Origin of the sequence: Cohnella xylanilytica (assembly GCF_014212175.1) — a bacterium.
Classification (GTDB): Bacteria; Bacillota; Bacilli; order Paenibacillales; family Paenibacillaceae; genus Cohnella; species Cohnella xylanilytica.
Genome location: NZ_JACJVR010000015.1, coordinates 1 through 57671, shown reverse-complemented (window position 1 = coordinate 57671; position 57671 = coordinate 1). Strand labels below are relative to the sequence as shown.

Here is a 57671-nt window from a genome sequence, read left to right as displayed (position 1 = left end):
CCACGTTGCATTAGCAAATGAAGTTCATCGACTTTACGAATTGGGTTGTACGGTTGTTCTGACTAACTCGAATCATCCATTAGTTTACGAGTTATACCGTGATTACAAAATTGAAGTTCACAAGACGAAGCGTTATATCAATTCGGATGCAAGTAAACGTGACGGACAAGACGTATTGGTAGTGGCACAACCACGTAGAAGGAGTTTCAAGGTTGTAAAACCGGAAATTCCAAATACGCAGTTAGACCGATTCCCCGGCACAAGATATATGGGCAGTAAGAACAATTTACTTGATAGTATTTGGGATATTGCTTCTCAGTTCCGATTCGATTCGGTGTTGGACGCATTTAGTGGTAGTGGCGTAGTAAGCTACATGTTTAAGACGAAAGGTAAAACCGTTTATTCGAATGACTTTATGACGTTTTCTGCTAACGTAACAAAAGCGATAGTTGAAAACAATTCCGTTACCCTAGACGAAAAAGACGTCAATTTCTTGCTAAAAGAAGGCGACGGTAATGGATTTGTTTATGAAACATTCAAGGGTCTTTATTTTTCTGACGAAGAAAACATTTTCATAGACGATTTGAGAGCACGAATTGAAAAGTTGCAAGACCCTTATAAAAGAGCGTTGGCAATCGCGGCTTTAACTCGTGCTTGCTTGAAACGAAGACCTAGGGGGATTTTTACTTACGTCGGGTATCGATATGATGATGGACGTAAGGATTTACAAAAAAGTTTGAAAGAACATTTCCTTGAATCCGTTGAAGCGTACAATAATGCAGTATTTGATAACGGCAAACAAAACATATCCACTAATAGGGATACTATGGAACTTAGACGACACGCTGATTTAGTTTATATCGACCCACCGTATTACAGCCCGTTGAGTGATAACGAGTACACGAGACGCTATCATTTTGTTGAAGGGCTATCGAAACGGTGGGAAGGTTTGGAAATCCAACAGGATACAAAAACCAAAAAATTCAAGAAGTATCCTACGCCTTTTGGAACAAAGGTCGGTGCTTACGATGCATTTGACAAGTTATTTGCTAAACACAAGGATAGCATCATAATGGTTTCCTATTCTTCAAATGCGTTCCCTTCAATGGAAGAAATGATTGAACTTCTTTGTAAATATAAAGATAAAGTTGAAGTCAACCAGATTGACCATAGATATTCGTTTGGAAATCAAGGTCATAAAGTTGACGACAACAACAATGAAGTACAAGAGTACATTTTTGTCGGATACTAAACAATTGTCGAGGTGTGCCGTATGAGTTCTCCGTGGCATTTTGGTAATACAACTGTAAGAAATCCTTTACGAATACGTGAAGGTTTGATTGTACTTAAGAATACGTTAAACGGTAATATCATCGGTAAATCGCAAGAGCGTTTATTTGCTGATGAACTTGATAGAGCAGGCGTTATTGAAATTGCAAACAAGCAGAGAGATTACAGCGATATGGGACGTAAATGGCGTTCCTGCTTATCTCAACTTGGATTTATCACGCATAAATTCAAAAGAGATTTAAGACCGGACGAAAAAGACCCTGCAATTTTAGAAGTTGTGGCTGAAAATCCAGAGTACGGGTTGACTGGTCGCGCTTATGAGATTACGCCAAGTGGTCAAAGAATGATAAACGCCGAAACAGTTCAGGAACAACAAGAATGTATGCTAAGAGCATTACTTGCATATGAGATTCCTTCTGTGATTGAACCGACTAACGGCGAAGAAAGTTTTAACCCATTTATTTTTATCTTACAAGTGCTTCAAAGGTTGGGTTCACTTGAAAACTCGGAAGGCTTAAGCAAAGTTGAAATGGGGATAGTGCAAATTTATCGAGACCACAAGTCTGTTGATGAAGTTGTTGAAAAAATCCTTGAATTTAGAGCCGAAAGAAATGCGGTCACAGGTAGAGTTGCAAAACGTAGAGTGGATAACGCCTTGTTAGAACGTATTGCCGCTAGTGTTGGTTTACAAAGGGATTCGCTAAAGGATTACGCTGACGTGAATTTCAGATACCCACGATTAACGGGACTTGTCTCATTAAAGGGAAAACGGCTTATTCTTAGTGATAAAAAGTTACCAATAATCAACGCAATCATTTCAGTTGACCGTCGGATTATCGGTAAAGAAAACGGCAAAGAATATCTAACTCGTCTTTGGAACGGTTCTCAACTTCCAACTGATAATGAAATTACGGCTAGAGAAGAAATCGTTAGATTCCGTCAACTTCTCATTGACTCCGGTATGGATGAAGCATTAGTACCGACTATACCAGAGACGCAAGAAGTTGCTGATTTGAATCAAGTACGACTTAGACTTGAGGTATTATACCAACAAGTCCTAGAAAAGAATTATGCGTCCCAACAAGATGAAGAGGAACAAGTAAAGGAAATTATTGCTTATCTCAAAAAGATTGATAAGCAACCGATTGATGAAGAAACGTATGATATTGATATTGAAGACGAACCTGCATACTTGGAATGGGCGGTATGGAGAGCGTTTCTAGCTATTAATCAACTTGTAAACAAACCGCATGAAGCAAGGAGATTTAAGGTTGACCAAGACTTTTTCCCGTTAGGTTGTGCCCCCGGTGGCGGTCCCGATTTGATATTCGAATTTGAGGACTATGTTCTGGTAGTGGAGGTAACTCTAACAACTTCATCACGCCAAGAAGCCGCAGAAGGCGAACCAGTCCGTAGGCACGTTGCAAAAGAAAAAGCAAAGGTCGCCGCGGCAAGTGGAAAACCTGTTTACGGATTGTTCTTAGCACGTTCCATTGATAATAATACAGCAGAAACATTCCGTGTTGGCGTTTGGTACACAGGAGACGAACCAGATTTCATTAACATTGTACCGATTACACTAAAGCAATTCATTTTAATGATGGAAAAATATGTTACGAACCGCTATGACAATAAAGAGTTCAGAAGGGTACTGGACACATGTTTAATTCCTAGAAATGCACATGCTCCTGCTTGGAAGAGAGAAATTCAAAAAGTAGTTGATGGTTTCTTGGGGTAGGTTGAAGGCAAATACCTATGATTGAGGTAACTTAATTCAGTAAAACTGACAGAATGGCAAAGAATAAACATAGAGCCACCCAAACATGGGCGGCTCTTTTAATTGCTCTAAGGGGCTTTAAGGGCTTCTAATTAGACCTACCGGGTGTCGAATGAATCGGTTTTTGTTAGTGCGGCAGAGTTTACCCTCGACTGCTACGCACAAAATTTTTCTGAAATGGTGTTTGACGCACATTATTCCTTCTTGAGTCCCCTTAAAATGAAAAAGCTGTATTATACAATAGAAAAAACGTATTGTAAATATCCAGAATTTGTCATTTTCCTAAGTGTGTGATACTGTATTTGATGAATAGAAAAACTTGACTCAGGGGTGATTATGTTGAATCTATTAATCATTATTATTTCAATCGCAGTAGCAATACTTTGTACAATAACAACGATAATCAATTTCAAAACACTCAAACTACTTAAAAAAGAAAGGGAAAAAGGTAGTCATGAGTAATTTACAACCTAGGTTATTTCGTAAAAGAACAGAAAAGTATTGGCATGATTATAGACGCTACCAAACCTTTAACAACGAAGAAGAACTTAACCAAACTATCTCCAAGATTTATGAAATTTATGAACTTACCTCGTCAATGGAATCTGTTCTCAATACTCTGCAACTTAATTCGCGTACCTATTTTGGTGTTTGTTGGCTCAAGGTAGCTGAGATAGCTGAGCAAAGCAATGTATCGAAAAGAACCGTTCAACGTGTCCTTAAAGAGTTCAATGACGAGGGCTTGATTACTGTACATAGTCAAATAGACATAAAGCGAGGTGGAAAGTCCGCTAACGTCTACGTCATTAACTGCATGACTGACAGTACATATTAGGGCAGAAAAATAGAGGGGCGTATCGCCCCTCTTTACTATTTCCGCCAATACACCTCAACTATTAGTCTTTCCTGACCAACAGTGAGCAACACTCCACATGCACCGTATGCGGGAACATATCCACCGGCTGGGCCTCGATCGTGCGGTAGCCGCCGTCCTCCAGGACGCGAAGGTCGCGGGCCAGCGTGGACGGGTTGCACGAGACGTAGACGATGCGCTGCGGGCGAAGCTGCAGCATCGTGTCGAGCAGGCGCGGGTCGCAGCCCTTGCGGGGAGGGTCGACGACGATGACGTCGGGCGACACCCCGGCTGCCTGCCACCGCGGCAGGATGTCTTCGGCGGCGCCGACGGCGAATTCGGCGTTGGCGATGCCGTTCAGCGCGGCGTTGCGGCGAGCGTCCTCGATCGCTTCGGGGACGATCTCGACGCCATAGACGCGGCGCGCGTGCTTGGCGAGGAACAAGGTGATCGTTCCGATGCCGCAATAGGCGTCGACCACCGTCTCCTCGCCGGTGAGGGCGGCGTATTCCACCGCGGCGCGGTACAAGCGCTCGGTCTGCGTCGGGTTCACCTGGAAGAAGGAGCGCGCGGAGATCGCGAAGCGGATGCCCCCGATGTCGTCGTAGATGACGTCGTTGCCCCACAAGACGCGGGTCTCGTCGCCGAACACGACGGGCGTGCGCGCCGTGTTCACGTTCTGACAGACGCTGGCGACGCCGGGCACGCGCTCGCGGATGAGTGCCACGAGCTCGTCCTCGTGCGGCAGGTCGCGGCCGTTCGTCACGAGCACGACCATCCGCTCGCCGGTCGCGGCCGCATGGCGCACGACGACATGGCGCAGCAGCCCGCGGCCGGTCTCGCGGTCGTACGAGCTGTAGCCGAGAGACCGGGCGGTTTCCTTGACGGCGCGAACGGTCTCTTCGTTCGGCTCCTGCTGGATGAGGCAGGCGTCCATGTCGACGATGTCGTGGCTGCCCTGCTCGAAGAAGCCGCCGATGAGCAGGCCGCCCGCTATGCTGGAGCCGATCGGAACCTGGGCCTTGTTGCGGTAGCGCCAAGGCTCCTCCATGCCGATAACGGGATGGACGACGATGGGGGCTCGTTCGGACGCGGCGGCGGTGGCATCCCCACCAACGGCAGCCGATCCGTCTGCCGCCGAAGCCGAAGCTTCGAACGGAGCGACCGGCAGCTTGCCGATGCGCGCGAGGCTGTCGGCGACGTGCTGGCGCTTCCAGCGAAGCTGGGCGGCATAGTCCCAATGCTGGAGCTGGCAGCCGCCGCAGCTGTCATAGATCGGGCAAGGCGCGGCCCGCCGGTCTTCGCTGGCGGAGAGCAGCTCGGTCATCCGCGCGCGGCCGAACGACTTGCCGATGCTCGCGACTTCGGCGCGCACCCGGTCGCCGGGCAAGGCGCCGCGCACGAACAGGGTGTAGCCCTCGACGCGGCCCACCCCTTCGCCTTCATGCGTCAAGCCGACGATGCTAAGCTCGACCGACTGCCCCGCCTCGACCGGAACGCCGGTTATCCGCCCGCTTTTCTCCGATCCCCGCGACGAGTCGCGGGACGAGCCGATACCGCCGCCGCCCGGCCGACGCCCCTCTCTCCGATCCGAAGAACCCGACGCTCCCCGACCCTGCTTGGATGAACCTCTCTGTTGACGTGCCACTGCGCCTAACCCTCTTTCCGTTCTCGCCTTTTCGCATACCGATCCTGCCTTCGACACACGCTCGCGCATGTCCAACCAATGCCCGCAAATCGTACTCCCGCCGTCCACCCGCTACCAGCCCTTATGGAACTGGCGGCCGCTGTTCGGCCCGAGAAGCCTCATTCGGAATTCTAACGGAACGGGAAGACGTTACGGGTCTCCAATCCGAACCTAATCGCCCTACCGCCGCCCAATAAGAGCGCTCCGTTCCGTTAAAATCCGAAAAACCGTATCCCTGCTGCAATAAGGTCCGCGAGTTCCGTTAGCGGCCGCTCCGAAGTCGGCGGAGGGATGGGGAAGTGGCGGCAGGGAGATCGGGAAGGGATTGCGGAGCGAAACACTATCAAGCAAGGGAGGGCAGCGCCCTCCCTCTTCATCGCTACTATGTAGATCCCCTTCCGACATCCCGGGGCCGTCGCTCTGTCGATTCCGTTCGCGAACCCGCAATCCCTCGCTCATCCGCATTCAGGCCCGCCAAGAAGCAAGTTGCTGCTACTTAAGGATACGAACCATTCCTGTTCTCATCCGCCATCCCGCGCTCCCCCGCATCCGAGCTGACCAAGCCGACCGAGCGGCCGAGCCGACGCCCGCTACCGGTGATACGAAGAATTCCCGTCCTCGTCCACCATCACGCGCAGATGCGCGGGCAGCACCGAGAACGTGCGCGGCAGCGTGCCGCCGTATTCGCCGTCGAGGTTGAGCTGAACGCGGTCGTCCGTCTCCACGACGATCCGGCTCGTCTGGAAGTGGATCATGTGCGGGTCGTTCAGATGCTCCCCGCGCACGGCCATCGACGCGATGCGGATCATCTCCGCGAGGTTGCACTTCTTCATCGCCAGCACGTCGAACAAGCCGTCGTCCGGCATCGCCTGCGGGGCCAGCTTCTCGAAGCCGGCGATCGAAGGACTGTTCGCGATGAGGAACAGCATGAACTCCCCTTCGATGTCCTCGTGCCCTTCGGCGGAGATGCGCAGGTTCGTCGGACGGAAATGCGTGATTTTCTCGAACCCCTTCACGTAATAAGCGAGCTGCCCGATCATCGTCTTCAGGCGGCTCGGCACCTCGTACGACAGGTCGGTCAGGAAGCCGCCGCCCGCGATATTGATGAAGTAGCTGTCGTCCGCGATGCCGATGTCGACCGGGCGGGAATGCCGCTTCACGATCAGGTCGACCGCGCTCTGCCACCGCTTCGGAATGCCGAGCGCCCGGGCGAAGTCGTTCGACGTCCCCATCGGCAGCACGCCCAGCGCCGGCCGGATCGCGTGTCCGCTCATGCCGTTGACGACCTCGTTCAAGGTGCCGTCCCCGCCCGCCGCGATAATAAGATCGTATCCCCGCTCCACCGCTTCGGAGGCGGCCGAGATGGCGTCCCCCTTGGCCTCGGTCGCGTGGCACGACGTCTCGATTCCGCCCTGCTCCAACCGCTGCAGAATATAGGGAAGACGCCGCCTCATCTCCTCCCTTCCGGAAGTCGGATTGTAGATTAACCGCGCTCTGATTTTCTCCAACTTGCTCCCCCTCTTTGGCTCTAGACCGACAACGATTCCAACCACTCCGACGCCTGGCGCCGGATCCACTCCTCCACCTTCGGATGCGGGATGAGAGACCCCTCCGCGTACCGGCAGCCCGTGCCCTCGAGCCGCTTCGGAATGACCGACGACGTGAAGTACCCTTCACTGACGAAAACCGGAACCGCCACGATCGCCGTCCCCCGCGGATGGCTCCCGCGAAGCTCCCGGACCCGCTCCGCGACCTCTTCCGGGCGCAGCAGGGCGACCGCGGCGCCAGCGTATCCGCCGACCCTCTTCATCCGCGCGGCCAAGCCTTCCAGCCCCCGCTTCCACTCCTCGCGGAACCACGGCTCCTCGCTGCCGTGTCCGATCAGCAGCAGGCACTCCTTCGACGGCTCCGAGGAGACTGAAGACTCCTTCAGCTTGTCGAGCAGCACCTCGGCGATCTCCGGATCGTCCGCGATCGGCTTCCCGTACGTCAGCCGCGCGTTCACCCGGCACCGCTCCAGGTCGGTCGGACGGCGCGGCTCCTCGTAGGCGCCGAGCGACCAGCCGATCTCGTCGACGTGCGTGCTGCCGGCCGAGACGAACAGCGGAATCGCGAGAAGGTCGGTGACGCCTTGCGCCTCCAGCCTCTCGATTCCGTCCTGAATGAGTCTTCCTTCCACCAGCTCCAGATAGGAGCATTCGACGGGGACGCCGCCGCCCAGCTTCGCGCGCACGCCCTCCACCGTCTCTTCGACCCGATCGACCCATCCGCGCTCTTGGGATCCGTGGCTAATGACCAGAACTCCGGGCTTCACGCCTGATCCCTCCATCTAGTCGTACGACCGATCTCATTAATACCCTACTCATTCATGCTATCGAAACGTCAACCCAATGTCAACGAACCCCAGTCCGCCCGATGACCGCGCCCGCCGCGGGATCGGGCGACAGGCGGACGGCAGCGGGGAAGGGGGGCTGGAAGGCCGACGGTTAGCAGCGCTCATAGCCAAAACATTCTTGTCGGAAGGACGTCTTGCGCTATAATCGAGATAGCCGGACTGATTCGGTCATACGGAGTCCGCATCTGCCTTGCTTCGGGAGGCCGGAAGATGAACGTCGTTCTGTGGATTCTCGGTTCGCTCGCCGCAGTCGCAGTTCTATTTGTAGCGGCGGCGGGAACTTACGCGGTGCTGAAGGAAAGGGGCGGCGAACTCGACACCAGGCGGGACGGGCACGGCAACGTGATCCTGCTCGATACGCCCCGTATGCGTGTCGGTGCCGCCTCCGCGTACGACCAGACGATCGAGATGGAGAAGCGGGGACACGTGAACTCCGACGGCATGAGCTGGAACGACCGCTGGTTGGGGACGATCCGCTCGATCCGGAGAAATACCGAGAACCCGGAGTGGTACGTCCAATATATCATCGAGCAGCGGCGCAAGGCGGGGCTTCCCGAGCTCGAAGGGGTCGACGAAGCATGGCCGTGAGAGCTTGTCTATAGAAGGGCATCCATATTTCTTCTTCGTACATAGCGAAAAGACCGCCAAGCTCCCTTGACGGTCTTCCGCAATCGATGGTCCATCCTCTGAACATCTAACCTTTGTCTACCCTGTTAAGCCTCTATCTACCTTCCGCCAAGCCTTGAACGATCAAGCTCCTCTTACTTCTTGCTGGCGAGGAACGCGTCGAGCTGCTTCTGCTTCTCGGCCAGAACCTTGTCGAGGCCGTTCTTCTTCTCTTTGTCGTACCATTCTTGCGCCTTCGCCGGGTCGATGGAGCCCGTCTCCAGAGCGGCGGCGTATTGCTTGCCGACGTTGATCAGGATGGCGGCTTGCGACTTCACCGGCTCGACGTCGAACGTGAAGCCGAGGGCCGGCGACTTGTGAGCGCCTTCGTTGAAGATCTTGAATTGGTCCCACTTGTCCGGAGCTTCCGTCTCGAACGTGTAGTTCAGGAATTGGTTGCCCAGCTCCCAAGCGACGCCCGGGTTGTAGTCGGCCGAGTTCGGGCCCGGCTTGATGACGTTATCGGACACCTTCACGTAGTGCTTGCCTTCGATACCGAAGTTGATCAGGTTGTTCAGGTACTTGTCGGAGTGCAGCAGGTTGATGAACATCATCGCGCGGGCCGGATCCTTAGACGTGGAGGAGATGCCCAGCATGGAGCCTGCCGTCTCGCCCGTCGATACCGTGCGCGGCCCGAGGTTGATCTGGCCGATCTTGCCCGGCAGAGCGACGGCGTTCGCGAACTCGGCGTCCTTGCCCGGCTTCATGGACGACGTGATCATGAACACGTTGCCCTTCTTCATCGCGTCTTGCGTGCCGAGAGTCGTCGTAGCGGCGTCCTTGTTAATCAGACCTTCTTCGAAGAACTTGCGGGTCAGCTTCAATTGATCCATGTAAGCCGGATCCTCGAAGCGGCTGATGACCTTCGAGTCTTCGCCGTCTTTGCGCACGAGACCGTCGATCGTCGTGTCGCCCAGGTAGTCGTGCTGGATCATGTAGTGCGTGTTGAACGTCTCGCCGTCCTTCAGGAACAGCGGGATGATGGCGCTGCCCTTCTTCTCCTTGACCGTCTTGAGGATCGGCTCGAGGTCGGCGACCGTCTTCACGTTCTTCAGCTGCTCGGTCAGGCCGAGCTCTTCGGCGATGTCGGTGCGGTACAGCACGCCGCCTTGAGCGGCCAATTCCTTGTTCGTCGGCACGCCGTAGTTGAAGCCGTTGATCTTCGCGCCTTCGAGGAACGCCGGGTCGAGCGTCTTGATAATGTCTTGGCCGTATTGCTCAAGCAGGTTGCCGGCCGGGCCCTTCGGATCGTTCAGGGCGAGGAAGCCGCCCTTGGCGACGTTGTTCGCGTGGCCGTTCCATTGGGCCGTGAACACGACGTCCATCGGCGAGCGTCCGGCGATGAGCAGCGGCATCTTGTCGTTGTATTGGCCCCAGTCCAGCGTGGACAGCTTGACCGTGGCGTTGATCTTCGGCTTGAGATATTCGTTGATGGCGGCTTCGACCGCCGGGAAGTCCTTCTGGGCCGGACCTTCCCACAGAACCTTGATCTCGTACGGCTCCAGCTTCGAGACGTCGACGCCTGAGGATTCGGAAGGCGAAGCCGACGGCGAGGCCGAAGGGGATGCCGAGTCGGTGGCCGACGGAGACGCCGACGGCGAGGCCGACGGGGAACCCGACGGCGAAGAGGAGGAGCCTTCGTTGCCGTTATTGCCGCCGCACGCCGCGAGGACGAGCGACATCATCAGGACGACGGCCATAAGCAGGGTCGTGCTTTTGAAGCGCTTGCTCTTACTGAGCATAGTGTGTTGCCTCCCTTTTATAGATGAATGCTTATATGCTCAACCGGCCGGTAACCGGAAGAAGCCGACAGCCGCGGGTACCCGCTTGCGCCTTGGAACGGAACGGTCGCCCTTGAATTACCCTTTGACCGCGCCGACCGTCAAGCCTTGGATGAAGTAACGCTGGAAGAACGGATAAGCGAACACGATCGGGCCGATCCCGACGACGGCCATCGCCATCCGAACCGTCTCGCTCGGAAGCTGGAAGTTCGGGTTCTGCGCCAGAATCGCCGCATACGCGGTAGAGTTCGAGCTGAGGAACTGCAAGTCCTGCAACGCCTTGTACATCCGGTACTGAATGTTGATGTGGATGTTGTCGTTGATGAACAGCATGCTGAGCCACCAGTCGTTCCAATAGTTCAGCGTGCACAGCAGCCCGACGCTGGCGAGCACCGGCAGCGACAGAGGCAGGACGATCTGGGCGAAGATGCGCCATTCGCCGGCTCCGTCGATCTTGGCCGATTCGATCAGTTCGGTCGGTATCGAGTTCGAGAAGAACGTCCGCATGACGAGGACGAAGAACGCTTGAACGATGTAAGGAATCATAAGCGCCAGAATCGAATTCTGCAGGTGCAGGTATTGGGTGTACATCATATAGAACGGAACGAGTCCCGCGTTGTACAGAATCGTGAACACCATGATGAACGAGAACAGGCCGCGATGCTTGAAGTCTCTTCTCGAGATCGGGTAGGCGAACAGCGCCATGACGGTCAGCGAGACGATCGTGCCGACGACGGTGACGAGAATCGAGATCCCGTACGACCGGACGACGTTCAGCCAGTCGTTCAGCAGGAAGTCGTAGGCGGACAGGCTGAGCTTGCTCGGGAACAAGCTGTACCCGTTGAGCAGTACCGTCTTCTCGTCCGTGAAGGACACGACCAGGACGAGGATGAGCGGGATGATGCAGATCGCCGTATAGATCCAGAAAAAGACGTTGATCGCGAAATTGGCCGGCTTCGAGATATCCATAACCGACTTTTCCTTCTTGGCAGCCGCGATTGTAGCCATTCGATATTCCTCCCTCCAGGACGGGCCGTTCCGATTAGAACAGCGCGTCCTCCCTGCTGATCCGGCGTATGATAAGGTTGCTGACGAAGACGAGCACGAACCCGACGACCGCTTGGTACAGACCCGCCGCCGAGGACATTCCGAAGTCTCCGGTGACCACGAGGCCTTGGTAGACGTACGTGTCGATAACGAGCGTCGTGTCGTACAGCGAACCCGCGTTCCGGGTCACCTGGTAGAACAGGCCGAAGTCCGAGTAGAAGATCCGGCCGATCTGCAGCATCGTCAGGACGATGATGACCGGGCGGATGAGCGGGACGGTGATCGACCAGATCTGCCGCCACTTCGAGGCTCCGTCGATCGTCGCCGCTTCGTAATACTCCTTGTCGATGCCGATGATCGCCGCCAGGTAGAAGACCGCGTAATACCCGATCCCCTTCCACGTGTTGACGATCGGCAGGATGAACGGCCAATACTTCGGATCCGTGTACCAGTCGATCATCGTATCCGACCCGAACCACGGAAGAATCGTCTTGTTCAGCAGCCCGATCTCCGGATTGAGGAAGCCGTAGACCAGGTAAGTGATGATGACCCACGACAGGAAGTAGGGCAGGAACATCATCGTCTGGTGGAACTTGGCCAGCTTGCGGCTGCGCATGGAATTGAACATCAGGGCGAGCGAGACGCCGATGATCAGGTTCAGCGTGATGAACACGACGTTGTAGATGATCGTGTTCCGCGTGATGTTCCAGGCGTCCGTCGTGCTGAACAGATAGCTGAAGTTATCCCAGCCGACCCACGGGCTGTTGAAGACGCCCGTCTGGTAGTTGACGTTCTTGAAGGCGATGATCGAGCCGATCATCGGAAGGTAGTTGTTGACGAGCAACACGATCAGCGCGGGCGCCATCATCAGGTAGAAGACGCCGTATTTCCGCCAATAGCCGACGTTTTGCTTTTGCCGCTTGCCGGTCTCCGAGAGGACCGCTTGGTTCGGCTGCGCCGCTTGTTCCATCCGGGATCACGTTCCTTTTCTGCCTCTAATAATCTCTCCACACTCCTTATTTAAAGGTATAAAACGTTTTCCATCTATCTACTGAGGTGACCGACATAGCACTATTGTGATTTTTCGGCCGCCCGATTGTTGCCGAGGAACGTCCTCCCGGACGAGCCCCGATGCGCGCATGAAGAACGGCCCCGGCAGGGACCGTCCTACGAATCGCCGATTCCTTTGATCCTGTTCATCTCGGTCAGGGTCATCTCGTTGCACCGCTTGATGAAGTCCAGCAGGAGGAGCGTCTGCTGCTCGTCGTACCGCGAGAGAAGCTCGAGGGTGGAGTCCATGATCGATTGGAAAAGAGGGGAGATGTTGTCCGCCCCCGCCGGCGCGGGCTTCACGACGACTCTTCTCCGGTCGTTCGGATCCTTGTCCCGGATGACGTACCCCGCCTGCTCCAGCCGGTCGATGACGCTCGTGACCGCACCCGTCGTAAGTCCCGTGAGCTGGGCCAGTTGGCCCGCCGTGACGGGACCGGAGCGGTTCAAGTAGTCGAGGCACTTGTGATCGGTGGCGTTCAGGCCCAGCTTCTCCGAGATCAGCTGGTGGAACATGACGGCTCTCGCGCTGTTCTGGCGCAGCTCCTGAACCAATTGCTGGCGGGCGGCGGACAGATCGGGCGTATCGGCATCGAAAATAGGGGTTGACATAGCGAAACCTCCGCGTTATGATTTGAATATCTTAATCGATCAAGATATATTGTTGGTTAAGATATATGTTCGATTAAGATATGCATTCGATTAAGATGTATGGCGAATCAAGCTTTATTGCGACCAAGTATACCACAACCGCTAAGCACCGCCAACAAACCTATTAGGAGAGGAACGATGTACAATGACGAATCAAGAAGACCGCAAGGCGATTGACGAGCTGTTCGCACGGTTAAGCGAAGCCTGGAACCGAGCCGACGGAGAAGCTTACGGCCTCTGCTTCACGGAGGACGCCGATTACGTGACGTTCATGGGACAGCGCCTGAAGGGAAGAAGGCAGATCGCCGACGTCCACCAGATGCTGTTCAACGGGCCGCTGAAGGGCTCGATGCTGAAGTCCAGCGCCGAATCCGGAGCCGAGCTCCGCTTCCTCTCCCCCGAAGTCGCGATCGTCCACGCGATCGGAGAAGCCCAGCTCGCCTCTCCCGCGCAGGATCCGAACGACCGGGGCTCGATCAACACGAACGTGGTCGTCAAGGCCGGCGGCGAGTGGAAGATCACGGCGTTCCACAACTGCCGGATTCAAGAGATGCCGGGTCCCCGGCGCTGATGCCCGGGCGAGGGCTGTCCGCGACGGCTTTCTCGGTGACGGTTATCGGCGATGGCTCTCGGTGACGGCATGGAATGGCGACTCTCGGGCCGAGGATCGGCGGCGATTCCCGGCTCCGACTCTGATTATGGAAGCGAGGCGAGTTCTCTTTGGACTACGGATTAGCAGGCAGAACGGTTCTGATTACCGGCGGCTCCCGCGGAATCGGCAAGGCGGCGGCCGTCCGATTCGCCGCGGAGAGCGCCTATGTATATGTGACTTACTCCTCCAACCGGGAGCTCGCGAACCGGACCGCCGAAGACATTCGGCGGTCCGGCGGGTCCTGCGAAGCGCTTCGTCTGGTATTAGGCGACGAGCGAAGCGTTCGCGACGCCTTCGACCGGATCGAGCGGGAGCGCGGCGGACTGGACGTGCTCGTGAACAACGCCGTTCGCTGGGGCGAGGAAGCCCCTATCGACGAAGGTTCGGGCGAAGCCTGGTCCGACGTCCTCGATCGGACCGTCACAGGCACGTACAAGGTCACGCGGGCGGCCGTTCCGCTCATGAAGCGAGGCGGCTGGGGCCGGATCGTGTTCGTGTCGTCCAGCCTCGTTCGGGACGGGAAGCCCGGCCATACGGCCAACCTCGCGAGCAAGGCGGCGCTGCACGGGTTCAGCCGGGCGCTGGCCTCGGAGCTGGCGGCCGACGGAATTTATTCCAACGTCGTCATCCCCGAGCTCACGTTGTCGGAATGGGTGACCCATGCCTTCCCTCCGGCCGTGCTCGAGGAATACGCCCGCTCGTTCCCGACCGGAAGGCTCGGCACGCCGGACGACGTCGCCAATCTGATCGCGTACTTGGGCTCGGCCGCGAACAGCTTCGTCAACGGAGAAGAGATTCGCGTCACGGGCGGCAAGTGAAGGCGGACGCCTACCGGGTTCGAGTTCGGGTCCGGGTTCGGGTTACGAGTTCGCGTTCGGGTTCGATGGGACCGGAGCCGGCGACGGCATTTCCGGGGAAATGACGGCAATCGACACAGATAGGGAGCCGCCCTGCCTAGAGCAGGGAAGGCTCCCTATTTCTCAATCTCCTTTTGGCCGACCGTATTCGATTCTCGCCCGCCTCACATCGCCTGGTGCTTCTTCCGGTAATCCTGGGGCGTCAGTCCCGTCAGCTTCTTGAACAGCTTCGCGAAGTAGGAGAAGTGCAGGTAGCCGAGCCCCTCCGCGATGTGGCTGATCTTGTCGTTCGTCTCCACGAGCAGCTTCTTCGCCCGCTCGATGCGCTGGTGCGCGATGTACTCGGACAGCGACAGCCCGGTCTCCTTGCGGAACAGGCGGGACAGGTAGGCCGGGTTGCGGTACACCTCGCCCGCGATGTCGTCGCGGCTGAGCTCCCGGTGCAGATTGTCCTGAATGTACGCGTTGATCTTGGCGATGATCGCCGACGTGTCCTTATGCTTGTCGTGGAACGCCTGGGCGGCCTTGTCTACGAGCCGGGCGGCCCATTGGAGCAGCTGCTGCGGCGTGCGAAGCGACTGGGGATCGCCGATCTCCTGCACGGTCAGCGTCTCGTAGACGGACAGCCCCCGGCGGTGCGCCGATTGGAAAATCAGATGAAGAAACCCGTGATAGAGCAGCTCGAGCGTCTCGCGGCTCGTCTTCTCGTCCTGGAGCCGCTTTGCGGTCTCCTCCAGCTGCCGCAGCAGCTCCTCGTGCTGCCCCGCGTCGAGCAGGAGGCTCCAGTCCGCGAACGAGGGCAGCGCTCCCGCCCCAGCTCCCGGGCCGGAGCCGGAGCCGAGGCTTCCTCCCGCTTCGCCGGCGGCGGTCCCGTCGATGACCGACTGCGGCGCCGAGACGTTCGACCTCTCCGCCTGTACGAGGCGTTCGATCGCCGCAGCCAGCTCGCCGATCGCGGTCGGCCCGCCGACGTAGCACGAGATCCGGCAGTGGAAGTAGTCCTGGCAGGCGGCCACGTACCGGCGGCACCGGGCCATCAATTCCTCTCGGTCCGCCTCCTCCCCGTCCGGCAAGTACAGCAGCGCCAGATTCAGGTCGGAGCGGTCCTGGAACACGGCGCCGGGCAGCTCCCCGACGATCGTCTCCGCCGCCGCCTTGCGCACCGCGTATTCCATGATGCTCTCGTCGCGGGCGTTCATCTCGACGCTCCACTCCTCGATGCTCAGCAGCACCGGAAGCACGCGGTCGCCCGCCCGCAGCGGAATGCCGTACTGCTCGAACTCGCGGCCGAGCCGGCCGGGCTCGAGCGACACGCGCTCCGCCAGCAGGTCCTGCCAGAACCGCTCGACCAGAATCGGAAGCTGGTTCGTCCACTGGCGGCGGTACACCTCGAGCGTCTCCTCGAACGCCTGCCGGTTCTTCCGGTTCTGGATCTCCTTGACGGCGCGGACGACGATTCCCTTCAGGGCGTCATGGTCGATCGGCTTCAGCGCGTAGTCGAAGCAGCCGAGCTGCAGCGCTTCGCGGGCGTATTCGAACCGGGCGTGGCCGGTCAGGAACACGACCAGCGCCCCCGGGAACTTCGCGTGAATCCAGCGCAGCAGCTCCATCCCGTTCGCGCCCGGCATCTCGATGTCGGAGATGACGAGGTCGACGGTCTGCGCTTCCATCAGCTTCATGGCGGTCTTGACGTTGTCGGCCTCCAGGATCGAAGCGAACGGCAGGTCGCTCCAATCGATGCCCTGGGTAATCCCCTTGAGCGCGTAGATCTCGTCATCGACTACCAACATCGTAAGCATCGAATTCATCCTCCATATCGGGTTCTTCCCCCTCCGGCGACAGAGGATCGTCCAGCACGGCGGACCGGGCGAACGGCAGCCTCGCCTCGACGATCGCCCCTCCATCCGGTCCGTTGCGGAAGGCGATGCCGCCTTCGTCCCCGTACAGCATCTTGAACCGGTGCAGAATGTTCCAGATGCCGAGGTGCTGCTCGCCGGAGCCGTCCATGTACGAGCCGCTGCGCAGCTCCTCCAGCATCGTCTCCGGGAAGCCCGGGCCGTTGTCTTGAATGGTCACTCGGACGATGCGGTCCGGGCTCTCCGGATCGTCCGCCGAAGAGATCCGCACGACGAACGGCGTGCCGTCCTGCTCCCGCTGGTTGAACCCGTGAAGGATGGCGTTCTCCACGAAGGGCTGCAGCAGAAGCGGCGGAATCTCGCAAGCCTGGTGCTTCGGCGGCACGCGAATCTCGTAATCGAGCTTGTCGACGTACCTGAGCTTCTGGATCTCCAGGTAGTGCTCGATATGCCGAAGCTCGTTCTCGAGCCGGACGACCGACCGGTGGCTGTGCATGAGGAAGCGGAAGTAATCGGCCAGGTGAAGGGACAGCTTCTGCACCGACTTGAAATCCTTGAGCGCCGCCAGGTTATAAATAATGTTGAGCGTATTCGTATAGAAGTGCGGGTTGATCTGCACCTGCAGATGCTTGTATTCCGCCCTCTGGACCCGCAGCTGCTCCTCGTACACGTCGATCTTCAGCTTCTCGATCTGCTCGGCCATCTGGTTGAACGTCGTCGCCATGATCGAGAATTCGCTGCCGTCGGTCTGGGCGGGCAGCCTCACGTCGAACCGGCCGAGCCCGAGCCGGCGCATCCCGCGGATCAACCGGACGAGCGGACCGAACATGAAGCGCTGCAGGAACAGCACGTAGCCGGTCACGACCAGCACCGAGATAAGCGGAATCCAGTAGTAGAGCATCTTCTGGAAGAACGGCAGGTTCTTCAAAATATACGGCTCCGTCGTCACGATCACGTAGCGGACGTCGGAGTATTGGGACGGCTGCGACAGGACGAGATACTTCTTGCCCTTGTACGGGATGGTGTCGACAGGCTCCTTCATCTCCAGGACGGCCTGACGGAATTCCGCGTCCTGGCTGGCCGGGACCGGTCCGGAGGTGAGCAGGCCGCCCTTCCCGTCCATGATATAGACGGCTCCGTCCGGGCCGACGTCGAACTTCGTAAGCGCTTTATCCAAGGCGTCGACTTCGACGAGAGCGCCGGCGTACATGCCGAGATCGATGTCCTGGGCCTTGATCAGGTAATGGTCGTCTCCGGGCAGCGTGACGATCCGCCACTTGTCGTCTTCGGGCGCGCCGTGCCGGGCGATGTTCTGGCTGTACTCTCTCAGCATAGTGTCCAATTCGGGAGACTTGGAGCCGTTCTGGGTGGCGAACAGAGGGTTCCCGTCCTTCTCCATATACACGAAGAACGTGTCTACCATCTTGTAATAGCTGAGGTCCAGGATGAAGCGGTTGTTCAGCCGGACCTTCGCCAGCGTATAGTCGGCGTCGTCCACCGGAAGCGTCTTGAGCGACAGCACCTCCGAGTCGTTGACGGTCCCGAGCTGGACGAGGAACTCCGACGTGCTGCTCAGTATCTCGTCGTTCGCGGCGACCTGCGCGTTCATCAGGTTGCTGTAATGGACGGAGATCTGCTCCCGGACGATCCGCGTGGCGTACAGATTGTTGTAGATCAGGAAGAGAACGAGCGGAGCGATGATCAGGAAGAAACCGAACACGATGCGGAACCGCACCGACTGCCAGACTCGCATCGGATTCCCTCCAGAGCCATGTCGAAATAAGAATTTAAACCTAGAATAACCTAATAACAGGAAAACGGGCAAGTTGAAAAAGCCGGCCGAATTGGGCAGCCCGCGTCGAAGGAAGGCTGGCGTCGCCGGCGGCATCGGCAGAAGCGGCGGCATCGGCGGCGGCGAATGGCCGGGATCGCCTCGGGATCGCCTCGCCTCGGGGTCGCCTCCAAGCTCCGCCCGCAACGCCGACAGCCCCGGATATCCGGGGCTGCGCTCGAACTCTATGAGGGATCGCCGATCCGATTCTACTTGCCCGCTTCCCCGGTCTCGTTGCCGAATCTTCCGAGCCGCTCCAGCGTCATCTTGTATCCGTCGTTGCCGTAATTCAGGCAGCGCTTCACCCGGGAGATCGTCGCCGTGCTCGCTCCCGTCTCGGATTCGATCTGGTTGTACGTGTTCCCCTTGCCCAGCATGCGCGCGACCTCGAGCCGCTGCGACAGCGATTGGATCTCGTTCACGGTACACAGGTCGTCGAAGAAGATGTAGCACTCCTCGACATCCTTCAAGGTCAGGATCGCTTCGAACAATTGGTCTATCGATTTGTCGTTCAACTTCTTCAATTGCATGGATAGATTCCACCTCGGTCCGCGACGGGGACGCCCGTTGTATGATTAAGGCTATTGTACTTCGTTTCGTCAAAAACTTCAAACTTCACCGTATTCACGCTTCACAGGAATAAATGAGAGGAGGACGGCCCGCGCCTTCCCGGCTGGGCGGGCATTCGTCCATGCAACTTCGCCCCTCCGCACATATCCTGTATCAAGCGTAACGGCGCGCCCGGAGCCTCCCCGCGTTCCGGGCAGCGCCCTTCACCGAACTTACCGCTATCCGAAAGGAGTGATATACACCCATGGACGAAAACGAGCAAATCGGGCCGCAAGGCTGGACGTCCGGCTTCGGGGGCCCTGCCCAATCGGGAGGTTATCCGGGTCTCGGGGGCGGTTCGTTCTTCGGCGGCCCTCCGGCACCCTACGCTCCGCAAGTGCAGGTGCTTCCTCCCGCCCCCGCCCAGCCGGCTGCCGCTCCCGCTCCCAAGACCGGTCTCGCCTCGCTCGTCAACCTGAACGATCTCAAGGGCATGATCGACCGGATGGGCGGCATCGACGGGCTTCTGAACAATCTGGGCAAGGTTCAGAAGTTCATGGTTACGGTGCAGCAGATGGCTCCGCTGCTCAAGCTGTTCGTGGGCAAGGGCAAGGCGGGCACCGCGTCGTCGGACGAATCCTCCGGAGCGGATTCTCGCCCGCGCCGGCGCCGGCGGCGTTCCGGGAGCGGCTCGCGGCGCGGGTCGCGAACGGGCCGCTCGGCTTCGCGCCGGACGTCGGGGAAGAAGCGCAGGTAACGGCGCGCCTGCCGGTTCCATCGCCGTCTTGCGCCGGTTCGCTTTTTCCGCTATACTGCTCTCAACCGAACATCGACTATCCTGCCTATGAAGAGAATCCAACTCGGAGGCGTTCTCGTCAAGGGGATTCGCGCGGCCGGCTCGCCGGCTCTCGCACGGTCTCCCTAAGTTAACCGGCCCGCCCGTTATCGCGGAGTTCAAGCGGATCGAACCTCTTCGGATGCGTTCGGTCAATTTGGGTGGCACCGCGAGTAGAAGCGCTCCTCGTCCCATGGGATGAGGGCGCTTCTTTGCATTTTATTCGCGGAAGGAGCACGGCGACATGCTGGACATTCGATGGGTAAGGGAGAACGCGGAACGGATTCAGGAGAATTGGGACCGGAGGGGAGCGGGCCTCTCGGTCTCGGAAGTGCTCGGGCTCGATCAGGCCCGGCGGGACTTGCTGCGGGAGACGGAGCGGCTGCGGGAGGAACGCAACCGATGGTCGCGCGCGGTCGGACGGCGGATCGGCCGGGTGGACGGCGACGGCATCGAGGACATGGGGAACATCGGGGACGCCGAATCGCTTAAGCTGCAGGTCAAGTCGTTGCAAGCCCGGCTGGCAGAGGCCGAAGCGAAGCTGGAGAAGGCCGAGCGGGAGTACCGGGACGCGATGCTGCGGCTGCCGAACCTTGTGTCGCCCGACACGCCGGACGGGCGGACGGACCGGGACAACGTCGAGGTCCGGCGGACCGGGGAGCCGACGGCGTTCGAAGGCTTCGAGCCGCTGGACCACGTCGCTCTCGGCGAGCTGCACGGGCTCATGGACCTTCCGCGGGGAGTGAAGGCGGCGGGGTCGCGGCATTATTATCTGACCGGAGCGGGGGTTCGGCTGCATCGGGCCGTCCAGCAGCTGGCGCTGGACCTGCTGGAGAGACGGGGTTTCCGGCCGCTGGAAGTGCCGCTTATGGCTTCGAGAGAGACGCTCGTGGGAGCCGGCTTCTTCCCGCATGGCGAAGACCAGACGTACCGGATCGCGGACGAAGAGCGGTGGCTGGTCGGAACGGCCGAGGTGCCGCTCGTCGCTTACCATGGCGGAGAGACGATGGATGCGGAGGAGCTGCCCGTCCGGCTGACGGCCGCCTCGCTCTGCTTCCGCAACGAGGTCGGCTCGGCGGGCCGGGACGTTCGCGGGCTGTATCGGGTGCACCAGTTCGCGAAGGTGGAACAGGTCGTCCTGTGCGAGAACGACCTGGCCGCCGGCGAGCGGATGCTCGAGGAGATTACCGCGAACGCGGAGGAGATCTTGCGGCTGCTCGAGCTGCCCTGCCGCGTCGTGGCCGTCTGCGCCGGAGACATGGGCGTCAAAACCTACAAGCAGTTCGACATCGAGACGTGGATGCCGAGCCGCGGCGCTTACGGGGAGACGCATTCGTCGTCGCTGCTGCTCGACTACCAGGCCCGGCGCGCGAACATCCGCTACCGCGACGCGGAAGGCCGGCTTCGCTACTGCTATACGCTGAACAACACGGCCGTCGCGTCGCCGCGAATCCTGATCCCGCTGCTCGAGAACCATCAGCGGCCGGACGGCTCGATCGCGATCCCCGCCGCGCTTCGCCCCTACATGAACGGGCTGGAGAAGCTGGAGCCGCCCGTCCGGGAGGCTTGAGCCGCGCGAAGCTTGGCTGCCCGGCCATGTGAGTAACCCGGTTACTCACTTTCGGCACTTTCCCGCAATTGCGCACCATGTGAGTAACCCGGTTACTCTCTTTCGACGCTTTCCCGCAGTTGCGCACCATGTGGGTAACCCGGTTACTCTCTTTCGACGCGACAAGGCCGCATCCCCCCGCTTGCTGCGGAGGAACGCGGCCTTGGTCATGTCAGTCGCCGAAGCGGTTGGAGACCGGAATCGGATTCTGGTAGTACTGCATCGCTTGTATGCGGAGGTAACCGCCGTCGTCGTCGGTGTAGTCCGCCATCTTGTCGTTCGTATGGAGACTTCCGTCGCCCCAGCCGTCGGAATTGGTGATCGGCTCGGGGTTGAAGTAATCCGGCGACGAATCCTCGGGCCCGTTATCATCCATGCGGTTGTAGTGCGACGTCGAGCCCGGCTGCCCGTGACCGAACATCAACCCGACGATACCGGAATCGACCAGTTCGTCCATATGGCCGAACAAGTACTCGACCTTGTTGTCCTGATAGTGGCCCGGCGTGTTGTTCATCGCCCGGTACACTTGGTTGCCGACGGGGATCTGCCAGATCATGGCCTTCTTGCCCGAATGGTTCACAGCCGACTTGACGAATTGCTCCCAGCGGTGGAAGTTCGGCAGCGTCAAGTTCGTGCGGTCCAGCCAGTAGCCGCGCCCGGCGGCCGAGTCGTCGTCGTCGATGTCGTTGAAGATGAAATCATATGGCTTGATGCCGGCCGGCACGAGCTTCGTGCCGCTCTTGGCGGCGAATTCGCCCGCCAGCTTGCCGAGGCCTTCGACGTCCAGATCCGGATCCGGGTCCTTGCCGACGTCGCGCATCGTTCCCCAGCTGTTGACGTGAGGAGCCATAATGACGTTCGGCGCGTACAGATCGCGAAGACGAAGCAGCGCCCAGTTGAAGCCTTGGTACGTGTCCGGCAAGTCCTCGAGCTCCGGCATCCGGGTGCTGGCGACGGCCGCCTTCAACAGCGCGGGATCGTTCCCTTGCCCGGTGCACAGCCCGAAGCAGTTGCGGTTGTCGAGCACCGCCTGCTGGGCGTAGCCCGCCAAGTCCGGATCGACGTGGACGACGGCGGTTTTGCCGATTCCTTTTCGCCCGTTATATTCGCCCGTCCCGAGCAGCTGCATGAGCAGCTTGAACTCCTCGAGATAAGCGCGCATCGCGTAGGGATCGTTCAGCGTGACGAGATCGTCCTCCGCCTCGCTCGTGCAGTTCAGGCAGTCGCCCGAGATCGTCTGCAGCATCTGATAGAACGTGAACACCGGAACGAAGCCGCGATCGGTCGCGTCCTTGGCGTAGTCGTACGCGTAAGCGCCGCGCCAATCGCCTACGTTATATTGATCCCAGGCGGTCCAGCCGTCTTCGTTGTTGACGCCGCCATTCAGGTAACGATACGCGAAGTTCCATGGGAGGCCCGTATCTTCCATCCAGCCGTCGACGCCATATTCGTCGTTATTCGTCGCGAACACGCCGAGCTTCATGATGTCCGGCAGCGTCGGCGGCACGGCCGGCTGCGGCGCGGGCGCGTCGACGGGAGACGTCACCTTGAAGGAAGCGGCTCCTTCCTTCGCGAGAATGCGGTAGGTCCGGTCGGCGTTGTACAGCTCCACGTTCACCTTGTAATCGCCGTCGAGCACGTATCTCTCGAGAGGCTCGAGGCCGGCGCGCACCTTCGTCTCGTTCATCCGGATCCACTTCGGCAGTTCCCAATCGATCTCCAGGCTCGCTTCCTCGCCCGGAGAGACCGTCTTGCCCGGCAGCCAATCGCTGTGGACCGTCTCGCCCGTCAGCTCGTCGACGATCGACACCTTCATCGACACGACGGAAGGAGCCGTGCTGCCGACCTTCGCGTTCACGTTCAGCGTCTCGCCGGCGCGGACTTCGGCCTGCCCGACGGAGGCGTCCAGCGTGTACTTGAGATCGATGCCGCCCGTAAGCTCGAAGGACGCCGCTTCCGGATTCGTATAGAAGACGCGGACTCCGTCCGGCTTCGCCACGGACACCCGAAGCTTGTAATCGCCGTTAACCGCGTTGGCCGGCGGCGTCCATTCCAGCTCGTACGCCTTCTCCACGCCTTGCGCGAAGCTCTCCTCCGGGTAATTCCGCTCGGCGACCCGGTTGCCGGCCGAATCGAGAAGCTCCAGCCGAACGGCGGCGGGGAGCGTCTCGGAGCTGGTCAAGCTCGTGCGGACCGTCTGCTTCTGCCCCGGAACCACCGAGTCCAGATCCGCGGAGCTGACTTCCGTAATGTCCGGAATGATGCCCCAGTTCACTTCGAAGGTAGCCGCGTTCGCGTTCCAGTACGAATTCCAGACCGGCTTCCAGCCGGCCGGGAACACGCCGACCTTGACCGTATAGACGCCTCTCTCCTGAGTCGCCGGGACGTTCCAGGTGACGGAGTAGGACTTCGGACTGTTCGGTTGAAAGTATTGGTCGTCGAAGTAACGCTGGTAAATCTTCGTCTCGCCCTTGTACACTTCCACGTCTACCAGCGCGTGCGCATAGTCGGAGCTGCTCACGGAAGCGGCGATGTCGACCGGATATCCGGCTTCGACCGAACCCTCGACCGTCGCGGAAGTCGTCCAGACGGCGTTCGCGCCGTTGTCCGGCTGCTCCGGAGGCGGATTGCCCTTCTCGACCGTGAACTGCGCCGCGGTGTCGTTCTGATAGTAAACCTCGGAGCGATCCGGGCTGTAGATGACCGTGCTCACCTTATAGGCGCCAAGCTCGGCGTCCGCCGGCAGCTTCCATTCGGCGCTCAGGCTTCTCGGCACCTTCGCGGAGAAGCGTTCGTTCGCGAATTCCCGGGAGAAGGCGACCGCGCCCTTCGAATCGATGGCCGTCACTTGAACGAGCGCGTCCGCGTCGACGCTGCCCGTCGCCGTCACCGTCAAACCGACGGTCTCGCCGGTCTTCACGCTGGCCGGGGAAGCGGAAGCCGTCGCCGTGAAGGACACGGGAGGCTCCGTTCCGTCGGATACGCGAATCGAACCGGCCTGCGAATTCCAAGAGTACGGACCTTCCCACTTGTTGCCGAAGATTCCGACCTGAATCAGGTACTTCCCGTTCGCGGCTTCGGCCGGGACGGTCCATTCCAGCGGGATCGACAGGAAGCCTTCCGGCGTCAACCGCTGGTTGCTCAGAACCTTCTGATACAGCGTATCGCCGGAATACGGATCCGCGATCGCGACGTCGATCAGCACGGACACGTCCTTGTCCGCCTTCGTTTCGACGGTGAACGGCACCTTGTCGCCCGCCTTCACGTCCGCGTTCGGGATGACCGCGCGGGTCGTATAGACGGCGTCTTCGGCCGGATCGCTCGCCCGCTCTTCGACGTTGACGGCGGCCGCCGCCGCGTTATCGTAATAAACCGCGGTTCCGGCCGCGTCGGTGACCGTCGCTTGCACGCGGTACGTGCCGATAGCGGCGTCCGCGGGAACGGTCCAGCTCGCGCTGAACGCCTTCGGCTCGTTGGCGGCGAAGGCGACGCCTTCGAAGGTCCGCTCGAACGCGGTTCCGTTCGCGGGATCGACGATCTTCAGCGCCACGCGCGCGTTCGTCGCCCGGTCGGCCGTCATGGCGGCGACGACCGCGACGGAGGAACCCGGCTCCGCCTCGCTAGGCGCGCTGACCGACGCCGAGAATACCGGCGTCTGCGAATCGCTGGCGACGGAGAACGGCGCAAGGCCCGAGCTCCAGTCGTACATCGTATCCCAGTTCGAGCCGAACGTCCCGATGCTGACCGTATAACGTCCGCCGGGAAGGTCGGCCGGAATCGTCCATTGGACGGGGAATTCGGACGTCTGTCCGGCGGTTACGGGCTGGTTGTACAGCCACGTCTCATAAGCGATGGAGCCGGACGGTCCGACGACCTTGAGCTGCAGGTGAAGCGACCTCGTGATCTGCGAGGCGACTACGGCCTTGATCGTGACCGAATCTCCCGGCTTCGCGTTCGGCGAGCTGACCGTTGCGGTCGTCGCGACGTCCGCAGCCCCCGCCTCCGCCTTGCCCGAAGGGGCGATAGACAACAATTGGCTGGCCATAAGCGCCAACGCGATAAGCGACTTGACCAGTCTTCCTCTCCATTTCGATGCGTTCGACATTATCGTCTCCTTGTCTATGGTTGCTAAGTAGTAGGCGAGCCCGGGTTCGCCGAGGACGATTGTATCCCGCTTGGACGATGAATTTCTGTAACTTGCGTTACAAACCTCCCAAAGATCGGTCTTCGGTCCCGCCGGAATTGACAAGACGGCCGAATGGACTTCCGTTCTCGCAACCATGTGATAAAATCGAATTCGAGAATAGAGGAGGACAGACGAGACGAGAAAGGATGAGCGGAGATGAGCATGGAAGTGGAGAGAGCGTCCCTCTCGGACGCCGAAGAGATTCTGGCCTTGCAGAAGCTTGCCTACCGGAGCGAAGCGGAGATTTACGGCGATTGGACGATCGAGCCGCTCGTGCAGACTCTGGAGGAGCTGCGGCGGCAGTTCGAGGACCACGTCGTTCTCAAAGCGGTCGCGAGCGGCGCCATCGTAGGCTCGGTGCGGGCAAGCGCCCGGGACGGAACTTGCCGGATCGGCAAGCTCATGGTTCATCCGGACCGCCGGAAGCAAGGGATCGGCCGAAGCCTTATGAATGCCATTGAAGCTTATTTTCCGGGGTGCCGTTACGAGCTGTTCACCGGAAGCCGCAGCGTTCGCAACATCGCCTTGTACGAGAAGCTGGGTTATGCAGTCTTCCGGGAACGCGCCGCGTCGCCGGACGTGACTCTGGTCTATATGGAAAAGAAGAACGGCTAAGCACGGCCCCCTGCCCGGCGGCGCAAGACCGAACGAACGCAAGCCCCCGCCCGGACCCGAGAGTCCGAACGGGGGCTTGCTTGGCTTCGCGCTGTCGACGGCGCGATCACATATGCTTCTCGTATTCGAGGAACGGATCGTCGATGACGATCCGGTGCGCTTCGGCGTCGCTGACGCCGGTGTACAGCGTCGCCGTGCCGTCCTCGTGGCGGCGCAGTCCGCCGCTGAACAGCACGTCCTCCAGGTCCGGCCGCTTCGCCGGGCCGTCCGGGAACATGTCGCGCGAGGCGATCAGCTTGATCGGAGTATGCGTGCGGTTCTCGGGATCGTAGGCGAACGCCATCGGGTAATAGTGCCGAATGTTGCCTTCGTCCATGCGCGCGACATGGCCGAGGACGCCGATAAGTCCGTTCCGGAGCAGATGGGCTTCGTTCCCGCCGCCCCATTCGACCTTGATGAATTGGTCGTACAGAAGGTCCGCCTTCTCCATCGCCTGCTCGGTGAGCTCGTCGAGCTCCCCGATCTCGAAGTAGCCGATCATGGCGCGGGCGTCGCCGACCGGCATCGGCCGGGTGAACACCCCGATGCGGCCGCTTCGCAGCTCGACGAGACGGATGTCCTTCATCGTCAAGGGCCCCTTCGCGAACGGTTCCAGATCGCGGATGCGGTCCCCCCGGTAGAACACCGTCCGCCAGGCAGTGACGTAATGCGGATCGTCGCCGTCGAAGTACACCTCGACGCCGCCGAAGATCAGCTCGCCCCGGATGAACGAGACGAACGGGTCTTGCAGCGCGAACACCGGAGCGCCCTCCCGGACGACCCATTCCCCGTCGCGCTCGACGAAGAACATGACCTCGGACCTCTCGCTGGAGCGATCTTCGACCCTCCCGGCGATGACCCATTCCCCTTCGTCCTGGAACGGGGCCGTAATATTGTAGACGTCGCGCTCGCCCACGCCGGAGAAGACGAGCTTCTCCCCGCGGCGATCCGGGCGTTCGCGCTGGAATCGTTCGAACAAGACGGCGCACGACTGGGCCTGCTGAGCGGATGCCTGCATGTCTGTCCTCCAAACTCCGTACCCTCAAGGTAGTATTCCGGATTTCGGGTGGCTCCACCATTATTGTACCGCAAAACGGACTATTGGTGATGGATTGAAGCCGCCCCTCTTATTGAAATAAACTCAAAATCCAATAAATAATCGCGGCCATGACGCTGGCGACCGGAATGGTGACGACCCAGGCGACGACGATCCGCCCGGCCGTGTTCCAGCGGACGCTGGAGAAGCGCTTCGCCGCGCCGACGCCGAGAATGGAAGACGTGATGGCGTGCGTCGTGCTGACGGGAAGATGGGTCAGGGTAGCGGTGAAGATGACGGCAGCCGAGCTCAGGTCGGCGGAGAAGCCGTTGATCGGCTCGATTTTGAATATCTTCGTGCCCATCGTCTTGATGATTTTCCAACCGCCGAACGACGTCCCGAGAGCCATGGCCAGCGCGGCCGAGATCTTGACCCACAGGGGGACGTCCAGATGGTCTTGAATGCCGGCGGCCACGAGCGCCAGCGTGATGATGCCCATCGCCTTCTGGGCGTCGTTCGTGCCGTGCGTGAACGACTGCAGCGCGGCCGTCAGAATCTGTCCGGTGCGGAAGCCCTTGTTGACGTAACGCGGGCTCGCGTTGGCGAACAGATGCTTCAGGAGGAACATAATCGTATATCCGAGGGCGAATGCGATAATCGGCGAGAGCACCAGGCCGAGCACGATGGTGCTGAAGCCCGAATAATTGATGCCGTCCCATCCCTCCGAAGCGACGGCGGCTCCCGCGAGAGCGCCGATCAGCGCGTGGGAGGACGAAGACGGAATGCCTTGCCACCACGTAATCAGATTCCACAAGATGGCCGCGATCAGCGTGGCGATGACGACCGTCAGACCGTGCTCGAGCTTGAAGGGGTCCGTCACCTTGCCGCCGATCGTCTTGGCCACGCCCGTGTACATCAGCGCTCCGACCAAGTTCATGACCGAGGCGAGCAGGATCGCGACCCGCGGGGGAAGCGCCCTCGTCGACACCGAAGTCGCGATCGCGTTAGCCGTGTCGTGGAATCCGTTGATGAAGTCGAACGCCAGAGCCAGCACGACGATGATGGCTACAATCCATGTCATATGATCCATGCTATTCTCGTCTCATTCCCGTCCGCGCGATCAAGAGTTGCGCATAATGATGGATTGCAATATATTAGCGACGTCTTCGCAGGAGTCCGTCGTCTCCTCGAGACGTTCGTACAGGTCCTTCAGCTTGATCAGCTCGATCGGGTCCTTGACGTTCTGGAACAGGTGCTTGATGCCCTGTCTCATCAGATCGTCGCCTTCGTTCTCCAGTTCGTTAAGCTTGACGCAGTGGGTTTGGATCGCCAGGAGCTTCTTCTGGGTCAGCAAATAGATCGCCGCCTTGATCTCCAGCGCGGAGCGCCGCAGACAGTCGCCGAACTTGCGTATGTACGCGTCGGGCTTCGAGATGTGGTACATATCGAACCGGGACGCGCAGGCTTCGATGCCGTCGAGCACGTCGTCCAGCAGCTTCGTCAGATCCATGATGTCTTCCCGTTCGATCGGGGTGATGAACGTCTTGTTCAGCTCCGTCAGGATCAAGTGGGCGAACTGATCGCCGCGATGCTCGAATTCCTTCATCTCTTTGGCGAACGCCGGGACGTCCGGAATATCTCCCGAGCTCATGGCGGAGGAGAATCGATCGACGGCTTCCTGAATCAGGTCGGCCATCTCCTCGAGCGTTTTGAAGAAAATGTCTTTTTTCCGAAACACGGATTTAACCCTTCTTTCCACGTGTGGATGCTTGTCGAACTTTACGCCGGCTTAACAAAACCCATCCCATATCTTAACACAGCATGGACTGGCTTGGTATAGGGCAGTTTTGCAAGTTCCGGGACCGCTTCCCTAAAGTTTGGCCTATCGGGCTCGGCGTTAACCGCGCCACGATTCGACATTTTTCGAGGATCGCGCTTTTTGCCGGAATTTTGAACATTTCGAGCGGTTTATTGCCTGTCTCCGACGCGAGTCTTCCTCTATATTAGAATCAAGATTGGAATCCCATTGGCAGGCAAGCGGAAGCGCGGATTGAAGGAACTCAATGGCGGGTCAGTCGGAATGCGGGGCAGCAGGCAAAAGTACCTCAGTGGCGGAGGCAAATTAGTTAAAATGCGGGGCAGAGAGCAAACGTACCTCAGTGGCTGAGACAAATTCGTCGAAAAGCGAGGCAACGTGCAAAAGCAGCTTAGCGGTTGAGACAATTAGGCGGATAAGCGGCGCAGCGGGCAAAAGGGCCTCAGTGGCTGTACCCTTTCACCCTTCTTGCCCCTCCCCTTTCCATTGACAGCGTTTCCATGGTGGTGACATAATCGTCCTATCTTGGGACGGGGTGAACGGACATGGAGAAGTGGTTCAAGGCGTACCGGCATATGAAAATCCGCAACAAGCTGTCGATTCTGATCGCGCTGATCGTAATCGCCGCCTTCTCCTTCACGTTCGTCGTCCAGCAGTACGCGTTCTCCATCTACGACAGCCAGCTTCACGCCAAGTCGTCGCAGGTGCTCAATCTGTCGTCCTCGGCCATCGAATCCGAGCTGCACCAGATCGAGCAGCTGTCGTTCAGCATCGTCGCCGACGTCCGGCTCCAGAAGCTGCTTCGCGCCCTTCGCTCGAGCGAATCGGACTACGACAGCCTGAACCTGCGCAAGGAGATCGTCGACGTTCTTCTAAGCTACAGCGGCTCCGAGCCGCATCTGTTCTCGATCCAGCTGATCGACTCCCACGGCGAAGAGCTGAGCGCGGGCAATCTCGTTCCCATAGACTCGGGAAAGCAAGCGCGCATCATGCAGAGGGCCGGGGAAGCCGGCGGCGGCACGGTATGGATTTTCCCGGACGACAAGGACCCGGCTCTCATCTCGGCGAGAGACATCCGTTCGTATACGAACACGAACTTCGACCTGCTCTACCTGGGAACGCTGATCATCCGCATCGACCTGGATTCCATCGTCCGCAAGCTGGCCGTCGGGGAAGGCGAGCTGTACGTCCTGTCCGGCTCCGACATCGTCTACCCGCGCAAGCCTTCCTTCGATCCCACCCGGATCCAGGACCGGCTCACGTCGAGGACGGGGTACTTCACCGAATCGGTGGCGGGAGAGACGCTGTTCATCTCGCACAGCCGCTCCGCCCTCACCGGATGGACGTACCTTAACCTGACGCCTTACAATCAGATTTTCGAACGGGTTCTCTTCATCAAGAAGCTCGTCGTCATCGTCTTCGTCGCCATCTTCGCGGCGGTCATTCTGTGGGGGATCCGCTTCTCCCGCAGCCTGACGCGCCCGATCGAGGATCTGATCGGAAGGATGAAGCTGGCCGAGAAGGGCAACTTCGCCGAAGCCAATCTGATCGAAGGGGATAACGCCCCGGTGGCGATGGACGAGATCGGACTGCTGCAGCGGACGTTCCGGCTCATGGTCGAGAGGATCAATACGCTGATCCATGAGAATTACGCGAACCAGCTTCTGATCAAGGAGACCGAGTTCAAGGCGCTGCAGGCCCAGATCAATCCCCACTTCCTGTACAACACGCTGGAGTCGATCAACTGGATCGCCAAAATGAACAAGCAAACGCAAATCTCCCAGATGGTCGAAGCGCTCGGGCTGCTGCTGCGCAATTCCGTCAGCATCAAGGAACCGATCGTCTCGCTCGCGGAAGAGATCGAGATCGTCCAGAGCTACCTGACGATCCAGAAGTTCCGCTTCGAGGAACGGCTCGCCTTCTCGCTCGAGATTCCCGAGCGCTACGGGAATCTCCCGATTCCGAAGCTCACGCTGCAGCCGCTGCTCGAGAACGCCATCCAATACGCGCTCGAGCCGTCGATCGGCGTCTGCACCATTACGGTCCGGTCGTACGAGACCGAGAACAGCCTGAACCTGACCGTCGAGGACGACGGTCCCGGCATGCCGGCCGACACGCTGGCGCGCCTGCGCAGCGGAACGCTGCAGACGAACGGCAAGGGCATCGGCCTGCTCAACATCGACGAGCGCATCAAGATCAGCTTCGGGGACGGCTACGGCGTACAGGTCGAGAGCCGCCCCGGCTACGGAACCCGGGTCACCGTCCGGATTCCGAACCGCAAGGAGGGATAAGCATGTACCGAACGCTGCTGGTCGACGACGAGAGAATCATTCTGGACGGCATCTCCAGCATGGTCGACTGGGGCCGCCATAAGACCGAGCTCATCGGCACCGCCCAGAACGGAATCGCCGCCTACGAGCGCATCGTCGCCGAGTCGCCCGACATCGTCATCAGCGATATCCGGATGCCGGGCCTCGACGGGCTCGAGCTCGTCGCGAGAACCCATGCTTCGCACCCCCATATCCGCTTCATCATCCTGTCCGGCTTCAGCGAGTTCGACTACGCGAACCGGGCGATGCAGTACGGGGTGAAGCACTACCTGCTGAAGCCCACGAACGAGACGAAGATCGCCCGCGCGCTGGACGAGCTCGTGGCCGAGCTGGACGCCGACTCGGACCGGGAGTCGTTCATCCGGAACATGAAGCAGCGGTTCGAGAAGATGGTCCCCCACGTGAAGGAGCAGGTGCTCAAGGAATTCGTCACCAACAAGACGTACGGCAGCCACGATTGGGACTACTACCGGGCGCTGTTCCAGTACGACTTCGAACGCCCGGTCCGCCTGCTTCTTTTCCGTCTGGAGGGCCCTGCCGAATTCGAGTACCTGTTCGCGATCAAGAACATCGCCGAGGACATTCTGCAGTCGACGCTGCTTAGCACGACGATCGGCGACCACGCCCTCGTCCTGGTCGAGGATCCGGAGGAGCCGGAATCGCTTCAGGAGCGGCTCGGCGAGATCCGGCGGACCTTCATGCAGTATTACAAAATGGACGTCACGATCGCGCTGAGCAGTCCGGGGGACATCGTCCGGGCGCGCGCTCTGTACCAGGAGACGCTCCAATGCCTGAACTACCGGTTCTATCTCGGGGAAGGCGGCATCATCACGAGCAAGGACACGTTCTCGTCCGACCGGACGCCGACGGAGGCGGTGGAGCTGGACGAGGAGCGGATCGTCATGTCCGTCCGGTCCGGCCATCTCGAGGAAGCCGAGGAAGGGCTGAACGAGTGGTTCGCCGCGCTCAAGCGCGCCCAGCTCGAGATCGGCATCACGAAGACGTACGCGATCCAGCTGTTCGTCTCGCTCATCCGGCTCGCGGAGCCGGAGAAGATGAACGAGAGCTACAAGAGGATTCCCCGGCTCGTGGAGATGGACACGCTTCAGGCGATGCAGGAGTTCCTCGGGGAGACCGTCCGCGAGCTCGCGCGGCGCAACTACGAGCGGAATGTCGTCAAGCATACGTCGATCGTGCGCAAGGTCGTCGACATTATCGAGAGCCAGCTGGGGAACCCCGACCTGTCGCTGAACTTCGTCGCCGGCGAGATGCTCTATATGAACGCCGACTATCTCGGCAAGCTGTTCAAGAAGGAGACGGGCGAGAAGTTCTCGAATTACGTCGTGAAGGCGCGGATGAAGCAGGCGGCGCGCCTTCTCGCGACCGAGCCGGACCTGAAGATCTTCGAGCTGGCGGAGCGCCTCGGCTTCGGGGACAACCCGCAGTACTTCAGCCAAGTGTTCAAAAAACAGTTCGGCTGCACGCCGTCGGAATATATGAAAGGTTCGGAGAACTCTGCTTTTTGAACAATCATATCGGTTTTTTGCATAACCCTCTCCCGCCGAAATCCGGATAATAAACAATGTAAGCAGTTACAAACATGGGAAGCAGATGCATAACGGGGAGGATAAAGACATGAAAAAAGCGTTAACGATGCTGTTGACGAGTTCCCTGGTTCTCGGATTGGCCGCGTGCGGCGGCGGCAATAACGGCGGGAACGGCAACGGCGGCTCGGATGCGGGCTCCAGCCCGTCGTCTGCGGCCTCCAGCTCGGCGGGGGCGTCCGCGTCTTCGGGCAGCGGCGATCCGGTCACTCTTCGCGTGGCTTGGTGGGGCGGCCAATCCCGGCACGACTACACCCTCAAAGTCATCGACATGTACGAGAAGCTCCATCCGAACGTCACGATCGAGCCGGAATACGCCAGCTTCGACGACTACTGGAAGAAGCTCGCTCCGCAGGCGGCGGCGAAGAACCTTCCGGACGTCATCCAGATGGATATCTCTTACCTGACGCAGTACGCGACCCAAGGCCAAATCTCCGAATTGCAGCCGTACATCGACAACAAGCTGATCGACACGACGAACATCAGCGACGCGGCCATCGCCGGCGGCAAGGTGAACGACAAGCTGTACGCGTTCAACCTCGGCAACAACGCCCTGCTCAGCGTCATCGATAAGGCGATGCTGGAGAAGGCCGGCGCGACGATGCCGGCCCAAGAATGGACCTGGGACGACTTCACCGCTCTCGGGGACAAGCTGAAGGCCCAAGGCAAGATCCTCACGCAGGACCTCCGCCACGACGTCTTCTTCCCGTTCTACCTGCGAAGCCAAGGCCAGCACATGTACGCGGCCGACGGCAAGAGCCTCGGCTACGCGGACGACAAGTTCTTCATCGACTTCTACAACATGTATAACAATTGGTACCAGAGCGGCTACCTGCTCTCCCTCGACAAGCTGGCGCAGAAGAAGGGCACGCCGGAGGACGGCGAGCTCGAGCTCGGCAATGCGGTCAGCACGTGGGGCTGGTCGAACCAGTACATTCTGTCGGCCGCCGTCGCCAAGCGCCCGCTCGAGATTCTGCCGGTGCCGGGCTGGAACCAGAACGGCGCGCTGTTCCTCAAGCCGTCCATGTTCTTCTCGATCGCGGAGAACTCCAAGGTCAAGGAAGAAGCGGCCAAGTTCATCGACTTCTGGGTGAACAACGTCGACGCCAACAAGATCATCCTGGGCGAACGCGGCGTGCCGGTATCGTCCGCCGTCAAGGACGCTCTGAAGGACTCCCTGACTCCGGAACAGACCAAAGTGTTCGAGTACGTCGCATGGGCCGAGCAGAACGCGACCCCGATGGATCCTCCGAACCCGGCCGGCGCCACGGAAGTCGACAAGCTGCTCAAGGAGACCGCCGAACAGATCATGTACAAGAAGCTCACCGTCGAAGAAGCGGCGAAGAAGTTCCGCGAGCAGGCGAACAAGATTCTCGGCAAATAAGCAAGAGGGTTAGAGCCGCCTAAACAACAAGGCTGCCCGAACGTACGGCGCCTGAACGGTAGCCCAAAACGTGAGGCGCCAAAACGATGGGCGCATGAACGATAGGTGCATGAACGATAGGCGTCAAAACGAGAGGCTGTCCGAACGGCAGAGAGCTGCCGGCCGGACGGCCTCTTTTGCGTTTCGTCCCCTTTTCCCCCCGCCTGATTGGAACCGTCCACCGCTCCAATGACCCGTTGCCCCCGACGGCGCCGCTCCTCCCCTCGCGAATCCGCTACCCCGCCCCTTCTCTCAAGTCGGCTATTTGAACAAAAACCACGGTTTTTTGCCTTCAGAAGGTTCGGCCGAGATCGCATAATGAGACTAAGAAGAAAACGCGTACATTCAAGGGAGTGGAAGTCATGAAGCTGAAGCTGCGCCACAACGAACATATCGTCGGCTACATTTTCTCGGCCCCGTTCATCCTGGGCTTCCTTGTTTTTATCCTGTTCCCGATGGCTTCCTCCCTGTACTATTCGTTCACGGATTACAACATGCTGACCAAGCCGACCTTCATCGGGTTCGACAACTATACGCGAATGTTCACGGACGACGAGAAGTTCTGGAAGTCCGTTCGGGTCACCTTCACGTACGTCTTCGCCAGCGTGCCGCTGCGGCTCGCGTTCGCCCTGCTGGTCGCCATGCTGCTGAACCGGTCGATCCGGGGCGTCGGCTTCTACCGTTCCGCCTACTACCTGCCTTCGCTCATCGGCGGCAGCGTGGCGGTCTCGATCCTCTGGACCCAAGTGTTCGGCGACCAAGGCATCATCAATTCGGCGCTCGGCTTGATCGGCATCGAGTCCACGAAGTCGTGGATCGGCACTCCCGAGACGGCCATCTGGACGTTAATCGCGTTGGCGGTGTGGCAGTTCGGCTCCTCGATGCTCATCTTCCTGGCGGGTCTCAAGAACATCCCGAAGGAGCTCTACGAAGCCTCCGGAGTCGACGGCGCGGGCCGCTTCCGCCAGTTCTGCCGAATCACGCTCCCGATGCTCAGCCCGATCATCCTGTTCAATCTGATCAACCAGACGATCTCCTCCTTCATGACGTTCACGCCGGCCTACATCATCTCCCGCGGCGAGGGCGGTCCGCTGGACTCGACGCTGCTCTACTCGCTGAACCTGTACAAGCGCGCTTTCGAATTTTACGAGATGGGCTACGCGTCCGCCATGGCTTGGGTCATGCTGCTCGTGATCGGCATTCTCACCCTGGTGCTGTTCCAGACCTCGAAGTACTGGGTGCATTACGAGAACAAAGGAGGCCACTGATATGGCGCTGTCTCGACGCTGGAGCAACGCATTCTACCATATCCTGATCGGCGGGATCGCCCTCGTCATGCTGTATCCGCTTATCTGGCTCTTCGTCAGCTCCTTCAAGCCGAGCCAGGAAGTGTTCACGACCGCGAACAGCCTCATCCCGAGCCGCATCGCCTGGGAGAACTACAGGACCGGCTGGGCGGGCTTCTCCGGCAATACGTTCGCCAACTTCTTCAAAAACTCGTTCATCATCGCGATCTTCTCCACGATCGGGGCGGTCGCGAGCTCGACGCTCGTCGCCTATGCCTTCACCCGGATCCGCTTCTTCGGCCGGGGGTTCTGGTTCGGCGCGATGATGATGACGATGATGCTGCCCCGCGACGTGACGATCATCCCGCAATACATCATGTTCACGGACTTCGGCTGGCTGTCTTCCTTCAAGCCGATCATCGTCCCGCAGTTTTTCGGCATCCCGTTCTTCATCTTCCTGATCATGCAGTTCATCCGCACCGTTCCGCTCGACCTGGACGAGGCGGCGAAGATCGACGGCTGCTCCAAGTACGGCATTTTCTTCCGGGTCATCCTGCCTCTGTGCGTGCCGGCTCTCGTGACCGCGGCGATCTTCTCCTTCTACTGGACGTGGGAAGACTTCTACCACCCGCTGCTGTACTTGAACAAGCCGGACCTGTACCCGGTGTCGCTGGCGCTGAAGCTGTTCCTGGACGGCGAGTCCCTGAACAACTGGGGCGGCATGTTCGCGATGTCGATTCTGAGCTTGCTGCCTGTGTTCGTGATCTTCTTCCTGTTCCAGCGCTACATCGTGGAAGGCATCGCGACCAGCGGTCTGAAGTGACGATATGGGCGATAGGGACGTTAGGGATGGCAAGGACAACAGGTATGAGATGGATGACGTGATCGAGACGGAGGATGCGGAAGACACCAGATACGCGGAAGATACGAGTGACAGGAACGATATGGACAATCTCGATTGGATGGAAGGAGCGGACGATATGCCGGCATTGGTATTCGACGAGAACGAGATTAAGAGGGTCATCGATAGAGTCGTGGACCGCACGTTCCGGATGGACTTCAGCTGGGACTGGCCGGGCGGGGTCGCGTTCTACGGAGTATGCGAAGCTTATGAGGCGACGGGGAAAGAGGAGTATCTTCAAAAGGTGAAGGAGTGGGTCGACGAGAATATCGCGGACGGCTTGCCCAAGCTGACGGTGAACGGAGTGTCGATCGGGCATTCGCTTCTGACCTTGTATTCGGCCACGAAGGAAGAGAAGTATCTCGATACGATCAAGGAGATGGCCGAGTACCTGAAGAACGATGCGGTGCGCTTCGGGGACGGCATCTTCCAGCACACGGTCAACTCGGAGACGTACAACTTCCCCGAGCAGGCGTGGGTCGACACGATGTTCATGGCCGGCTTCTTCCTTCTTCGGGTGGGAGCGCTGCTCGGTCGGGACGATTACTTCCAGGACGGGCTGCGGCAGTACCACGGTCATGAGAACGTGCTGCAGGACCCGGTGACGAATTTGTACTACCACGGCTGGGACAACATCGCCGGCAACCATATGAGCGGCATTCACTGGGCGCGGGGCAACTCCTGGGCGGCGCTGACGATGGCTCGCGCGCTCGAGCTCGTGCCGGTCGACCTGCCGAACTTCATGGTTATCGAAGGCTCGCTCCGCGACCAGCTCAGCGCGCTCGTTCGCCTGCAGGACCCGGCGTCCGGCCTGTGGCATACGATCGTCGACGATCCGTCGTCGCCGCTCGAGACGTCCGGCTCCGCCGGCATCGCCTGCGCCCTGCTGACGAAGGGGCGCCTGTACAACAAGTACACGCAGAAGGCGATCGACGGCATCCTGGCGCGCATCGCCGAAGACGGCACCGTCACCGGCGTCTCCGCCGGCACGGCCGTCATGAAGGACGCCGCCGGCTACCGCGGCGTGCCGGACAAGCGCATCCAGGGCTGGGGCCAAGGCCTCACCCTGGCGTTCCTCGCGGAGCTGCTGCGCGTGAAGCAGAATCCGTATTGATAGCGAGGCCGTCCCTTCCGGGGCGGCCTTTTGCTTTTGGGGCTGCGTATGTGAGTAATCCAGTTACTCTCTTTTGACCACATCGCCGCTTCTCCGCCCCTGTGAGTAATCCAGTTACTCTCTTTCGTCCACATCGCCGCTCCCCCGCCCATGTGAGTAATCCAGTTACTCTCTTTCACCCACATCGCCGCTTTCCCGTCCATGTGAGTAATCCGGTTACTCTCTTTCGTCCCCACCTCCACTTTCCCGATCATGTGAGTAATCCAGTTACTCTCTTTCACCCACATCGCCGCTTTCTCGTCCATGTGAGTAATCCGGTTACTCTCTTTTGTTCGCTCTTACCGGCAACTCATCGCCAATTACCTTTTTTGAGTAAGTTTCGGTCTCGTCGCTATAAATCCCATTCTCCGGCCGGTCGGGGAAGTTTCCGCAACCATATACCCCTTGTCAGCCAAGGATTGCATATACGAAGTAGCAGTCTTACTCGAGATATCCAATTCCTTGGCTACCATGGCCGGGGTCATCCGCTCCCCTTTAAAGGTAAGACTATAATGCAAGATCGCTCGCTCATAAACGCCAAGCTTTACTCCCTTGCCAGGTGCCGTCTGCCCCCACTTCGCCAGAGCATAGAGCACCGTCTGTTGGCAGCGCGACGGCTGTTCCCTTATGCCGTCGTAGGTGAAGCGCAGCAGCTTCTTATCGTCCAGCAGCAGAAGATTCTGCCGCTCGCTGTTGCGGTCGAAGTCCCGGCGGCTGATGTCTCTCCAATGCGGGCCGAAGCCGTCGCATTCGATCATCATCTCGAAGAAGCGGTTCGGTATGTTAGCGTAGTCGACAAAGTTAACCCCTCCCCGCAAGTCCCGGACCTCCCATTCGGGATGCAAATCATCCAAATGACCGACCGCCAGCCACCACACTTTCAGACGAACATTTTCTCCAAATAGCCATGCTCCTCTAGCAGCCTTCGCTTCCGTTCGCCCCGGCTCTCGCCGATCGCCTTCTCCATCATCCGCTCGTAAGCCAGCCGGAATGGAGGATCGACCTTCTCTGCCGCCTCCGACTCGGCCCACGGATCTCTATGAAGCCTCATCTTCGCCCTTCCATATTGCTTCCTCGTATCCACGCTACCCGCCCTCTCCCGGCAAAAATAAACAAGGCCGCCCGCCCGGATTCGATCCGGAACGAGCGGCCTGTGCTTCAGGTCCTGTTACCTTATAAAGTAATAGAAATCCGGCGCGAATGCAAGCGCGAATTCCGCACAACTACAAACTACAGGTTACAAGCTTACACGAACTTCGGAAGCCAGTCCCCGTGCGCTTCGATCAGGTCGTCGCACAGCGAGACGATGTCGTCGATCGACAGCTCGGCCGCCGTGTGCGGATCCAGCAGAGCCGCGTGGTAGATGTGCTCCTTCTTGCCCGTCATCGCCGCCTCGATCGTCAGCAGCTGCGTGTTGATGTTCGTGCGGTTCAGCGCGGCCAGCTGCGGCGGCAGGTTGCCGACGTACGTCGGCGTCACGCCGGACGCATCGACGAGACACGGCACCTCGACGCAAGCTTCGCGAGGCAGGTTCGCGATCAGCCCGCCCGCGTTCATCACGTTGCCGCCGATCTTGAACGGCTTGTTCGTCTCCATCGCCTCGAAAATATACGAAGCATACTCGTGCGAACGCTCGTGGGTGAGCTGGCTGTTGTTCACGATGCTGTCGCGCATTTTCGCCCAATTCTCGATCTGGTTGACGCAGCGCCGCGGATATTCGTCCAACGGAATGTTGAAGCGCTCGATCAGCTCCGGATAGTTGCGCTTGATGAAGTAAGGATGGTACTCCGCGTTGTGCTCCGACGACTCGGTCACGTAGTAGCCGAAGCGCAGCATCAGCTCGAAGCGGACCATGTCCGGGTGCTTCTCCTTCTGCTTCTCGGCCGCGAGCCGCTTGATCTCCGGATACAGGTCGACGCCGTCCTTCGTCACCTCGAGCAGCCACGCCATGTGGTTGATACCCGCGATTTTGGACTGCACGCCCGTCTCGTCCATCCCGATCGCCTTGAACAGATCGTGCACGCACACCTGTACGCTGTGGCAGAGGCCGACCGTCTTCACGCCGCCGTACGTGTTCATGACGTTCGTCAGCACGGCCATCGGGTTCGTGTAGTTAAGGAACCAGGCGTCCGGACATACCTCCTGGATGTCGCGGGCGAAGTCGAGCATAACCGGAATCGTGCGCAAATTGCGGAAAATCCCGCCGATCCCGAGCGTATCCGCGATCGTCTGGCGAAGGCCGTACTTCTTCGGCACTTCGAAGTCGGTCACCGTGCACGGCTCGTAGCCGCCGACCTGGATCGCGTTGACGACGTATTTGGCGCCGCGCAGCGCCTCCTTGCGATCGGAGTAGGCAACGACCTTGCACGTGCTTCCCGTGGACGCCTTCAGGTTGTTCAGCATGTTCTCCGAATCCTTCAGCCGCTCCGGATTGATGTCGTACAGAGCCAGCTCGAAGCCTTGCAGGGATGGGGTCAGCATGCTGTCTCCCAGTACATTTTTGGCGAAGACCGTGCTTCCCGCTCCGAGGAACGTAATCTTGGACATGACGGACCAGACCTCCTAATATGCGGTGGTGTTAAGGCTTTATGCGTCTTATAATATAGAAAAAGCGCTTACCGACATATGGAGGTTTTTATTCGTTATATGGAATTTTGTAGTCTGTAGTGACCAAGGAGAGGTGTCGCCCCATGCTTAGAACGTTCTCCCAAACGGCCGTCCATCCGAACCCGAGAGCCGGGGGCGCGTTAACCGTCCTGTTCTCCGGCCAATCGCAGACCGAGCCGGGCCACCGGATGGGGCCGCAGAAGCTCGATTACGTTCTCATTCATACCGTCATCGACGGGGAAGGCTGGTTCCGCTGCCGGGACAAGCATTACGCGCTCGGTCCCGGCGACAGCTTCGTTATCCTGCCGGGGGAGCTGCATACGTACCAGTCGGACGAGAGCCGTCCTTGGCGCTACCGCTGGATCGCCTTCCGAGGGACGGAGGCGGACCGCTGGCTGGCCGCGGCGGGCATCGACGCCGACCGGCCGATCGTCCGCGGAGGAGACGGGACGGCGCTGAAGGCGATGGCGGCGGTCGAGAAGGCGTTCCGCCGGAAGGAGTGGACGAGCGAATGGGAGGCCGAAGGCTGGCTGCGGCTCGCCTTCTCCGCCTGGGCGAAGGCGAACCGGCCGGGCGGCCCGCCCTCCGGCCAGGGCAAGCCGGGGGTCGCGGCGATGGAAGCCGACCGCGCCGCCCGGTGGCTCGAGGCGCAGTCGGCCCATTCCGTCTCGATCGCGCGGATGGCGAAGGAGCTCGGGTACCACCGGACGCACTTGACGAAGCTGTTCACGCGGGAGCTCGGCATGTCCCCGATCCAATACCTCCAGCGGCTTCGGATGGAGCGCGCCAAGACGCTGCTGCTGGAGCCGCTGTCGGTGGAGGAGGTCGCCTTGTCCGTCGGCTACTCCGACCCGCTGTACTTCAGCAAGTCGTTCAAGAAGCTGACGGGGATGACGCCCACGGAGTTCAGACGCTCGCAAGGGGGCTGAACGCGGAACCGCGGCGGGTCCGGTCGGCCGATCATTTCAGACGCAAGCCGCCGTCCACCTCGAGCACCGTGCCCGTCACGAACGTGTTGTCGACGAGATAAGCGATCGCCTTGGCGAGATCCTCCGGCTCTCCGATCCGTCCGACGGTCGTCTCCTCGGCGTACTGTTTGAAGGCAGCGGACCTCTGCTCTTCCGGCAGCCAATTCCACCAGGAAGTGTTGACGACTCCCGGAGAGACGGCATTGACGCGAAGCGGAGCGAGCTCGAGGGCCAGGCTGGGCACCATCGCTTCCAAGGCGCCGTTGATCGCGGCCAAGCCGGAGATCCCGACGGCGACCCTGCGCGCGGAGATGGCCGAGACGAAGGTGATGGAACCGCTTGGGTTCAGCGTCGGGAGAGCGAGCTGCGCGGACGCGAGCTGCGGCCAGAACTTCGCCTCGAACCCGGCGCGCAGTTCTTCCAGGGACAGCTCTCGGAAGGCGCCCGCTCCCTTGGCTCCGGACACGGAGATGACGAGATGATCGAAGCGGCCTTGACGCTCATAGAACGCCCGCAGCGCTTCCAGGGAACCGGAGTCGACCGCTTCCCCGCGGGCGTTCGGCCCGAGCTCCCGGAGCGCGGCCTCCAGCTTGACGGGGTCGCGGCCGGTCACGACGACCTCCGCGCCGCCTTCGGCCAGCATTCGCGCCGCCGCGAGTCCGATGCCGGACGTTCCTCCGAGGATGATGACCCGTTGTCCTTCGAGCGAGCTTCTCATAGGTTGGTGCCTCCCTGTCGTTTCGGTTGATTTGAACTGCTGGCTAGATTATAATACGTTACGTAACGTAATGTAAATAAGGGAATGGTAAAATTTATCGGGAGGTTGTTCGGAAAATGAATGCTTCATCGGACCCGGCCGCCAGAGCGGCGCCCGGCCGGCCCCGAAGCCGGCAGGCGTTCGAGGCCGTCATGAGCGCGACCGAGACGCTTCTTCGCGCCGAAGGCTATCGCGGCTTAACGATGGAAGGAATCGCGAAGGCCGCGGGAGTCGGGAAGCCGACGCTGTACCGCTGGTGGCCGAACGTTCCCTCCATCGTCATGGAGGTCATGAAGAGGCAAGCGGAGGAAGAGATCGCCGATTCCGACTCCGGATCGGTTCGCTCCGATCTGATCCGCTTCATCGGCGGGACTTGCGAGAAGCTGTCCGGGCCGTCGGGCGAGATCATGTCCAGTCTCATGGCGGAAGCCCAATTGAACCCGGAGTTCGCGGCCGCGTTCCGGGAGGAGTTCATCTCCGCGCGCCGCGAACGGCTGATCGCGATCCTTCGGCGGGGAGCCGCGCGGGGGGAGCTATCGGAAGACGCCGATATGGAGTGGCTGGCGGACCTCGTCTACGGGCCGATCTGGTACCGCCTGCTGAACGGCCACGCCGCGCTGGACGAACGGTTCGCGAGCTCTCTGGCGGAAGCGGTCCTCCTGAACGCGAACAAGTCCGCCGGGTAATCCGGCGGACTTCTTCTTTTTTTTCACGACTGACCGCGCTTGATCGCCTTCAGCCGCTTCATGACATCGTTGCCGCCGCGGCCGAAATAGTCGTGCAGCTCCCGGTATTCCTTGTACAACCGGTCGTAAACGGCGGAGTTCTCGGGAATCGGCTTGAACGTCTCCTCCCGCACCCGGGCCATCCGCTCCGCCGCTTCGACGACGGAATCGAAGCCGCCGGCTTCCGCTCCCGCCGCCACCGCGCCGAACATCGCCGCGCCGAGCGCCGCCGTCTGCGTCGAATCGGCGATGCGGATCTCGCGCCCGGTCGCGTCCGCGTAGATCTGCATGAGCAGCCGGTTCCTCTGCGGCAGCCCGCCGCAAGCGTAGAGCTCGTCGACGGCGACTCCGCCCCGCTCGAACGCCTCGATGATCGCCCGCGTTCCGAACGCGGTCGCCTCGAGCAGCGCCCGATAGATCTCCTCCGGCTTCGTCTGGAGCGTCATCCCGACGACGACGCCGGAGAGGTCCGCGTCCATCAGCACGGACCGGTTGCCGTTCCACCAGTCGAGCGCGAGCAGCCCGCTCTCCCCCGGCTTGGCCGCGGCGGCTCTCCGTTCCAGCCATTCGTGGACGGAGACTCCCTCCTCGGCCGCGAGCTCCTTCACGTAGGCCGGCGCCGCTTCCTCCACGTACCAGGCGAAGATGTCGCCGACCGCGGACTGCCCGGCCTCGTACCCGTAATAGCCGGGGACGATGCCGTCCTCGACGACGCCGCAGATGCCTTCGGCGTGCACTTCGCGGTCGCTCAGCAGCAGGTGGCAGGTCGACGTTCCCATTGCCATGACCAGCTTGCCGGGCGTCACGACGCCGACGGCCGGCACCATGGCATGGGCGTCGATGTTGCCGACCGCCACCGCCGTTCCGGCGCGCAATCCCATCAGGCGCGCCATGCTCTCCGAGAGCTCGCCGGCCTTCGAGCCGAGCGCTTCGATCGGTCCGCGCAGCTTCGTCTCGGCCAGAGAAGCGAGCTTAGGATCGAGCGCCCCGAGGAAGTCCGCGGACGGGAAGCCGTCGCGCTTGTGCCAGACGGCCTTGTATCCCGCCGTGCAGCTGTTCCGGACGAGCCGGCCGGTCATCTGCATAACGACCCAATCCGCCGCTTCCATGAACGTATCCGCCCGCTCGTACACCTCGGGGGCTTCGTTCAGAATTTGCCACGCCTTGGCCAGCATCCATTCCGAGGACAGCTTGCCGCCGTACCGCGGCAGGAACGCTTCGCCCCGCTCCAGCGCGAGCTCGTTGATCCGGGTCGCCTCGTCCTGCGCGGCGTGGTGCTTCCACAGCTTCACCCAAGAATGCGGGTTATCGCGCCACTCCTCCCGCATGCACAAGGGGGTCCCTGCCTCGTCCAGAGGCATCATCGTGCAGGCCGTGAAGTCGATCCCGACGCCGACGACCTGCTCCGGATCGATGCCGGCTTCCTTCACCACGGCCGGCACCGAGCGCCGCAGCACCTCCAGATAGTCGTCCGGGTGCTGCAAGGCCCAATCGTGCCCGAGCTTCGCTCCCGTGCCCGGAAGCTTCTCGTCGATGACGCCGTGAGGATAGCGCGTCACATGCGTAGCCACTTCTTCGCCGGTAGAGATATCGACGAGCAGCGCCCTGCCCGACTCCGTTCCGTAATCCACTCCGATCGCATAGCGTCGCTTCATCCGTATCGTCCGCCTTCCGTTCCTCTTTGTCCTATGTGACCGGGCCGAGCTCGAGCCGGAATCGGCCGGTCAGCCGATCCGGTTCACTTCATTGCGGAAAATCTCGATCGCGGGCCCCTCTTCCGCCCGTTCCTTGCGAATCCGCCTCAGAAGAATCTCCCCCGCTCGGGTCCCCATGTCGTAAGGATGCTGGTCGATATAATAAAAACCCGGCTGCCGTAGCAGCGAGATCGCCTCCACCTCGCCGAACGACGCGACGGCCATATCCTCCGGAATGCGCAGCCCGCTCCGGACGATCTCCAGCAGGACGCCGAGGCTCATCCGGTTGTTGAGCGACACGATCGCCGTCGGCTTCGGGTCGGCTTGCAGGAACTTGCGCACCGCCCGGACGCCGTCCTCCGTCGAGAAAGCCCCGTTATATACGAGCGGCTGCTCTCGGAGACCGCGCTCCCTCATCGCCCGGAGCACGCCCTCGAACCGTTCGCGCCCCGTGCTGACCCTCGCCGGCCCGTTCACGACGCCGATCCGGACGTGCCCCTCTTCGAGCAGCCGGCCGGTCAGGCGGTACGCCCCTTCTTCGTTGTCCTCCGCGACGAGGTCGAGCACCCCTGCTCCTCCCGTCTCCGTTCCGAGCTTCCGGTCCACGAGAACGATCGGCAATCCGGATTCCGAGAGAGCCTTCACCGTCTCGTCGTTGCCGCCCGCCGTCGCCAGCACGACGGCGTCCACCCGCTTTTCTCGAAGAAGCTGGAGCAGACGGCCTTCCTTCTCCGGATTCTCGTCGGAGCTGCAGAACATTAGCTGGAAGCCTTCCGCGCCCACCGCGTCTTCAATGCCCCGGGAAATACCCATGAAGTAGGGGTTGGAGATATCCGGGACGATAACCCCGATCATGTACGTCTTATCCTGCTTCAGGCTTCGGGCGATCGCGCTCGGCTGATAGTTCAGCTTCGCCACCGCCTCCAGCACCCGCTCCCTGATCTCGTCGCTTACGTAGCCGCTGTCGTTCAACACCCGGGATACGGTCGCCGTCGAGACTTCCGCCTCCGCCGCCACTTCCTTGATCGTCGCTTTCGCCACTTGCCGGTCACCTCTAACACTGAGCTTGCTTGTGTGTAATCGATTACGTAAACGATTACACATTGAGAATAGCGGATGAGCCTCCCGTTCGTCAACCGCTTATTTTTCTGCGTTTTTTTCTACGGACGGTCAATTCACTAACGGAGCTTGTCCTAGAATATTTGATTTGGACTCGATTCTGTCTCGAATAGGCGCCTACTTGAATTTGGTATGAAAAACCATACAAATCCTGCTTCAAGGAAGCGCCTTGCTTGAATTTTGTACGAAAAACCATACAAATTCGGCTCCAAGAAGGCGCCTGCTTGAATTTTGTATGAAAAACCATACTAACCCTGCTCCAAGAAGGCGCCAACGATGCTATTCGAAATATCGCACAAGTTTATCCGCTTGCCTGCGGTGAAGCCCGCCATGTCGGCGAGATTGGGCTCGTCGGCCCGGTCCCTGCCCACTGAGCTTCTTGCTGGCATTCTATTCGGCGAGTTCCAGGCGAGAGGGGTTCGCAGCTCGCAGCTCGGCAAGCAGCAAGTGCGTCGCTATTGCGGGGTTCCGTCGCGGTGAACGGAAGATCAGCAGCGGGTACGCTATATCGGCTGAAATACGCCGTTGCGGGCGCGGATATAAGCTGCGGAAAAGCCAAAAAAAAGGAGCCGGTCCGGCCGCCAACGGCGCCGAACGGCTCCTTCCCGGTTATTGATACGTCACGTGCGAGGAGAGCGGACCGTCCTTCGGCACGACGTGATAATACGTCACGCCCGGCACGAACGGCAGCTCGACTCCGTCCTTCAACAGCCGGACGATGTCGCCCTTGGTCCGCTGCCATTGACACTCGATGACGTGCCCCTGCTGGAACAGCAAGGCGTCCCCGCCGCTATACAGGTCGATCTCCAGGCGGCCGTAGTCGTCGTACGTCTTGTGCTTCGCGGACAGGAACACGAGGTTGGCCGCCGTCAGCTGCTTGTCGTTGTTCTTGTCGACGTGCGGCTCGCCGTTGATCGACCGGGCGTACAGGCCGGTAGCCGGGTCGTAGGCGTACGACACCTTGTAGCTGGACAGCTGGAACTTCACGTCCACCGAGGTCGCCGCCGGCTCGGCCGCCACGTTCGGGGCGGCGCTGAACGATAGCTGCGGCACCGGGGCCGTCTCGTCGTACTTCAGCTTGGCCGCGCCTTCGCGCAGCTTCTCGACCGTCGAATAGAGGTTATGCGGCGCCTTCCTCGATTTGTCCCGATAGAAGTAAGCGCCCGCGTTGTTGATCTCGTCCAGGTCCGCCTTCCCGGAATGCTGCAGGATGGCGAGGGCGTCGTTGCTGGCGCCCGCGTGGACGAGCACGCCGCCGTACGATTCGCCGACGTCGATCAGGTAAGGACGGATGCTGCGGATCGGGCCGATCGGGTCGCTGAAGTCGCTGCTCTGGAATATCCCCACCAGACGGGTAATCCCGCCTTCCGCGAGAATCTCCCATACCGTGTCGGCGTTCGTGAGCCCGGACTGCGGGCGCGCCGGCGCCAGGTTGTTGATCATGACCGCGAGCGGACGCTTGCTTACGGCCTGCTGGACCGGCAGTCCGGTCAGCGGGGCGAGGAAGTCGGCGGTAGGCGACGCGGACGCGCTGGCCGAAGCCGACGCCGAAGCGGCGGCGCCGGGCGGGGTCTCCGCGGGATCGACGGAAGCCGGCTTGTCCTGTCCGCCGCAGGCGGAGAGCGCCGCAGCGCTTGCGACGATCGCGAGAACGATCGCGCCTCGCTTCATTTTCAACGGGATAGTGCCCTTCATCTCGTAGCCTCCGTCGCCTGGGATCGTTCATGTCGTTCATGGCGTTAAACTCTCCCCTTATTAAACCATATCTTCCCGGCTCTTGTCTCGGTTCCATGAACCGCGCCCGCCGCCCGGGTGAAAACGTTGTAGTCAACCCGCCCCCGATCGGATATAATGGAAGCAGCGATAATTTAAAGGCAATGTTACCGAATCAGGTACAACCTCGGCGGGCAAGATGGCAGAGGTTGTGCCTTTTTATTTTGCGCCGCCGGTTATCCGCCATCCTACTCATAAGGAGTTGTTGTTCATGCTGAGAGAAGCGATCTTCCACCGTCCGAAGCAGAATTGGGCCTATTCGTACGACAGGAGCACGGTGCACCTGCGGGTTCGCACGAAGCGCGACGACGCCGAGCGGGTCCGGGCGATCGTCGGCGACAAGTACGCTTGGGAGAAGACCGTGAACACCGTGGAGATGCGCAAGTTCGCCTCCGACGATCTGTTCGACTACTGGGAAGTAGCCGTTCAGCCTCCGTACCGCCGCCTTCGCTATGCCTTTCTTTTTAGCAAAGGGAACGAGGAGCTGTACCTGACGGAGAAGGAATTCCGCGCGGAGCCGCCGGCGGACAGCCTGGAGATGTTCGACTTCCCGTACATCAACCCCGTCGACGTCTTCCAGCCTCCGGCTTGGGTGAAGGACGCCGTGTTCTATCAGATCTTCCCGGAGCGGTTCGCGAACGGCGATCCTTCGCTCGACCCGGAGAACGTGGAGCCGTGGGGCGGCAAGCCGACTCCGACGAACTTCTTCGGCGGCGATCTGCAAGGGGTAATCGACCATCTCGACCACATCGAACGGCTCGGGGTGAACGCCATCTACTTCACGCCGCTGTTCGAAGCGACGACCAATCACAAGTACGACACCCGCGACTACTTGAAGGTCGACCCTCACTTCGGCACGAACGAGAAGCTGAAGGAGCTCGTCGACGCCTGCCATAAGCGCGGCATCCGGGTGCTGCTGGACGCGGTGTTCAACCATGCGGGACGCACGTTCGCGCCGTTCGTGGACGTGCTCGAGAAGGGCGCGGCTTCGCCGTACGCCGACTGGTTCCACGTGCGCGAATTCCCGCTCCGGGTCGAGGACGGCATTCCGACGTACGAGACGTTCGCCTTCGAGCCGATCATGCCCAAGCTGAACACCGAGAATCCCGAGGTCAAAAAGTATCTGCTCGAAGTAGCGCGCTACTGGATCGAGGAGGTCGGCATCGACGGCTGGCGGCTGGACGTGGCCAACGAAGTCGACCATGCCTTCTGGCGGGAGTTCCGGCAGACGGTGAAGAAGGTCAACCCGGACGCCTACATCCTCGGCGAGATCTGGCACGATTCGATCGCCTGGCTGCAGGGCGACCAGTTCGACGCCGTCATGAACTATCCGTTCACGAACGCGGTGCTCGACTTCTTCGCGAAGGGGACTCTCGACGCCGCCGGGTTCTCCCGCGCCATCGGCAAGCAGCTCGCCGCTTATCCGCAGCAGGTGAACGAGACGGCGTTCAACCTGCTCGACAGCCACGACACCCCGCGCCTGCTGACGCTCTGCGGCGACGACGAGCGGCGGATGCGGCTGGCGGCGCTGTTCCAGCTCACGTACCCGGGAACGCCCTGCATCTATTACGGGGACGAGGTCGGCATGAACGGCGCAGGCGATCCCGACTGCCGCAAGTGCATGGTGTGGGAGGAGGACAAGCAGAACCGGGAGATGCTCGAGTTCTACCGGCGGACGATCTCTCTTCGCAAGGAATTCTCCGCCCTGCGGGACATCGACATCCGGTTCCTTCAGGCGGAGGAAGGCAGCCGCGTTCTCGTCTACGAACGCCGCTCCGAGCAGGGCCCGAGCTTCCTCATCGCGCTGAACGCAGGCGAACGCCCGGCGAAAGTGTCGGTCGAAGCGGCGGGCGCCTGGGTCGACGCCTATTCGGGCGAAGCCGCCGCGGTCTCCCGCGGGCGCCTCGAAGCCTCGCTTCCGCCCTACGGCTTCGTCGTCTGGAAGCAAGCCTGATCTTATAGGGCCAAAAGCCTGCGCCGGTGCGGCGCAGGCTTTTTCGTTCGCGGCGTCGAATATCCGAACGGATCCGGCAAGCGCGCTCAGAACACCCGCTCGTTGTAGCCCAGCAGCCGCTTGCGGCGAGGGTTCGCCCGCTGAACGATCTCGTCCGGGAGACGGTAGGCGGCGTTGATGTCGTGGGTCATGTGCGGCACGATGAATTTTTTGCGATAGATGATCTGCTGCACGTAGCGGGGAACGTCGCTCCGGTTCCGGGCTCCCCGGTGCCATACCTGGCTGTTGAACACGAGGCAGTCGCCCGCTTCCGCCAGCACGGACACCGCTTCGCGTCCCTTGTACGTGCCGATCTCCTCGGAGAACTCCAGCAGCTTCCCGGCGCGATGGGAACCCGGAACGACTTGCGTCGGGCCGAGATCCTCGGTGATATCGTCCAGGTAGTAGAGGCCGTTCACCAGGTAGACCGGCATCCGGATACGAGGATCGAGCTCCACTCCGTCCGGCAGCGGGAAGAACAGCGCTTCGTCGACGTGCCATTTGCTGACCCCGTTGTTCTTCGTCGTCCGCATGCCGTTCATGCTGCTAAGCTGGCAGTCCGGCCCCAGCACCTCTTCGATGAACTCGCTGATGACGGGATGATCCACGAGAGATTCGAAGATCTCTCCTCTCTCGAACATCGGGCCTTGCAGCATGACGCCGTCGTCCTTGCCCTCGAACGCCTGGCGGATGCCTTCCTTGACGGCCGCCACTTCCCCGGGAGACAGCACTTTTTTGAAAAGCACATACCCGTCGCGATGAAGCTGTTCCAGCTCTTGCGCATACTTCTCCGTTGCCGTTGGCATCATCATTCACCTCGTATCGTTAGATTGGGATTGGGTTATCGGTTGCGGGCCGCAGCACGTAACCTCGCCGGAGCGCGTCCCGCCGCAGCCCCCAAGACATGCCCGCGTTCCGGCCGAGAGCGGAGAGCCATCCTCTATTCCGGCACCGACGCTCGCGGCCCCGGCCGCGTGCCGCACCTTCTTGAGCCGATCGCCCGTCAGCGATTCGGTCGTCAGCGCGATTTTCTGCGGAATTTTGTAGGGCGGCAGCTTATCGGCGCAGAACTCCCGGATCGCGCGGCGAAGCTCGCCGAGGCTCATCTCCGCGCCGGGACGCAGCTTCACGGTCGCCTTCACCAGCTGCCCGGTAATCCCGCTCGGCTCCCCCTCGACGACGACCGCCTCGACGCCTTCGATCCGCTCCAGCACGCCTTCCACTTCCGCCGGATACACCTTCTCGCCCCCGACGTTGATCATCTCCGAGCGCCGCCCGAGAATGCGCAAGTACCCGTCTTCGACGACCGCTTCGTCTCCCGTGCGCAGCCAGCCGTCTTCCGTGAACGGGCTCGGAGCGTTCAAGTAGCCGACCATCGCCGACTCGCTCTTGATCTCGAGCATGCCGTCGACGAGACGGTAAGCCCCCTCCCCGCCGCGAAGCGAGAAGTGCAGCGAATCCGAGCCCCTGGACTTCGTCGGCAGAACCCCCAGCTCCGACATTCCGTACGCCTGCACGGTCCTCACCCAGGGGAACCGCGCGTTCCACGCCGCGAGCGTGGCGGGCGGCATCGGCTCGGAGCCGTAGGAGACGACCTTCAGGCTCGACAGCTCGAAGCGCCGCCAAGCTTCGCTGAGCAGCAGCAGGTTGAGGAACGTCGGCGACGCCGGGAGCGCCTCCGCGCGGTGCCTCTCGATCGTCCGGCACACCTCTTCCGGAGATCGGTCGTTCAAGAAGCAGAGCGTCCCTCCGTTCGCCAGCGTCTGAAGCAGCGTGTTCAGCCCTCCGATGTGGCCGAACTTCATGAACGCGATCGTGACATTCGCTCGGCCCGCCCGCTCGAACTTCTTCAGCAGACGGTCGGCCCGGTGGACGGCCGCCTTGCTCCGGCCCGTCGATCCGGAGGAGAACACGACGAGCCCCGGAGCCTCCTCCGTCAACAGGGAGACGAGCAGCTCGTGCCGGACGGTTCCTTCGCCGCACGGCGTCGCCGAGACGCCGCGCTCCTCCGCCCGGACTCTCGCCTGCGCCTCCCCGACGGCCAAGTATTCCCGCACCTTCTCGTTCGGGAGACGGCGATCGATCGGGAGGACGATGCAGCCTAGCCGCAGCAGAGCGAACAGCGCGGCCGCCGCGTAGGGGGAATCCTCCTCCTCCAGCGAGACGACGCCGCGGCGAATGCCGAGCCTCTCCAATTGGTTCGAAGCCGACCGGATCTCCCTCGCCAGCCAGCGGTACGAATAGGACTCTTCCCGCCAGAGGAACGCGGTCCGGTCGCCGTAACGCTCGAAGCGGTCGATGAACGCCCTGACGTCCATACGATTGACTTCCATTCGGTTGACGTCCATATGGTTGACGTTCATATGGTTGACGTTCATATGGTTGACTTCCATACCGTTCGCGGCCTCCTTCACGATACGCTGGCGGATTTCGGCCATCGCGACAGGAGATAGCCGATGAGCGAATCGACCGTCCGGTACGGACTCTCCGGCGACGAGACCGGCGGCGAGTCGGACAGGGAGATGCCGACGCCGAGCTCGTCTTCGATTCCCTGCTCGACGGAAGCGAGCAGGGAGACCAGCCCGAGCGAGTCGAGCGAGCCGTCGCGGCCGTACAGCGGAGCCCGCTCTCCGAGCTCGACCGGGATGCGGGCGCCGCGATAGGCGTTGATCTCCCGGCAGCTGTCGAGCACGATGCGCGCGACGGCTTCGCGGGGGCCGGCCGCCGCGAGATCGCTCCGCTTCTCCGCCCGCTTGCGGAACAGGCCCGCCGTTCTCGTCTCGGCGGCGAGCTTCTCGTACAGCTTGTGCTCGCGAAGAACGAGCGCCTCGAGCTTCGCCCCGAACCGAAGCAGCCTCTCCCGCGCGCGATCGTTCGCCGCTTGGCCCTGAAGCAGCCGGTGAAGCCCCTCCCACTCGGAGACGATCCCGGCGAACTCGGCTTCGAGCTCCCCGTAGGGCGAACCGAGCCGGTCGGCCGCCTCCCGCAACAGATCGCGGAAGAAGTAACGGCTCCACCGCATGTCGAAGGCGAAGGCAGACAGTGCGGCCAGGGACGAATCCTCGCCTTCCATGCCCAGATGCAGCTTCTTCGTCAACTGGAGGGAGACGGCGTGCCCGAAAAAGTACGTGCGCTCCCCGTCCCGGATCTCCCGCCCGGACAGGAATTCGTGCGCCTCCGTCGCGAGCGTCGAGCGAAGCGCCTCGCCGTACTCCGCGTCGCCAAGCCTCCGCTCGGCCTCGATAACGACGGAGCCGAACGAATGAAGCTCCTCCTTGCGCTTCGCGGCCGCGAGCTCCGGAATGCTCTTGTTCCCCCTCCAGAAGCTCTCGAACGCCTCCAGGGAGATCGGGCCAACGTAGCGGGACGGCACGGGATCGTAGACGAGCGCGCGGCCGTTCTCGATTCCGTACACTGCGAGCCAGTGGTCGACGAGGTACAGCCGCGAGCCGGGCTCGACGAGCTTCTCGATGTACTTGGGGTTTAAGTAATCTTCGCAGTAGGGGAGGCGGTAGCTGCTTCCCGTCGCCAGGAACAGCCGGCCTTCCCGGAGCCGCTCGCGCAGCCGGTTCAAGCCTTCCTCGAACGAGGGCGCTTCCTCCTTGCCCTTCTGGAGCCAGACGGCTTCCTCGTAATCGAGCTTGTTGAAGTAGGTTTTGACCAGTCCGGTGTCCGAACAAGCCGGCAAGCCGTACAGTCTGGCGTTGGCCAGCAGGGCCAGGCTGCTCGTCGAGCCCTGGCGCTTCAGCACTTCGTGGATGAGGGGGAAGTTGCACGGGTAGTAATACGGGATCTCCAACAGAGGGTCAAAAAGCGGGACCTGCAAGGCTCCTCCTTTCCGCCGTGCGGGAAGAGGCGTCTTCCCACCGGTCGACCTTGTAGTGAAGAACGGTATCGTCCGAGGCGCGGAACGCCCGGTTGGGCAGCGCGCCGCCGTCGGCTCGGGTCTCGAACCTGCGGAAGCCCCGCGTGAACCGGAACCGGTAGCCGCTGTCCCGGGGAACGGCGAAGCGGCCGGCATAGCGGCCGTCGTCCGCGCGGACCAGCCTCATGCCCATGCCGCCGTATATGGCGTCCGCCGGTTCTTCCTCCGGCGGAACGTCCGCCGTCATCTCCACCCGGACCGTGGTCGACAGCTCCGGCACGACCTCGAAGACGGCGGTCGCCGTTAATCCGCAAGCCGCGAGAGTGACGGCCGTCGTCCCCGGCTTCTTCGGGACGACCGTCCCGTCCGGAAGCACTTCGAGCACGTCGGGATTCTCGACTGCATACTCTCCGTCGAGGACGGTGCGGGCGAACCCGCTGTCGTAGCGAAGAAGGGCGTTGACGCGGACCCGATGGCCGCCCTCGAGGCCGATCCGCGTACGGCCGACCAGCTCCAGCGAGACGAGACGCCCGATTCGGCCGAACAGGAATAGCAACGGCAGATGGACGCGTTCGCCCCAGTCGGCTTCCTGGTGCGCGGCTTCCGGCTGCTCCAGGAAAGCGATATTTTCGCCGCGGCGGAGGCCGTCCTCTTGAAGCTCGCGGACGACGCCGAGAACGTGCCGCGGCAGGAACAAGCCTTCCGCGTCGCCGATATCCAGCCAGACCTTCTGATCGGGCCCGGCCCGGTGGCGCCGGTATAGAACTTCTTCTTGAAGGCCCGACGGAGATCGTTCGTCCAATCGCGCCTTGACGAAGTACGGGGACAGCATGGCCAGCTTCCCGAATACGTCCGGATTCCGCAGGCCGATATGATACGTGGACAAGGCGCCCGCGGAGGAGCCCATCAGTCCGGTATGGCCGGGCCCCGGCAACGTGCGGAACCGCGCGTCGATGTAGGGCTTGACTTCGTTCAGCAGAAAATCTTCGTAGGCGAGGCCCGCGCAGGAGATGCCCGGAGCCTCTTCGGCAGGGACGATGAAGTGGTAATACTCGTTGGAGACGACGGGGCGTACGTGTGCGATCGCGACGATGAGGATAGGCTCCATCGCGCCGGCTTCGATCAAGCGATCGGCGGCCAGATGGACGTTCCACGATTCGGCGCCGGGCGCTTGCGGGGCGAACGCCCGCTGGCCGGCATGCATGTAGAGGACGGGATAACGACGGCCGGCTTCCCGGTCGTAGCCGGGCGGCAAGTAGACGAACAACCTTCTCTCGTTGTTCAGCGATGCCGACTTGAAGCATTCAACGGTCCGGATTGCGGAAGAAGACGCCAACGAATCTCCTCCTTGCCTGCGGGATGCGAGCGACAGCGGTTGCTTACCATCACCTCCTTCGGCGGACGCGCACGGGACTCGGACCGTCGGACGCGAACAACCCCGTATTCCCGTCTTGCGGCGAGAGTACGGGGTTGTTCCGGGGAACATTCGTCTGTTCCCGAGAAGCATGGCCCTCTAATTGTCCGGGTGTCCCGATTGCAGGCCTATCATACAACGAAACCGGTTCCCCTGTAAACCGGAAAATTTGCAGAAAATGGATTGACACCCTTCGCCCGATTTGATTACCATGTTGCCGAAGTTGAATTTAAGGGCAATGCTTTTTTGAACGCCGCGAGCCGACGTTCGAAAACAACCCCGGTCGCTCCCTTGTCGGAGAAACCGGGGTTTTGCTTTTTTGGAAGGAGGGAGGATCGTGTCGAATCGCGCGCCATCGTCGCCGTCGTAAAATCATTCGTGAAAGGTGGAGATTTATGTCGGACAGGAACCTTACCTCATCTGCTGTATCCCGTCAACCCGGGACGGCGGCCCTGCCCGCCCGGCTCCCGCGCCCTGCGCCAAATGGCCTGCCGAATTCCCCCGGGTCGAAGGGCTCGGATCCCGCTATCCCCGACCCGTTGAACTACTGCTCCGACGTCATCTACCAGATCTGCACGGACCGGTTCGCCGGCGGCCGCTTCCCGCTCGGCGCCTCGCCCGCCGGCACGAAGCTCTATTGCGGGGGAGACTGGCCGGGCCTCGTCGGCAAGCTCGAAGACGGCTACTTCTCGAGGCTGGGCGTCACGGCCCTCTGGATCTCCCAGCCCGTCGACAACATCGACGCCGTCGTCGACTACGAGGGAGTGAAGCATACGTCCTACCACGGCTATTGGGCCCGGGATTTCAAAAGGACCAACGCCCGGTTCGGCAGCTTCGACGATTTCCGCCGCCTCGTCGCCGCCGCTCATGATCGCGGCATTAAGATCGTCATCGACTTCGCCCCGAACCACACTTCGCCCGCCATGGAGACCGACCCAAGCTTCGCCGAGAACGGCAGGCTCTACGACGACGGCCGTCTGCTCGGGGGCTACACCGGTGACGCGGAAGGCCTGTTCCACCATAACGGGGGAACGGACTTCCTGACGACGGAGAACGACATTTACCGGAATCTGTACGACATGGCCGACCTCAACCACCTTCACCCCGTAATCGACCGCTACTTCAAGGAAGCGATCCGGCTCTGGCTCGACCTGGGCATCGACGGCATTCGCGTCGACGCCGTCAAGCATATGCCGGCCGGCTGGCAGAAAAACTGGCTCGCCTCCATCTACGGCTGCCGCCCCGTCTTCGTCTTCGGCGAATGGTTCCTCGGCTCCCCCGATGCCGATCCGGAGCATGCGAAGTTTGCGAACAAATCCGGCATGAGCCTGCTGGACTTCCGGCTTAGCCAGCAGGTTCGCCGCGTTTTCCGCGACCGCACCGCTACGATGTACGACCTCGACGAGACGATTCTCGCGACCGTGTCCGACTACGAGCGCGCGAACAGCCTGGTGACGTTCCTCGACAGCCACGACATGGCCCGGTTCAAGGCCGACCATGTCCCCGACCGCTCCGTCGAGCTGGCGCTCGTCTTCTTGCTTACCTCCAGAGGCGTGCCGGCCGTCTATTACGGCACCGAGCAGTACATGAGCGGCGAGAAGGACCCGCACAACCGGGAGACGATGCGCTCGTTCTCGGAGACGACGGTTGCCTTCCGGGCGATCCGGACGCTGGCCGCCCTTCGTCGGCGCAACCCGGCCCTCGCGTACGGCACGACCAGCCGGCTCTCGATCGGCCGCGACGCGTACGTCTTCGAGAGGCGGTTCGGCAGCAGCGTCGCCGTCGTCGCCATCAACCGCGACCTGGAGCGCTCCTTCCCCGTCCGAGGCATCGTCTCCTCGCTGCCGACCGGCCTCTACCCGGACGCGCTCGAAGGGCTGCTCGGAGGCCGGCCGACGATGTCGGCCGACGGCCGCCTCCCGGACTTCGAGCTGGGGCCCGGGGCAGCGGCGGTCTGGCATGACGCGCGCGTCGCGCCCCCGGAAGAAGCCGAGCCTCTCGTCGGTCATGTCGGGCCCCCGATGGGCCGGGCCGGCGGGGAGCTGGCGATCGGCGGAAGCGGATTCGGCCCGCGGCCCGGCGCCGTTCTCTTCGGCGGAGCGGAGCTGCCGGACGATCATGTGCTGTCTTGGAGCGACTCGGCCATACGGGCGAGAGTGCCCGGCGTTCCGGGCGGCCGCTACGAGGCAGGCGTGCGGACGGCGGCGGGGAGGGAATCCCGATCCCCGGCGGGAGGCGGCTTCTTCGAGGTTCTGAGCGGGGAGCAGATGGCCGTCCGCTTCGTTGTCCGGCGGGCGTGGACGGAATGGGGCGAGAACGTGTTCGTAGCCGGCGACGTCTCCGAGCTCGGCGGCTGGAACCCGGAGCGGGCGATCGGCCCGTTCGCCAACCAGGTGCTGTTCGCTTATCCGGACTGGTACTGCGACGTCAGCGTGCCCGCCGGGGCGGAGATCCGCTTCAAGTTCCTGAAGCGGAACGGCTCGTCCGTCCGGTGGGAGAGCGGCCCCGATCGCCGCTTCCGGACGCCTCGCTCCGGAACGGCTACCGTGACGTGCGATTGGAGATAGGATGGGCCGGGAAGAGATGGAGGGCTGTCCGCAAAGGCCTCATGGCCTTTCGGGACAGCCCCCTTTTTATTACAGATAGCCTATTTACATGCAAGCTCCGTTATCCACCGTTATCCATGATGGGTCCGAATCTTCGAGTGGATCCTGACCGCGAAGAAACTACGTGCGTCATGACCGGGCCGGCGAGCCCAAACTCGCCGACATGGGGGCTTCGCCGCAGGCAGGCGGATTCACTTGCGTGATTTTGCGAATAGCATCGTTGGAAAAAACAAGGCAGATGAATGTTGGATGATTTTTCGTACACCATTTAAGCAAGGCGCCTTTGTGAAGCGAAATTTGTGTGGTTTTTCATACAAATTCAAGCAAAGCGCCTTCCTGATGCAGATTTTGTACGATTTTTCGTTACTACTTAGG

General features: G+C 60.6%; 46 protein-coding genes (1 of these 46 running past the window's edge). 21 read left to right on the top strand and 25 right to left on the bottom strand.

Annotation, left to right across the window (positions count from 1 at the left end; genetic code table 11):
- The 3 genes from H7B90_RS04675 to H7B90_RS33595 form a co-directional block, all read left to right on the top strand.
- Nucleotides 1–1252: the 3' portion of a Dam family site-specific DNA-(adenine-N6)-methyltransferase gene (locus tag H7B90_RS04675; protein ID WP_185134721.1), read on the top strand. Its footprint begins 653 nt before the window's first position; the window shows 1252 of its 1905 coding nt (coding positions 654–1905); its start codon lies beyond the left edge, outside the window; the stop codon is at nt 1250–1252.
- Nucleotides 1253–1273: 21 nt separating this feature from the next.
- Nucleotides 1274–3028, top strand: a complete 1755-nt coding sequence (locus tag H7B90_RS04670; protein ID WP_101808207.1) for an AlwI family type II restriction endonuclease — start codon at nt 1274–1276, stop codon at nt 3026–3028.
- Nucleotides 3029–3521: 493 nt separating this feature from the next.
- On the top strand, nt 3522–3902 hold the full coding sequence (locus tag H7B90_RS33595; RefSeq protein ID WP_185134720.1) for a helix-turn-helix domain-containing protein: 381 nt from the start codon (nt 3522–3524) through the stop codon (nt 3900–3902).
- 61 nt (nt 3903–3963) lie between these two features.
- Here H7B90_RS33595 and rlmD read toward each other — a convergent pair whose 3' ends face one another.
- From rlmD to H7B90_RS04650, 3 genes are all read right to left on the bottom strand, one after another.
- Nucleotides 3964–5637 carry a 23S rRNA (uracil(1939)-C(5))-methyltransferase RlmD gene (gene rlmD / locus H7B90_RS04660; protein WP_185134719.1) on the bottom strand — a complete coding sequence of 558 codons (1674 nt, stop codon included), beginning with the start codon at nt 5635–5637 and terminating at the stop codon, nt 3964–3966.
- A gap of 560 nt (nt 5638–6197) precedes the next feature.
- Nucleotides 6198–7061, bottom strand: coding sequence for a YegS/Rv2252/BmrU family lipid kinase (locus H7B90_RS04655; RefSeq protein ID WP_373315997.1), 864 nt, complete (start codon nt 7059–7061; stop codon nt 6198–6200).
- A gap of 74 nt (nt 7062–7135) precedes the next feature.
- Nucleotides 7136–7921, bottom strand: a complete 786-nt coding sequence (locus H7B90_RS04650) for a sirohydrochlorin chelatase (RefSeq protein WP_246578878.1) — start codon at nt 7919–7921, stop codon at nt 7136–7138.
- 291 nt (nt 7922–8212) lie between these two features.
- Here H7B90_RS04650 and H7B90_RS04645 point away from each other — a divergent pair, with 291 nt between their 5' ends.
- Entirely contained in the window at nt 8213–8590 is a 378-nt protein-coding gene (locus H7B90_RS04645) for a hypothetical protein (RefSeq protein ID WP_185134716.1), read from the top strand.
- Nucleotides 8591–8763: 173 nt separating this feature from the next.
- Here the strand turns inward: H7B90_RS04645 and H7B90_RS04640 are convergent, their stop codons facing one another.
- From H7B90_RS04640 to H7B90_RS04625, 4 genes are all read right to left on the bottom strand, one after another.
- The gene (locus H7B90_RS04640) at nt 8764–10410 is read right to left on the bottom strand and encodes an ABC transporter substrate-binding protein (protein ID WP_185134715.1); all 1647 of its coding nucleotides are present in this window, start codon (nt 10408–10410) and stop codon (nt 8764–8766) included.
- 117 nt (nt 10411–10527) lie between these two features.
- Nucleotides 10528–11457 (bottom strand): carbohydrate ABC transporter permease, encoded by a 930-nt coding sequence (locus H7B90_RS04635; protein ID WP_185134714.1) that lies wholly within the window; start codon nt 11455–11457, stop codon nt 10528–10530.
- A gap of 34 nt (nt 11458–11491) precedes the next feature.
- Complete coding sequence (locus tag H7B90_RS04630) at nt 11492–12466, bottom strand: ABC transporter permease (RefSeq protein ID WP_185134713.1); 975 nt, start codon at nt 12464–12466, stop codon at nt 11492–11494.
- A 197-nt stretch (nt 12467–12663) separates the two neighbouring features.
- Nucleotides 12664–13158, bottom strand: coding sequence for a MarR family winged helix-turn-helix transcriptional regulator (locus H7B90_RS04625; protein ID WP_185134712.1), 495 nt, complete (start codon nt 13156–13158; stop codon nt 12664–12666).
- Between the two features lie 184 nt (nt 13159–13342).
- Here H7B90_RS04625 and H7B90_RS04620 point away from each other — a divergent pair, with 184 nt between their 5' ends.
- Nucleotides 13343–13768 (top strand): SgcJ/EcaC family oxidoreductase, encoded by a 426-nt coding sequence (locus H7B90_RS04620; protein ID WP_185134711.1) that lies wholly within the window; start codon nt 13343–13345, stop codon nt 13766–13768.
- Nucleotides 13769–13917: 149 nt separating this feature from the next.
- Complete coding sequence (locus H7B90_RS04615; RefSeq protein ID WP_185134710.1) at nt 13918–14667, top strand: SDR family NAD(P)-dependent oxidoreductase; 750 nt, start codon at nt 13918–13920, stop codon at nt 14665–14667.
- 203 nt (nt 14668–14870) lie between these two features.
- Here the strand turns inward: H7B90_RS04615 and H7B90_RS04610 are convergent, their stop codons facing one another.
- From H7B90_RS04610 to H7B90_RS04600, 3 genes are all read right to left on the bottom strand, one after another.
- Complete coding sequence (locus H7B90_RS04610) at nt 14871–16505, bottom strand: response regulator (protein ID WP_185134709.1); 1635 nt, start codon at nt 16503–16505, stop codon at nt 14871–14873.
- Nucleotides 16480–18315, bottom strand: coding sequence for a sensor histidine kinase (locus H7B90_RS04605; RefSeq protein ID WP_185134708.1), 1836 nt, complete (start codon nt 18313–18315; stop codon nt 16480–16482). Before H7B90_RS04605 ends, H7B90_RS04610 begins: the two co-directional genes overlap by 26 nt.
- 287 nt (nt 18316–18602) lie before the next feature.
- Complete coding sequence (locus H7B90_RS04600) at nt 18603–18923, bottom strand: YerC/YecD family TrpR-related protein (protein ID WP_185134707.1); 321 nt, start codon at nt 18921–18923, stop codon at nt 18603–18605.
- 284 nt (nt 18924–19207) lie between these two features.
- On the opposite strand from H7B90_RS04600, the gene H7B90_RS04595 reads away from it, so the two are divergent.
- On the top strand, nt 19208–19699 hold the full coding sequence (locus H7B90_RS04595; protein WP_185134706.1) for a hypothetical protein: 492 nt from the start codon (nt 19208–19210) through the stop codon (nt 19697–19699).
- Between the two features lie 322 nt (nt 19700–20021).
- Nucleotides 20022–21347: a serine--tRNA ligase gene (gene serS / locus H7B90_RS04590; protein ID WP_185134705.1), complete on the top strand. Its 1326-nt coding sequence runs from the start codon at nt 20022–20024 to the stop codon at nt 21345–21347.
- A gap of 211 nt (nt 21348–21558) precedes the next feature.
- On the opposite strand, the gene H7B90_RS04585 is transcribed toward serS, so the two are convergent.
- Nucleotides 21559–25491 carry a hypothetical protein gene (locus tag H7B90_RS04585; RefSeq protein ID WP_185134704.1) on the bottom strand — a complete coding sequence of 1311 codons (3933 nt, stop codon included), beginning with the start codon at nt 25489–25491 and terminating at the stop codon, nt 21559–21561.
- A 237-nt stretch (nt 25492–25728) separates the two neighbouring features.
- Here H7B90_RS04585 and H7B90_RS04580 point away from each other — a divergent pair, with 237 nt between their 5' ends.
- Nucleotides 25729–26187, top strand: coding sequence for a GNAT family N-acetyltransferase (locus tag H7B90_RS04580; RefSeq protein WP_212962442.1), 459 nt, complete (start codon nt 25729–25731; stop codon nt 26185–26187).
- 106 nt (nt 26188–26293) lie between these two features.
- On the opposite strand, the gene H7B90_RS04575 is transcribed toward H7B90_RS04580, so the two are convergent.
- The 3 genes from H7B90_RS04575 to H7B90_RS04565 all read right to left on the bottom strand — a co-directional run bounded on the left by H7B90_RS04575 (nt 26294) and on the right by H7B90_RS04565 (nt 29000).
- Entirely contained in the window at nt 26294–27244 is a 951-nt protein-coding gene (locus H7B90_RS04575) for a DUF1861 family protein (protein WP_185134703.1), read from the bottom strand.
- A 109-nt stretch (nt 27245–27353) separates the two neighbouring features.
- Complete coding sequence (locus H7B90_RS04570) at nt 27354–28352, bottom strand: inorganic phosphate transporter (protein ID WP_185134702.1); 999 nt, start codon at nt 28350–28352, stop codon at nt 27354–27356.
- 30 nt (nt 28353–28382) lie between these two features.
- A complete protein-coding gene (locus tag H7B90_RS04565; protein ID WP_185134701.1) occupies nt 28383–29000 on the bottom strand; it encodes a DUF47 domain-containing protein in 618 nt (205 codons plus the stop codon).
- 623 nt (nt 29001–29623) lie between these two features.
- Between H7B90_RS04565 and H7B90_RS04560 the strand changes: the two genes are divergently transcribed.
- From H7B90_RS04560 to H7B90_RS04535, 6 genes are all read left to right on the top strand, one after another.
- The gene (locus tag H7B90_RS04560; protein WP_185134700.1) at nt 29624–31369 is read left to right on the top strand and encodes a cache domain-containing sensor histidine kinase; all 1746 of its coding nucleotides are present in this window, start codon (nt 29624–29626) and stop codon (nt 31367–31369) included.
- 2 nt (nt 31370–31371) lie between these two features.
- Nucleotides 31372–32934, top strand: coding sequence for a response regulator transcription factor (locus H7B90_RS04555; RefSeq protein WP_185134699.1), 1563 nt, complete (start codon nt 31372–31374; stop codon nt 32932–32934).
- Between the two features lie 109 nt (nt 32935–33043).
- On the top strand, nt 33044–34396 hold the full coding sequence (locus H7B90_RS04550; RefSeq protein WP_185134698.1) for an ABC transporter substrate-binding protein: 1353 nt from the start codon (nt 33044–33046) through the stop codon (nt 34394–34396).
- 401 nt (nt 34397–34797) lie between these two features.
- Entirely contained in the window at nt 34798–35703 is a 906-nt protein-coding gene (locus tag H7B90_RS04545) for a carbohydrate ABC transporter permease (RefSeq protein ID WP_185134697.1), read from the top strand.
- A gap of 1 nt (nt 35704) precedes the next feature.
- Nucleotides 35705–36544 (top strand): carbohydrate ABC transporter permease, encoded by an 840-nt coding sequence (locus H7B90_RS04540; RefSeq protein ID WP_185134696.1) that lies wholly within the window; start codon nt 35705–35707, stop codon nt 36542–36544.
- A 157-nt stretch (nt 36545–36701) separates the two neighbouring features.
- Nucleotides 36702–37736, top strand: coding sequence for a glycoside hydrolase family 88/105 protein (locus tag H7B90_RS04535; RefSeq protein ID WP_185134743.1), 1035 nt, complete (start codon nt 36702–36704; stop codon nt 37734–37736).
- Nucleotides 37737–38095: 359 nt separating this feature from the next.
- Here H7B90_RS04535 and H7B90_RS04530 read toward each other — a convergent pair whose 3' ends face one another.
- From H7B90_RS04530 to H7B90_RS04520, 3 genes are all read right to left on the bottom strand, one after another.
- On the bottom strand, nt 38096–38629 hold the full coding sequence (locus H7B90_RS04530) for a helix-turn-helix domain-containing protein (RefSeq protein ID WP_185134695.1): 534 nt from the start codon (nt 38627–38629) through the stop codon (nt 38096–38098).
- 26 nt (nt 38630–38655) lie between these two features.
- Nucleotides 38656–38826, bottom strand: a complete 171-nt coding sequence (locus H7B90_RS04525) for a hypothetical protein (RefSeq protein WP_185134694.1) — start codon at nt 38824–38826, stop codon at nt 38656–38658.
- A 194-nt stretch (nt 38827–39020) separates the two neighbouring features.
- Complete coding sequence (locus H7B90_RS04520) at nt 39021–40322, bottom strand: alpha-glucosidase/alpha-galactosidase (protein ID WP_185134693.1); 1302 nt, start codon at nt 40320–40322, stop codon at nt 39021–39023.
- Nucleotides 40323–40465: 143 nt separating this feature from the next.
- Between H7B90_RS04520 and H7B90_RS04515 the strand changes: the two genes are divergently transcribed.
- Nucleotides 40466–41311, top strand: a complete 846-nt coding sequence (locus H7B90_RS04515; RefSeq protein ID WP_185134692.1) for an AraC family transcriptional regulator — start codon at nt 40466–40468, stop codon at nt 41309–41311.
- 31 nt (nt 41312–41342) lie between these two features.
- On the opposite strand, the gene H7B90_RS04510 is transcribed toward H7B90_RS04515, so the two are convergent.
- Nucleotides 41343–42068 (bottom strand): SDR family oxidoreductase, encoded by a 726-nt coding sequence (locus H7B90_RS04510; RefSeq protein WP_185134691.1) that lies wholly within the window; start codon nt 42066–42068, stop codon nt 41343–41345.
- A 116-nt stretch (nt 42069–42184) separates the two neighbouring features.
- Between H7B90_RS04510 and H7B90_RS04505 the strand changes: the two genes are divergently transcribed.
- Nucleotides 42185–42793 carry a TetR/AcrR family transcriptional regulator gene (locus H7B90_RS04505; RefSeq protein ID WP_185134690.1) on the top strand — a complete coding sequence of 203 codons (609 nt, stop codon included), beginning with the start codon at nt 42185–42187 and terminating at the stop codon, nt 42791–42793.
- A 23-nt stretch (nt 42794–42816) separates the two neighbouring features.
- Here H7B90_RS04505 and H7B90_RS04500 read toward each other — a convergent pair whose 3' ends face one another.
- Nucleotides 42817–44487 carry a ribulokinase gene (locus H7B90_RS04500; RefSeq protein WP_185134689.1) on the bottom strand — a complete coding sequence of 557 codons (1671 nt, stop codon included), beginning with the start codon at nt 44485–44487 and terminating at the stop codon, nt 42817–42819.
- A 69-nt stretch (nt 44488–44556) separates the two neighbouring features.
- Entirely contained in the window at nt 44557–45567 is a 1011-nt protein-coding gene (locus tag H7B90_RS04495) for a LacI family DNA-binding transcriptional regulator (RefSeq protein WP_185134688.1), read from the bottom strand.
- Nucleotides 45568–45921: 354 nt separating this feature from the next.
- On the opposite strand from H7B90_RS04495, the gene H7B90_RS04490 reads away from it, so the two are divergent.
- Complete coding sequence (locus H7B90_RS04490) at nt 45922–46125, top strand: hypothetical protein (RefSeq protein WP_185134687.1); 204 nt, start codon at nt 45922–45924, stop codon at nt 46123–46125.
- 129 nt (nt 46126–46254) lie between these two features.
- On the opposite strand, the gene H7B90_RS04485 is transcribed toward H7B90_RS04490, so the two are convergent.
- Nucleotides 46255–47340 (bottom strand): DUF3048 domain-containing protein, encoded by a 1086-nt coding sequence (locus H7B90_RS04485; protein WP_246578713.1) that lies wholly within the window; start codon nt 47338–47340, stop codon nt 46255–46257.
- A gap of 289 nt (nt 47341–47629) precedes the next feature.
- On the opposite strand from H7B90_RS04485, the gene H7B90_RS04480 reads away from it, so the two are divergent.
- Complete coding sequence (locus H7B90_RS04480; protein WP_185134686.1) at nt 47630–49372, top strand: alpha-glycosidase; 1743 nt, start codon at nt 47630–47632, stop codon at nt 49370–49372.
- An 86-nt stretch (nt 49373–49458) separates the two neighbouring features.
- Here H7B90_RS04480 and H7B90_RS04475 read toward each other — a convergent pair whose 3' ends face one another.
- Genes H7B90_RS04475 through H7B90_RS04460 form a run of 4 tightly spaced genes read right to left on the bottom strand, consistent with a single transcriptional unit; the run spans nt 49459 to nt 54612 of the window.
- A complete protein-coding gene (locus H7B90_RS04475) occupies nt 49459–50217 on the bottom strand; it encodes a phytanoyl-CoA dioxygenase family protein (protein WP_185134685.1) in 759 nt (252 codons plus the stop codon).
- Between the two features lie 6 nt (nt 50218–50223).
- On the bottom strand, nt 50224–51804 hold the full coding sequence (locus tag H7B90_RS04470) for a class I adenylate-forming enzyme family protein (RefSeq protein ID WP_260410747.1): 1581 nt from the start codon (nt 51802–51804) through the stop codon (nt 50224–50226).
- A 17-nt stretch (nt 51805–51821) separates the two neighbouring features.
- A complete protein-coding gene (locus tag H7B90_RS04465) occupies nt 51822–53237 on the bottom strand; it encodes a hypothetical protein (protein ID WP_185134684.1) in 1416 nt (471 codons plus the stop codon).
- Nucleotides 53218–54612 (bottom strand): alpha/beta hydrolase, encoded by a 1395-nt coding sequence (locus tag H7B90_RS04460; protein WP_185134683.1) that lies wholly within the window; start codon nt 54610–54612, stop codon nt 53218–53220. The genes H7B90_RS04465 and H7B90_RS04460 overlap by 20 nt, the downstream gene beginning before the upstream one ends.
- Before the next feature lie 473 nt (nt 54613–55085).
- Between H7B90_RS04460 and H7B90_RS04455 the strand changes: the two genes are divergently transcribed.
- Nucleotides 55086–57257 carry an alpha-amylase family glycosyl hydrolase gene (locus tag H7B90_RS04455; RefSeq protein WP_185134682.1) on the top strand — a complete coding sequence of 724 codons (2172 nt, stop codon included), beginning with the start codon at nt 55086–55088 and terminating at the stop codon, nt 57255–57257.
- Nucleotides 57258–57491: 234 nt separating this feature from the next.
- Nucleotides 57492–57671 (top strand): hypothetical protein (locus tag H7B90_RS32495; RefSeq protein WP_221481910.1); only part of this gene is annotated, 180 nt, incomplete at its 3' end.

Coding starts and splice junctions, on each gene's coding strand:
- H7B90_RS04670 (WP_101808207.1), top strand. CDS start 1,274: ATGAGTTCTCCGTGGCATTTTGGTAATACAACTGTAAGAAATCCTTTA.
- H7B90_RS33595 (WP_185134720.1), top strand. CDS start 3,522: ATGAGTAATTTACAACCTAGGTTATTTCGTAAAAGAACAGAAAAGTAT.
- rlmD (WP_185134719.1), bottom strand. CDS start 5,637: ATGCGCGAGCGTGTGTCGAAGGCAGGATCGGTATGCGAAAAGGCGAGA.
- H7B90_RS04655 (WP_373315997.1), bottom strand. CDS start 7,061: ATGAGGCGGCGTCTTCCCTATATTCTGCAGCGGTTGGAGCAGGGCGGA.
- H7B90_RS04645 (WP_185134716.1), top strand. CDS start 8,213: ATGAACGTCGTTCTGTGGATTCTCGGTTCGCTCGCCGCAGTCGCAGTT.
- H7B90_RS04640 (WP_185134715.1), bottom strand. CDS start 10,410: ATGCTCAGTAAGAGCAAGCGCTTCAAAAGCACGACCCTGCTTATGGCC.
- H7B90_RS04635 (WP_185134714.1), bottom strand. CDS start 11,457: ATGGCTACAATCGCGGCTGCCAAGAAGGAAAAGTCGGTTATGGATATC.
- H7B90_RS04630 (WP_185134713.1), bottom strand. CDS start 12,466: ATGGAACAAGCGGCGCAGCCGAACCAAGCGGTCCTCTCGGAGACCGGC.
- H7B90_RS04625 (WP_185134712.1), bottom strand. CDS start 13,158: ATGTCAACCCCTATTTTCGATGCCGATACGCCCGATCTGTCCGCCGCC.
- H7B90_RS04620 (WP_185134711.1), top strand. CDS start 13,343: ATGACGAATCAAGAAGACCGCAAGGCGATTGACGAGCTGTTCGCACGG.
- H7B90_RS04610 (WP_185134709.1), bottom strand. CDS start 16,505: ATGCTTACGATGTTGGTAGTCGATGACGAGATCTACGCGCTCAAGGGG.
- H7B90_RS04605 (WP_185134708.1), bottom strand. CDS start 18,315: ATGCGAGTCTGGCAGTCGGTGCGGTTCCGCATCGTGTTCGGTTTCTTC.
- H7B90_RS04600 (WP_185134707.1), bottom strand. CDS start 18,923: ATGCAATTGAAGAAGTTGAACGACAAATCGATAGACCAATTGTTCGAA.
- H7B90_RS04595 (WP_185134706.1), top strand. CDS start 19,208: ATGGACGAAAACGAGCAAATCGGGCCGCAAGGCTGGACGTCCGGCTTC.
- serS (WP_185134705.1), top strand. CDS start 20,022: ATGCTGGACATTCGATGGGTAAGGGAGAACGCGGAACGGATTCAGGAG.
- H7B90_RS04585 (WP_185134704.1), bottom strand. CDS start 25,491: ATGTCGAACGCATCGAAATGGAGAGGAAGACTGGTCAAGTCGCTTATC.
- H7B90_RS04580 (WP_212962442.1), top strand. CDS start 25,729: ATGAGCATGGAAGTGGAGAGAGCGTCCCTCTCGGACGCCGAAGAGATT.
- H7B90_RS04575 (WP_185134703.1), bottom strand. CDS start 27,244: ATGCAGGCATCCGCTCAGCAGGCCCAGTCGTGCGCCGTCTTGTTCGAA.
- H7B90_RS04570 (WP_185134702.1), bottom strand. CDS start 28,352: ATGGATCATATGACATGGATTGTAGCCATCATCGTCGTGCTGGCTCTG.
- H7B90_RS04560 (WP_185134700.1), top strand. CDS start 29,624: ATGGAGAAGTGGTTCAAGGCGTACCGGCATATGAAAATCCGCAACAAG.
- H7B90_RS04555 (WP_185134699.1), top strand. CDS start 31,372: ATGTACCGAACGCTGCTGGTCGACGACGAGAGAATCATTCTGGACGGC.
- H7B90_RS04550 (WP_185134698.1), top strand. CDS start 33,044: ATGAAAAAAGCGTTAACGATGCTGTTGACGAGTTCCCTGGTTCTCGGA.
- H7B90_RS04545 (WP_185134697.1), top strand. CDS start 34,798: ATGAAGCTGAAGCTGCGCCACAACGAACATATCGTCGGCTACATTTTC.
- H7B90_RS04540 (WP_185134696.1), top strand. CDS start 35,705: ATGGCGCTGTCTCGACGCTGGAGCAACGCATTCTACCATATCCTGATC.
- H7B90_RS04535 (WP_185134743.1), top strand. CDS start 36,702: ATGCCGGCATTGGTATTCGACGAGAACGAGATTAAGAGGGTCATCGAT.
- H7B90_RS04525 (WP_185134694.1), bottom strand. CDS start 38,826: ATGAGGCTTCATAGAGATCCGTGGGCCGAGTCGGAGGCGGCAGAGAAG.
- H7B90_RS04520 (WP_185134693.1), bottom strand. CDS start 40,322: ATGTCCAAGATTACGTTCCTCGGAGCGGGAAGCACGGTCTTCGCCAAA.
- H7B90_RS04515 (WP_185134692.1), top strand. CDS start 40,466: ATGCTTAGAACGTTCTCCCAAACGGCCGTCCATCCGAACCCGAGAGCC.
- H7B90_RS04510 (WP_185134691.1), bottom strand. CDS start 42,068: ATGAGAAGCTCGCTCGAAGGACAACGGGTCATCATCCTCGGAGGAACG.
- H7B90_RS04505 (WP_185134690.1), top strand. CDS start 42,185: ATGAATGCTTCATCGGACCCGGCCGCCAGAGCGGCGCCCGGCCGGCCC.
- H7B90_RS04500 (WP_185134689.1), bottom strand. CDS start 44,487: ATGAAGCGACGCTATGCGATCGGAGTGGATTACGGAACGGAGTCGGGC.
- H7B90_RS04490 (WP_185134687.1), top strand. CDS start 45,922: ATGCTATTCGAAATATCGCACAAGTTTATCCGCTTGCCTGCGGTGAAG.
- H7B90_RS04485 (WP_246578713.1), bottom strand. CDS start 47,340: ATGAAGGGCACTATCCCGTTGAAAATGAAGCGAGGCGCGATCGTTCTC.
- H7B90_RS04480 (WP_185134686.1), top strand. CDS start 47,630: ATGCTGAGAGAAGCGATCTTCCACCGTCCGAAGCAGAATTGGGCCTAT.
- H7B90_RS04475 (WP_185134685.1), bottom strand. CDS start 50,217: ATGCCAACGGCAACGGAGAAGTATGCGCAAGAGCTGGAACAGCTTCAT.
- H7B90_RS04470 (WP_260410747.1), bottom strand. CDS start 51,804: ATGGAAGTCAACCATATGAACGTCAACCATATGAACGTCAACCATATG.
- H7B90_RS04455 (WP_185134682.1), top strand. CDS start 55,086: ATGTCGGACAGGAACCTTACCTCATCTGCTGTATCCCGTCAACCCGGG.